This is a genomic window from Jeongeupia chitinilytica, from assembly GCF_014652315.1.
Lineage (GTDB): Bacteria > Pseudomonadota > Gammaproteobacteria > Burkholderiales > Chitinibacteraceae > Jeongeupia > Jeongeupia chitinilytica.
The window spans coordinates 221,067-276,488 of sequence record NZ_BMYO01000004.1 but is presented as its reverse complement, the minus strand read 5'-3'; the positions used below and the strand labels follow the sequence as shown (position 1 = coordinate 276,488).

Annotated in this window: 56 protein-coding genes; 33 read left to right on the top strand and 23 right to left on the bottom strand. The window is 65.3% G+C overall.

From position 1 onward, the window contains the following. Nucleotides 1–42: 42 nt before the first annotated feature. Nucleotides 43–951, bottom strand: coding sequence for a pseudouridine synthase (locus IE097_RS09200; RefSeq protein ID WP_189460004.1), 909 nt, complete (start codon nt 949–951; stop codon nt 43–45). Between the two features lie 103 nt (nt 952–1,054). Here IE097_RS09200 and IE097_RS09195 point away from each other — a divergent pair, with 103 nt between their 5' ends. From IE097_RS09195 to IE097_RS09185, 3 genes are all read left to right on the top strand, one after another. Beyond that, nucleotides 1,055–1,711 (top strand): DsbA family oxidoreductase, encoded by a 657-nt coding sequence (locus IE097_RS09195; RefSeq protein ID WP_189460002.1) that lies wholly within the window; start codon nt 1,055–1,057, stop codon nt 1,709–1,711. A 53-nt stretch (nt 1,712–1,764) separates the two neighbouring features. Then, nucleotides 1,765–2,148 (top strand): DUF1289 domain-containing protein, encoded by a 384-nt coding sequence (locus tag IE097_RS09190; RefSeq protein WP_189460000.1) that lies wholly within the window; start codon nt 1,765–1,767, stop codon nt 2,146–2,148. A gap of 108 nt (nt 2,149–2,256) precedes the next feature. After that, a complete protein-coding gene (locus IE097_RS09185) occupies nt 2,257–2,799 on the top strand; it encodes a hypothetical protein (RefSeq protein ID WP_189459998.1) in 543 nt (180 codons plus the stop codon). A gap of 66 nt (nt 2,800–2,865) precedes the next feature. Here the strand turns inward: IE097_RS09185 and IE097_RS09180 are convergent, their stop codons facing one another. Beyond that, nucleotides 2,866–4,719, bottom strand: a complete 1,854-nt coding sequence (locus IE097_RS09180) for an ABC transporter ATP-binding protein (RefSeq protein WP_189459996.1) — start codon at nt 4,717–4,719, stop codon at nt 2,866–2,868. A 327-nt stretch (nt 4,720–5,046) separates the two neighbouring features. Between IE097_RS09180 and IE097_RS09175 the strand changes: the two genes are divergently transcribed. Together IE097_RS09175 and IE097_RS09170 are read left to right on the top strand one after the other, a co-directional pair. Next, complete coding sequence (locus IE097_RS09175; protein WP_229797508.1) at nt 5,047–6,414, top strand: amino acid permease; 1,368 nt, start codon at nt 5,047–5,049, stop codon at nt 6,412–6,414. A gap of 142 nt (nt 6,415–6,556) precedes the next feature. Next, nucleotides 6,557–7,312, top strand: coding sequence for an enoyl-CoA hydratase/isomerase family protein (locus IE097_RS09170; RefSeq protein ID WP_189459992.1), 756 nt, complete (start codon nt 6,557–6,559; stop codon nt 7,310–7,312). Nucleotide 7,313: 1 nt separating this feature from the next. Here IE097_RS09170 and IE097_RS09165 read toward each other — a convergent pair whose 3' ends face one another. The 3 genes from IE097_RS09165 to IE097_RS09155 form a co-directional block, all read right to left on the bottom strand. Further along, nucleotides 7,314–8,006, bottom strand: a complete 693-nt coding sequence (locus IE097_RS09165; RefSeq protein WP_189459990.1) for an acid phosphatase — start codon at nt 8,004–8,006, stop codon at nt 7,314–7,316. A 176-nt stretch (nt 8,007–8,182) separates the two neighbouring features. Further along, complete coding sequence (locus tag IE097_RS09160) at nt 8,183–10,621, bottom strand: ferredoxin (RefSeq protein WP_189459988.1); 2,439 nt, start codon at nt 10,619–10,621, stop codon at nt 8,183–8,185. A 23-nt stretch (nt 10,622–10,644) separates the two neighbouring features. Next, on the bottom strand, nt 10,645–11,565 hold the full coding sequence (locus tag IE097_RS09155) for a DUF808 domain-containing protein (RefSeq protein WP_189459986.1): 921 nt from the start codon (nt 11,563–11,565) through the stop codon (nt 10,645–10,647). 144 nt (nt 11,566–11,709) lie between these two features. On the opposite strand from IE097_RS09155, the gene IE097_RS09150 reads away from it, so the two are divergent. Beyond that, nucleotides 11,710–11,946 (top strand): RNA-binding S4 domain-containing protein, encoded by a 237-nt coding sequence (locus tag IE097_RS09150; RefSeq protein WP_189459984.1) that lies wholly within the window; start codon nt 11,710–11,712, stop codon nt 11,944–11,946. 172 nt (nt 11,947–12,118) lie between these two features. Here the strand turns inward: IE097_RS09150 and IE097_RS09145 are convergent, their stop codons facing one another. Next, complete coding sequence (locus IE097_RS09145; protein ID WP_189459982.1) at nt 12,119–12,445, bottom strand: BON domain-containing protein; 327 nt, start codon at nt 12,443–12,445, stop codon at nt 12,119–12,121. A gap of 302 nt (nt 12,446–12,747) precedes the next feature. Between IE097_RS09145 and IE097_RS09140 the strand changes: the two genes are divergently transcribed. After that, nucleotides 12,748–14,202, top strand: a complete 1,455-nt coding sequence (locus IE097_RS09140) for an aryl-sulfate sulfotransferase (protein WP_189459980.1) — start codon at nt 12,748–12,750, stop codon at nt 14,200–14,202. A 262-nt stretch (nt 14,203–14,464) separates the two neighbouring features. After that, nucleotides 14,465–14,818 (top strand): DUF805 domain-containing protein, encoded by a 354-nt coding sequence (locus IE097_RS09135; RefSeq protein WP_189459978.1) that lies wholly within the window; start codon nt 14,465–14,467, stop codon nt 14,816–14,818. A 226-nt stretch (nt 14,819–15,044) separates the two neighbouring features. On the opposite strand, the gene IE097_RS09130 is transcribed toward IE097_RS09135, so the two are convergent. Together IE097_RS09130 and chrA are read right to left on the bottom strand one after the other, a co-directional pair. Then, nucleotides 15,045–15,533: a M48 metallopeptidase family protein gene (locus IE097_RS09130; protein ID WP_189459976.1), complete on the bottom strand. Its 489-nt coding sequence runs from the start codon at nt 15,531–15,533 to the stop codon at nt 15,045–15,047. Between the two features lie 55 nt (nt 15,534–15,588). Continuing rightward, nucleotides 15,589–16,965 carry a chromate efflux transporter gene (chrA, locus tag IE097_RS09125; RefSeq protein WP_189459975.1) on the bottom strand — a complete coding sequence of 459 codons (1,377 nt, stop codon included), beginning with the start codon at nt 16,963–16,965 and terminating at the stop codon, nt 15,589–15,591. A gap of 152 nt (nt 16,966–17,117) precedes the next feature. Here chrA and IE097_RS09120 point away from each other — a divergent pair, with 152 nt between their 5' ends. The 3 genes from IE097_RS09120 (at nt 17,118) to IE097_RS09110 (ending at nt 20,179) form a co-directional block, all read left to right on the top strand. Then, nucleotides 17,118–18,764, top strand: a complete 1,647-nt coding sequence (locus tag IE097_RS09120; RefSeq protein WP_229797507.1) for an NAD(P)/FAD-dependent oxidoreductase — start codon at nt 17,118–17,120, stop codon at nt 18,762–18,764. Continuing rightward, nucleotides 18,761–19,336, top strand: a complete 576-nt coding sequence (locus IE097_RS09115) for a flavin reductase family protein (protein ID WP_189459973.1) — start codon at nt 18,761–18,763, stop codon at nt 19,334–19,336. Before IE097_RS09120 ends, IE097_RS09115 begins: the two co-directional genes overlap by 4 nt. A 102-nt stretch (nt 19,337–19,438) precedes the next feature. After that, nucleotides 19,439–20,179 carry an alpha/beta hydrolase gene (locus tag IE097_RS09110; RefSeq protein WP_189459971.1) on the top strand — a complete coding sequence of 247 codons (741 nt, stop codon included), beginning with the start codon at nt 19,439–19,441 and terminating at the stop codon, nt 20,177–20,179. A 178-nt stretch (nt 20,180–20,357) separates the two neighbouring features. On the opposite strand, the gene IE097_RS09105 is transcribed toward IE097_RS09110, so the two are convergent. After that, on the bottom strand, nt 20,358–21,374 hold the full coding sequence (locus IE097_RS09105) for a class I SAM-dependent rRNA methyltransferase (RefSeq protein ID WP_189459969.1): 1,017 nt from the start codon (nt 21,372–21,374) through the stop codon (nt 20,358–20,360). A 104-nt stretch (nt 21,375–21,478) separates the two neighbouring features. On the opposite strand from IE097_RS09105, the gene IE097_RS09100 reads away from it, so the two are divergent. Next, nucleotides 21,479–21,850, top strand: coding sequence for a DUF1294 domain-containing protein (locus IE097_RS09100; protein ID WP_229797506.1), 372 nt, complete (start codon nt 21,479–21,481; stop codon nt 21,848–21,850). On the opposite strand, the gene aceK is transcribed toward IE097_RS09100, so the two are convergent. Both aceK and IE097_RS09090 read right to left on the bottom strand, forming a co-directional pair. After that, nucleotides 21,835–23,664 carry a bifunctional isocitrate dehydrogenase kinase/phosphatase gene (gene aceK, locus IE097_RS09095; RefSeq protein WP_189459967.1) on the bottom strand — a complete coding sequence of 610 codons (1,830 nt, stop codon included), beginning with the start codon at nt 23,662–23,664 and terminating at the stop codon, nt 21,835–21,837. The genes IE097_RS09100 and aceK overlap by 16 nt on opposite strands. Before the next feature lie 199 nt (nt 23,665–23,863). After that, nucleotides 23,864–24,073 (bottom strand): hypothetical protein, encoded by a 210-nt coding sequence (locus IE097_RS09090; RefSeq protein ID WP_070530016.1) that lies wholly within the window; start codon nt 24,071–24,073, stop codon nt 23,864–23,866. A 156-nt stretch (nt 24,074–24,229) separates the two neighbouring features. Between IE097_RS09090 and IE097_RS09085 the strand changes: the two genes are divergently transcribed. Both IE097_RS09085 and IE097_RS09080 read left to right on the top strand, forming a co-directional pair. Then, on the top strand, nt 24,230–25,498 hold the full coding sequence (locus IE097_RS09085; RefSeq protein WP_189459966.1) for a TIGR03862 family flavoprotein: 1,269 nt from the start codon (nt 24,230–24,232) through the stop codon (nt 25,496–25,498). Then, nucleotides 25,495–26,214 carry an SDR family NAD(P)-dependent oxidoreductase gene (locus IE097_RS09080; protein ID WP_189459964.1) on the top strand — a complete coding sequence of 240 codons (720 nt, stop codon included), beginning with the start codon at nt 25,495–25,497 and terminating at the stop codon, nt 26,212–26,214. The genes IE097_RS09085 and IE097_RS09080 overlap by 4 nt, the downstream gene beginning before the upstream one ends. 102 nt (nt 26,215–26,316) lie before the next feature. Here IE097_RS09080 and IE097_RS09075 read toward each other — a convergent pair whose 3' ends face one another. The 4 genes from IE097_RS09075 to IE097_RS09060 form a co-directional block, all read right to left on the bottom strand. After that, entirely contained in the window at nt 26,317–26,664 is a 348-nt protein-coding gene (locus IE097_RS09075) for a hypothetical protein (RefSeq protein WP_189459962.1), read from the bottom strand. A gap of 88 nt (nt 26,665–26,752) precedes the next feature. Continuing rightward, nucleotides 26,753–27,109: a hypothetical protein gene (locus tag IE097_RS09070; protein WP_189459960.1), complete on the bottom strand. Its 357-nt coding sequence runs from the start codon at nt 27,107–27,109 to the stop codon at nt 26,753–26,755. A 778-nt stretch (nt 27,110–27,887) separates the two neighbouring features. After that, nucleotides 27,888–28,226 (bottom strand): hypothetical protein, encoded by a 339-nt coding sequence (locus tag IE097_RS09065; protein ID WP_189459959.1) that lies wholly within the window; start codon nt 28,224–28,226, stop codon nt 27,888–27,890. Nucleotides 28,227–28,332: 106 nt separating this feature from the next. Beyond that, nucleotides 28,333–28,530, bottom strand: a complete 198-nt coding sequence (locus IE097_RS09060; protein ID WP_189459957.1) for a SlyX family protein — start codon at nt 28,528–28,530, stop codon at nt 28,333–28,335. A gap of 118 nt (nt 28,531–28,648) precedes the next feature. On the opposite strand from IE097_RS09060, the gene IE097_RS09055 reads away from it, so the two are divergent. Both IE097_RS09055 and IE097_RS09050 read left to right on the top strand, forming a co-directional pair. Further along, nucleotides 28,649–29,899 carry an Hsp70 family protein gene (locus tag IE097_RS09055; RefSeq protein ID WP_189459955.1) on the top strand — a complete coding sequence of 417 codons (1,251 nt, stop codon included), beginning with the start codon at nt 28,649–28,651 and terminating at the stop codon, nt 29,897–29,899. A 416-nt stretch (nt 29,900–30,315) separates the two neighbouring features. Beyond that, the gene (locus IE097_RS09050; protein ID WP_189459954.1) at nt 30,316–31,515 is read left to right on the top strand and encodes a sugar efflux transporter; all 1,200 of its coding nucleotides are present in this window, start codon (nt 30,316–30,318) and stop codon (nt 31,513–31,515) included. Here the strand turns inward: IE097_RS09050 and IE097_RS09045 are convergent. Then, on the bottom strand, nt 31,504–32,406 hold the full coding sequence (locus IE097_RS09045) for a helix-turn-helix transcriptional regulator (RefSeq protein ID WP_189459953.1): 903 nt from the start codon (nt 32,404–32,406) through the stop codon (nt 31,504–31,506). The genes IE097_RS09050 and IE097_RS09045 overlap by 12 nt on opposite strands. A 358-nt stretch (nt 32,407–32,764) precedes the next feature. Between IE097_RS09045 and IE097_RS09040 the strand changes: the two genes are divergently transcribed. The 7 genes from IE097_RS09040 (at nt 32,765) to IE097_RS09010 (ending at nt 38,576) form a co-directional block, all read left to right on the top strand. After that, nucleotides 32,765–33,364, top strand: a complete 600-nt coding sequence (locus IE097_RS09040; protein WP_189459952.1) for a histidine phosphatase family protein — start codon at nt 32,765–32,767, stop codon at nt 33,362–33,364. Next, nucleotides 33,361–34,224, top strand: coding sequence for a class I SAM-dependent methyltransferase (locus IE097_RS09035; RefSeq protein ID WP_189459951.1), 864 nt, complete (start codon nt 33,361–33,363; stop codon nt 34,222–34,224). The genes IE097_RS09040 and IE097_RS09035 overlap by 4 nt, the downstream gene beginning before the upstream one ends. 208 nt (nt 34,225–34,432) lie before the next feature. Then, complete coding sequence (locus IE097_RS09030) at nt 34,433–35,518, top strand: extracellular catalytic domain type 2 short-chain-length polyhydroxyalkanoate depolymerase (RefSeq protein WP_189459950.1); 1,086 nt, start codon at nt 34,433–34,435, stop codon at nt 35,516–35,518. Nucleotides 35,519–35,535: 17 nt separating this feature from the next. Further along, on the top strand, nt 35,536–36,051 hold the full coding sequence (locus tag IE097_RS09025; RefSeq protein WP_189459949.1) for a hypothetical protein: 516 nt from the start codon (nt 35,536–35,538) through the stop codon (nt 36,049–36,051). A 299-nt stretch (nt 36,052–36,350) separates the two neighbouring features. Then, nucleotides 36,351–36,866, top strand: a complete 516-nt coding sequence (locus tag IE097_RS09020; protein ID WP_229797505.1) for an SRPBCC family protein — start codon at nt 36,351–36,353, stop codon at nt 36,864–36,866. 31 nt (nt 36,867–36,897) lie between these two features. Beyond that, nucleotides 36,898–37,755, top strand: coding sequence for an SDR family oxidoreductase (locus IE097_RS09015; RefSeq protein ID WP_189459947.1), 858 nt, complete (start codon nt 36,898–36,900; stop codon nt 37,753–37,755). Between the two features lie 62 nt (nt 37,756–37,817). Beyond that, nucleotides 37,818–38,576 (top strand): AfsA-related hotdog domain-containing protein, encoded by a 759-nt coding sequence (locus IE097_RS09010; RefSeq protein ID WP_189459946.1) that lies wholly within the window; start codon nt 37,818–37,820, stop codon nt 38,574–38,576. A 23-nt stretch (nt 38,577–38,599) separates the two neighbouring features. Here IE097_RS09010 and IE097_RS09005 read toward each other — a convergent pair whose 3' ends face one another. Continuing rightward, on the bottom strand, nt 38,600–39,514 hold the full coding sequence (locus IE097_RS09005) for a LysR family transcriptional regulator (protein ID WP_189459945.1): 915 nt from the start codon (nt 39,512–39,514) through the stop codon (nt 38,600–38,602). Between the two features lie 98 nt (nt 39,515–39,612). Here IE097_RS09005 and IE097_RS09000 point away from each other — a divergent pair, with 98 nt between their 5' ends. From IE097_RS09000 to IE097_RS08980, 5 genes are all read left to right on the top strand, one after another. Further along, the gene (locus tag IE097_RS09000; protein ID WP_308429702.1) at nt 39,613–41,295 is read left to right on the top strand and encodes an FAD-dependent oxidoreductase; all 1,683 of its coding nucleotides are present in this window, start codon (nt 39,613–39,615) and stop codon (nt 41,293–41,295) included. Continuing rightward, on the top strand, nt 41,285–41,980 hold the full coding sequence (locus IE097_RS08995; protein ID WP_189459943.1) for an HAD family hydrolase: 696 nt from the start codon (nt 41,285–41,287) through the stop codon (nt 41,978–41,980). Before IE097_RS09000 ends, IE097_RS08995 begins: the two co-directional genes overlap by 11 nt. Nucleotides 41,981–42,051: 71 nt before the next feature. Next, entirely contained in the window at nt 42,052–42,972 is a 921-nt protein-coding gene (locus IE097_RS08990; RefSeq protein ID WP_189459942.1) for a DMT family transporter, read from the top strand. Between the two features lie 62 nt (nt 42,973–43,034). Beyond that, nucleotides 43,035–43,856, top strand: coding sequence for a triose-phosphate isomerase (tpiA, locus tag IE097_RS08985; RefSeq protein WP_189459941.1), 822 nt, complete (start codon nt 43,035–43,037; stop codon nt 43,854–43,856). A 73-nt stretch (nt 43,857–43,929) separates the two neighbouring features. Beyond that, the gene (locus IE097_RS08980) at nt 43,930–44,898 is read left to right on the top strand and encodes an MBL fold metallo-hydrolase (protein WP_189459940.1); all 969 of its coding nucleotides are present in this window, start codon (nt 43,930–43,932) and stop codon (nt 44,896–44,898) included. 48 nt (nt 44,899–44,946) lie between these two features. On the opposite strand, the gene IE097_RS08975 is transcribed toward IE097_RS08980, so the two are convergent. Further along, complete coding sequence (locus IE097_RS08975) at nt 44,947–45,879, bottom strand: LysR family transcriptional regulator (protein ID WP_229797504.1); 933 nt, start codon at nt 45,877–45,879, stop codon at nt 44,947–44,949. A 106-nt stretch (nt 45,880–45,985) separates the two neighbouring features. Between IE097_RS08975 and IE097_RS08970 the strand changes: the two genes are divergently transcribed. Beyond that, a complete protein-coding gene (locus IE097_RS08970; RefSeq protein ID WP_189459939.1) occupies nt 45,986–46,879 on the top strand; it encodes a DMT family transporter in 894 nt (297 codons plus the stop codon). Nucleotides 46,880–46,945: 66 nt separating this feature from the next. On the opposite strand, the gene IE097_RS08965 is transcribed toward IE097_RS08970, so the two are convergent. Continuing rightward, entirely contained in the window at nt 46,946–47,545 is a 600-nt protein-coding gene (locus IE097_RS08965) for a short chain dehydrogenase (protein WP_189459938.1), read from the bottom strand. A gap of 95 nt (nt 47,546–47,640) precedes the next feature. Here IE097_RS08965 and IE097_RS08960 point away from each other — a divergent pair, with 95 nt between their 5' ends. Next, nucleotides 47,641–48,597, top strand: a complete 957-nt coding sequence (locus tag IE097_RS08960) for a LysR family transcriptional regulator (protein WP_189459937.1) — start codon at nt 47,641–47,643, stop codon at nt 48,595–48,597. On the opposite strand, the gene IE097_RS08955 is transcribed toward IE097_RS08960, so the two are convergent. Next, complete coding sequence (locus IE097_RS08955) at nt 48,594–49,886, bottom strand: hypothetical protein (RefSeq protein ID WP_189459936.1); 1,293 nt, start codon at nt 49,884–49,886, stop codon at nt 48,594–48,596. The genes IE097_RS08960 and IE097_RS08955 overlap by 4 nt on opposite strands. A gap of 169 nt (nt 49,887–50,055) precedes the next feature. On the opposite strand from IE097_RS08955, the gene IE097_RS08950 reads away from it, so the two are divergent. After that, nucleotides 50,056–50,937: an EamA family transporter gene (locus IE097_RS08950; protein ID WP_189459935.1), complete on the top strand. Its 882-nt coding sequence runs from the start codon at nt 50,056–50,058 to the stop codon at nt 50,935–50,937. A gap of 12 nt (nt 50,938–50,949) precedes the next feature. On the opposite strand, the gene IE097_RS08945 is transcribed toward IE097_RS08950, so the two are convergent. Together IE097_RS08945 and IE097_RS08940 are read right to left on the bottom strand one after the other, a co-directional pair. Then, on the bottom strand, nt 50,950–51,303 hold the full coding sequence (locus tag IE097_RS08945) for an SUI1 family translation initiation factor (RefSeq protein WP_229797503.1): 354 nt from the start codon (nt 51,301–51,303) through the stop codon (nt 50,950–50,952). A gap of 40 nt (nt 51,304–51,343) precedes the next feature. Continuing rightward, on the bottom strand, nt 51,344–53,548 hold the full coding sequence (locus IE097_RS08940; RefSeq protein ID WP_189459934.1) for a YgiQ family radical SAM protein: 2,205 nt from the start codon (nt 53,546–53,548) through the stop codon (nt 51,344–51,346). 144 nt (nt 53,549–53,692) lie between these two features. Here IE097_RS08940 and IE097_RS08935 point away from each other — a divergent pair, with 144 nt between their 5' ends. Both IE097_RS08935 and IE097_RS08930 read left to right on the top strand, forming a co-directional pair. Further along, nucleotides 53,693–54,145, top strand: coding sequence for a YaiI/YqxD family protein (locus IE097_RS08935; protein WP_189459933.1), 453 nt, complete (start codon nt 53,693–53,695; stop codon nt 54,143–54,145). A gap of 2 nt (nt 54,146–54,147) precedes the next feature. Beyond that, entirely contained in the window at nt 54,148–54,456 is a 309-nt protein-coding gene (locus IE097_RS08930) for a cupin domain-containing protein (RefSeq protein WP_189459932.1), read from the top strand. A 6-nt stretch (nt 54,457–54,462) separates the two neighbouring features. Here the strand turns inward: IE097_RS08930 and IE097_RS08925 are convergent, their stop codons facing one another. Next, nucleotides 54,463–55,371: a DMT family transporter gene (locus tag IE097_RS08925; RefSeq protein ID WP_189459931.1), complete on the bottom strand. Its 909-nt coding sequence runs from the start codon at nt 55,369–55,371 to the stop codon at nt 54,463–54,465. Nucleotides 55,372–55,422: the final 51 nt, after the last annotated feature.

Genomic DNA, 55,422 nt, shown 5'->3' with positions numbered 1-55,422 from the left:
ATTGCATTGTAGGTAAGTTCCCGACAACCCGACGAGCGGTGTTCAGCACGGCGAGAAAGCAAGCTGTCGCCGGCTTTCGAAGTGCCGTTCTTCGCCGCTGACCGGGTCGGTGAACGAGATCGATCGCGCCAGCAGTTGCAGCGGCCGGCTGAAGTCGTCGCCCTTGTCGGGCAGGGCCAGCGGATACCACGGATCGTTGAGGATGGGGATGCCGAGCGCATTCAGGTGCGCGCGCAGCTGGTGCTTCTTGCCGGTGTGCGGTGCCAGCCGGTAGCGCGCCCAGCCATCCCGGTGCCCGAGCAGCGCGATTCGCGTTTCGCTGTTCGGTTCGCCGTCGACCTCGTGCATGGTGAAGTTCTCGGGGCGCTCTTCCAGCCGGCTGCGGTGCAAGCGCGGTAGCGCCAGATCGGCACGATACGGTGCAACCGCTTCGTAAACCTTACTGATCCGCCGCTCGGCAAACAGCTTCTGATAGACGCCGCGGTGTGCCGGCGTGGCGCAGAACAGCATGACGCCGGCGGTTTCACGGTCGAGCCGGTGCACGGGCGCCAGTTCCGGCAGCGCCAGGCTGGCGCGCAGCCGTGTCAGCAGCGTTTCCTTCAGGTGGCGGCCGGCCGGAATGCAGGCGAGGAAATGCGGCTTGTCGGCGACGACGAGGTGTTCGTCGCGGTACAGCACCGGCGCGTCGAACGGGACCGGTGTCTCCGCCGGGACCTCGCGGTAGTACCAGATGCGCGTGTACGGCGCATACGTGCTGTCCAGCGAGAACGGCGTGCCGGCCGCGTCGACCAGCGCGCCCCGCTGCAGGCGCTCGCGCCACTGCGCTTCGGGGACGTGCGGAAAGCGGGCGATCAGGAAGGACAGCAGATCGGGCCAGTTGCCGGCCGGCAGCTCGAGAAAGCTCGGGGCGATACCGTCGCGCAGCGGCAGGGGGGCGGTGGTGCGTTTCATCGGCGGGGAGTGTAGCGCCGCTGGCGCCGCGTCGCTTGATTCCGCGCCGGCCGGCCGCATCTTGGTGCGATCAGGCGGCCGTCCGGTCCGCCAGGAGGCCACCATGAGCACCACGCTGAAAATCGACTTCGTTTCCGACATCTCGTGCCCGTGGTGCGCGATCGGCCTGCAATCGCTGTTGCGCGCCGCCGAATCGGTGCGGGACGAGGTGACGCTGGACCTGCAGTTCCATCCGTACGAGCTGAATCCGCAGCTCGGCCCGGAAGGCCACGACGTGGCGACCTATCTGATGGAAAAGTACGGCATGGATGCGACCCAGCTGGCGCAGAACCAGGCGGCGATACGTGATCGCGGTGCCGAGGTGGGGATCCGTTTCAACATGGCGGGCCGTCGCGCCTACAACACCTTCGACGCGCACCGGCTGCTGGCGTGGGCCGGGGAGCAGGGCCCGGCGCTGCAGCTGGCGCTGAAACAGGCGCTCTTCGTCGGCTATTTCACCGAGGGCGACAATCTGTCCGACCACGACACGCTGGTCAGGATCGCCGGTGCGGCCGGGCTGGACGGGGACGCGGCGCGCGAACTCCTCGCCGGCGACCGTTACGCCGATACGGTGCGCAACGAGGAAGCGTTCTATCAGCAGCAAGGCATCACCGCAGTACCGGCGGTGATCGTCAACGAGCAGTACCTGATCTCCGGCGGACAGCCCGTCGAGGTCTTCGCCAACGCCCTGCAGCAAATCGCCCGCGGCGAGGCCGGCTGACCCGCGGCGGCACGGCGGTACAATCGGGATCTGTCGATTCAACGCCGTCCGCCATGACCGATCTGCCCTCGCCCCCCGGCCTGCCTTCTCCGTGCGTCGGACGTTGTGCGCCCGATGCAAGCGGGCAGACCTGCAGCGGCTGCCGCCGTACCCTCGCCGAGATCGCCGCATGGTCGACGCTCGACGACGCCGGCAAGGCGGCCGTGTGGGCGAGGCTGCGCGGACTGCAGGCGCCGGCTGCGCGGGCCAAGACCTGTTCGCGCTGCGGTGCCGGCTTCGGCTGCGGCACCGGTGGTGCCAAGGGCGGTTGCTGGTGTGCCGACCTGCCGCCGGCGATGCCGTGGCCGCCAGCCGACGACTGCCTGTGTCCGGACTGCCTGCGGACGGCGATCCGTGCACGTGCCGTTGCGCTCGGCCGGGAAGCGGATCCGGATTGAGCCCGTTGCCGTGGTGTCACTACGGTCGTGCCCGGATGTCATCGCCGCTGCGGCCTCGGTTAGAATGCCCGGTCTTACACTGAAAGCAAGTCGACGACTGGGGATACGATGAAGAAAATGCTGGCGCTGGGCCTGGTGGCTGTGGCGGTGAACGGCTACGCGGCCGACAAAACGGTACTGCTCGAGGTGCCGGTAAGCTATCACGCCGATGCGGGTGTCGTGCCCAAGGTCAAGGACGAATGTAAGCCGGAGGCGCAGCTGGCGACGCATGTCGGCGCCATGCTGAAGAAACTCAACGGCAGCGGCGACGGCACCGTGGCGTCGGCCGATGCCGCCGGCGACGCGTCGGTACTGCGCCTGCAGATTACCCACGTGCTCGGCGTCGGCGGTGGCGGCATGTCCGGACCGAAGGCGATCACCGTGAATGCCGAGCTGCTCGAAGGCGGCAAGGTCGTGCGCCAGACCAAGGTCAACCGCTGGTCCACCGGCGGCATGTTCGGCGCCATGCGCGGCACCTGCTCGATCCTCGACAGCTGTGCTGCGGCCATCGGCAAGGATCTGGGCAAATGGGTGAACAACCCGTCGTTCCAGATCAAGGAAGAAGCCGCACCGAAGAATGCGGAGCCGGAGAAGCAGGCCGCCGCACAGTAAGGCCGCCGCAAAACAGAACGGCGCGTCCCTCGACGGGTACGCGCCGTTTTTTCGTCCGCAAGGGGGCTACTGGACCACGGCTTCGCCGTCCTCGGCTTCCTCGCCGAGGAAACCGCCGCTCTGGTGCGCCCACAGCCGCGCGTACAGGCCGTGCTGCGCGAGCAGTTCGGCGTGCGTGCCTTCCTCGACCACCCGGCCCTTGTCGAGCACGATCAGCCGGTCCATCGCCGCGATCGTCGACAGCCGGTGGGCGATCGCGACGACGGTCTTGCCTTCCATCAGCCGGTACAGGCTGGACTGGATCGCGGCTTCGACTTCGGAATCGAGTGCGCTGGTGGCTTCGTCGAGCAGCAGGATCGGCGCGTCCTTGAGCATGACCCGTGCGATCGCGACGCGCTGGCGCTGGCCGCCCGAGAGCTTGACGCCGCGCTCGCCGACGTGGGCGTCGTAGCCCTGCCGGCCCTTGGGGTCGGACAGCGTCTGGATGAACTCGTGCGCTTCGGCGCGGCGCGCGGCGGCGATCATCGCCGCATCGTCGGCGTCGGGACGGCCGTAGAGCAGGTTGTCGCGCACCGAACGGTGCAGCAGCGAGGTGTCCTGGGTGACCATGCCGATCTGCGCGCGCAGGCTGTCCTGCGTCACCGTGCGGATGTCCTGGCCGTCGATCAGGATGCGGCCCTGTTCGAGGTCGTAGAAGCGCAGCAGCAGGTTGACCAGCGTGCTCTTGCCGGCGCCCGAGCGGCCGACGAGGCCGACTTTCTCGCCGGGGCGGATCGTCAGGTTCAGGTGCTCGACCACGCGGTTCTTGCCGCCGTAGGCAAAGCTGACGTTGTCGAACTTCACCTCGCCGTGCGGCACGCTCAGCGGTTTTGCGCCGCTTGCATCGGTGATCGCGATCGGCCGGGAGAGCGTGGTGATGCCGTCCTGCACGGTGCCGATCTGTTCGAACAGGTTGGCCATTTCCCACATGATCCAGTGCGAGATGCCGTTGAGCCGCAGCGCCATCGCGGTGGCCGCGGCCACCGCGCCGATGCCGACCTGGCCCTTGGTCCACAGCCACAGCGTCATGCCGGCGGTGGCGGCGATCAGCGCCATGTTCAGCGTGTGGTTGACGATTTCGAAGCCGCTGACCAGACGCATCTGCCGGTACGCGGTCTGCATGAACTCCTGCATCGCATTCTTGACGAAGCCGGCCTCGCGCTGCGCGTGACTGAACAGCTTGACCGTGGCGATGTTGGTGTAGGCATCGGTGACGCGGCCGGTCATCAGGCTGCGTGCGTCGGCCTGTGCCTTGGCGGCCTTGCCCAGCCTGGGCACGAAGTAACAGACCGCGCCGAGATAGAGCGCCAGCCAGCCGAGGAAGGGCAGGACCAGCAGCCAGTCGAAGGTACCGACGACGGCGAGCATGGTGACGAAATAGATCACCACGAACACCAGGATGTCGGTGATGATCATCACCGTCTCGCGCACGGCCAGCGCCGTCTGCATCACCTTGGCGGCGACACGGCCGGCGAACTCGTCCTGGTAGAAGCTCATGCTCTGGCCGAGCAGGTGGCGGTGGAAGTTCCAGCGCAGCCGCATCGGGAAATTGCCGGCCAGTGCCTGGTACTTGCACAGCGCCTGCAGCGCGATCAGCAGCGGGCTGGCGAGCAGGATGCCGCCGAGCAGCCACAGCTTGCCGCCGTGCAGCGACCACAGTTCGCTTGGGGGCACCTTGCCGAGCCAATCGACGATGGTGCCCATCATCGAGAACAGCAGCGCTTCGAAGGCGCCGATGGCCGCGGTGAGCACGATCAGCAGGGTGATCAGTCCGCGCATGCCGGCGGTCCCGGCCCAGATGAAGGCAAAAAAGCCCTGCGGCGGCTGGACCGGCGGCCCTTCCGGATAGGGCTGGACGCGTTTTTCGAACCAGTTGAACAAGGCGGCTCCTTCGGTCTGGGCAACGGGACGACCGGCTTGTGGCCGGCCGTCCCTGTGACACGCCCGGCACGCGCCGGGGATGGCGGTGGCGTGCTGGGCGATCGTACAAAATACAACAAAATGATTACGGCAAGCCAGAGTCCAGCTTGCATTTGTCCCGGGGTTTGAGCGCGGTTGCGCCGTAATGTTCAGCAATCGGGCAAGCCGGGCACAACCGGGTGTCGCCGCAACTGCGCAAATAGTGAGTTTCCTCAGTGAAACCGGTGGCAGCAGCAACGTACACTTGGCGGTTCCGTACACCTTTTCATGTTAAGTGGGATATCAATCTTGGCTGACGCAACCCAACACGACGGTCTGAAGCGCGGGCTGAAGAATCGTCACATTCAGCTGATCGCGCTCGGTGGCGCCATCGGTACCGGGCTCTTCCTCGGCTCGGCCAGCGTGCTCAAGGCCGCCGGCCCGTCGATGATCCTCGGCTACGCCATTGGCGGCATCATCGCCTTCATGATCATGCGCCAGCTCGGCGAGATGGTCGCGCAGGAGCCGGTGGCCGGTTCGTTCAGCCACTTCGCCTACAAGTACTGGGGCGACTTCCCGGGCTTCTTCTCGGGCTGGAACTACTGGGTGCTGTACGTGCTGGTGAGCATGGCCGAGCTGACCGCGGTCGGCGTCTACGTGCAGTACTGGTGGCCGGGGGTGCCGACCTGGGTGTCGGCGATGGTGTTCTTCGTCGTGGTCAACGCGATCAACCTCGCCAACGTGAAGTTCTACGGCGAAACCGAATTCTGGTTCGCGATCATCAAGGTCGCCGCCATCATCGGCATGATCGCCTTCGGCGGCTGGCTGCTTGCGTCGGGCAACGGCGGCCCGCAGGCGTCGATCACCAATCTGTGGAACGACGGCGGCTTCTTCCCGCACGGCTTCTCGGGCCTGTTCTGGATGCTCGCGATCATCATGTTCTCGTTCGGCGGGCTCGAGCTGATCGGCATCACCGCGGCCGAGGCCGACAATCCGCAGAAGAGCATTCCGAAGGCGGTGAACCAGGTCATCTACCGGATCCTGATTTTCTACATCGGCGCGCTGACCATCCTGCTGTCGCTGTTCCCGTGGAACCAGGTCGCCCAGGGCGGCAGCCCCTTCGTGATGATCTTCGAGCAGATCGGCTCGGGCTGGGTTGCCACCGCACTGAACATCGTCGTGCTGACCGCGGCGCTGTCGGTCTACAACAGCGGCGTCTATGCCAACAGCCGCATGCTCTACGGCCTGGCCGAACAGGGCAACGCACCGAAGGCGCTGCTGAAGGTCGACCGCCGCGGCGTGCCGGTCGCCGCGATCGGGCTGTCGGCGCTGGCCACGTTCGCCTGTGTGATCATCAACTACGTGATCCCGAGCGAGGCGCTCGGCGTGCTGATGGCGCTGGTCGTCGCCGCGCTGGTGCTGAACTGGGGGCTGATCAGCCTGACGCACCTGAAATTCCGCAAGGCGATGGACGCCAAGGGCGAAAAGCTGGTGTTCAAGTCGTTCTGGTACCCGCTCAGCAACTGGATCTGTCTGGCGTTCATGGCGATGATCATCGTCATTCTGGCGCTGACGCCGGGGATGAACGTCTCGGTCTGGCTGATGCCGGTCTGGCTGCTGCTGATGTGGGGCGGCTACGTGATCAAGCAGCGTCGCGTTGCCGCGCGGCAGCACTGAGCGGGCCGGCTGCAATGAAAAAGGGGGCGCGCAGCGCCCCCTTTTTTGCGTCCGCCAAACGCGTGGATGCGGGAACGTCCTTGGCGTCCGGCACCGGACACGCCGCAATAATGGGGTTTTCCAGAGTCGTCCCAAGCCCGCCATGCTGCAACTGATCGATCACCCCGACGACATCCGCGAAATCCGGCTGGCACGCGCGCCGGTCAATGCCCTCGACCCGGCGCTGATCCGGGCGATCCGCCTTGCGGTCGAATCCGCGCCGGCCGATGGCGTGGCCGGACTGGTGCTGTCGGGCGCGCCGGGCATGTTCAGTGCCGGCCTCGACGTGCCGGCGCTGCTGGCGCTCGACCGCGGCGCGCTGATGCCGGTGTGGACCGATTTCTTCGGCATCTTCGCCGCGATTGCCTGTTCGCCGGTTCCGGTCGTCGCGGCGATCACCGGCCACAGCCCGGCCGGTGGCGCGGTGATGGCGATCCACTGCGATTACCGGATCATGGCCGCTGGCGATTTCCGCATCGGTCTCAACGAGGTGCAGGTCGGTCTGGTCGTGCCCGAATGCCTGCAACTGGCGCTGCGCCGGCTGACCGGCCCGCGCCATGCCGAACAGCTGATGGTCGCCGGGGCGATGATTCCGGCTCAACGGGCATTCGAGATCGGCATGGTCGACGAGCTCGCCGGGCCCGATGCCGTGGTGCCGCGCGCGATCGACTGGTTGCGGCATCGCCTGGCCCTGCCGCGGCAGGCGATGCTGGCGACGCGCGCGATTGCTCGCGCCGAGCTGGTCGCCGCCTACGCCGACCCGGCGGCCATGCCGCTGGCCGACGTGCAGGCGCGCTGGTGGTCCGATGAAACGCAGGCGACGCTGCACAAGCTCGTCGCCAAACTCAAGGCGCGCTGACTCAGAGTCCGAGCGCGGCGCGCAGTTCGGCACGGGCCGGGCCGTAGCCGGCCTGGAAGTCGGCATCGAGGAACAGCCGCTGCGCGATCAGCGCGCCGGCGGTACGTCCCATCACCGTGTCGGAGCGGTAGTGGATGCCGCCGATGATGCGGTTTTCGGCATAGGCGGCGGCGCGGGCGAACAGTGCATCCCGCTGTTCCGGCACCATGCTCGCCAGCACCGTCGCCATCAGGTAGCCGACGGTCGAATGACCGGACGGCCAGGCGCCCGAGGTCGAGAGCTTGACCACCGGTTTGACGTCCTTGTTCAGCATGTGCGGGCGCGGCCGCTTCCAGTAGTCCTTGGCCGGATCGACGACGGCGCCTTCGGTTTCGACCACGCGGGCGAAAAAGGCCGAGAACGCCGGCAGTGTGGCTTCGTTGAACTTGGGGCCCAGTACGTCGGCAAAGCGCCAGACGTTCTCGACCGCATCGGCCCTGGCCGCGGCTTCCATCGCCGGCGTACGCGATGCCTGGATCGTCAGCAGCTCGGCGATTTCCGCCTTGGTCTGCACCGAATCATTGGCCGGCGGTGCCGGCAGGAAACGGGTCAGGTCGACGTCTTTGGCGGTAATGAAGGGCTGCGCATCGGCGGCCAGTGCCGGGGTGAAACCCAGCGAGGCGAACAGGGCGAGGGCGGCGAAGGTGAGGCGCATGCGGGGTCTCCGGCTGGACGAAAACCCCGCAGCCTAGGCCCGCGAGATTGCAGGCCGATGACCGCGTCAGGCGGCCTTGGGCTTGAATGCACTCAGGGTGCACAGCTGCTCCGGCGAAACGCGCCTGTACGTGCGTGTACATGCGTGTACCCTTGTTGCAGGGCCGCTCGGTCCGTTCAGGTGTCGATGCTGATGCGGCGCCAGTAGTGCTGCCGATGCAGTTCGCCTTGCGGCAACCAGCGGCCATCACATTCGTGCAGTGCTTCTGCCGGTGCTTGCAGCAGCTCGGCGAGACGGAGTGAAAAGGGTTGCAGCGGCTTCGCTGAAGAACCGCTTTCCACGGCATAGTCGAGCCGTCCGGAAAACCGCTCGAAGCGGGGCAGACAGCCCAAGCCGTCCTTGTAGCGCCTCAGGGTTCTCGCCTGTGTATCCAGCAGCAACAGTCGCCATTCGTCCTCAGCCAGTCCGGCTTCGGCGTGGCGACGCACGTAGCGCGTCAGAGCCAGATAGCGCCCATCGTCGGACCAGATCATCGCCGGGCCGATATTCGCCAGTCCGCAGCCGGAGGTCGTGAGCAAATAGCCATCGATGCTGACGGCGACCCGGGTGTCGTCCGTCGGGAAGACCAGTTCCTCATCGAAACCGAATGCCGCCGCGGAATCGGTGCGGGATGGCGCAGGGTAAATGAAGTGGCCTTGCGTGAGCGAGTCCGGCGGCGACGCGATCGGGCGGAGTCGGGGCCGGACGTTCCAGCCTTGGTCGCCGTACACGAGGCAGGCTTGCTCGTAGTACAACCTGGAGGCCTTGCGTAGCGGCAGGAAGGCCAGCGCGTGCTCGGCCGGTGGCAAGGGCTGGTCAAAGCGCCGCAGCAGACCGGGATTACCCTGGCCGGGCGGTTGGTGCTCCGGCTCGTCGTAGCGACCGAGCAGGTAAATCAGGTGCAGCTGTTGTTGGACAAACCCCTGGAGCTGAACCCCGGGAAAAGGCGTGGCAGCCCAGTGCAGCACATCGCTTTCCAGGTCGGCAATGGCCAGTCGGGACGGCACGGCCGGGGCATCGGCAAAGGCGACCAGCGCCACGTAGCGGCCGCAGTCGGAAATGCGGTGGTCGATCAGCCATTCGCCTTCGAGCGTCCAGTCGCCGATCCGGCAGCGATACGCACCCAGCGTGCCGTCGCTGCTGTCGCGCAACCAGCGCCAGCTCACCCGGCGGCCTTGCCGTGCCGGCAGGCTTTCGAGGATGCAGGCGCTGCGTCCACCCGGGCCGTCGAGCGGTAGCAGCGCTTCCAGCTTGCATGATCCGACCTCCGTAGTGATCGCCCGACCGTCATTACCGAAATCGAGCGTCAGGGTGGGCGAAGAACTGGATAAAGTGCCGTGGTCGCCCCGACTCAGTTCGGGGGTGCTGAGGGATGTTTTCAGACGTGCCGCGTCATGGCCGAGCGCGACAAGGCCGGCGAGACCGCCGTGCGGCTCCCGCTCGAGCGATTGCCAGGGCTCGGCCAGTTGCCGCAATCCCCGACCCTGTTCCCAGTGCCAGAACGTACATTCTGCCGTTCTGGCCCAGGCCGTGCGGCAGACAAAGGCCTGGCCGTCGCTGCGCCAGACCAGCTCGGGGTCGGTATGGGCAAGCAGTAGACCGCTGGCGTGGCCGTCGATCCGGAGCTCGTCTCGGGGGCGATTCAATGGCGCCAGCGGCTCGTCGAGTGCCGCGAGCGATTCCGGTAGCCAAAGGTGCGCGGTGAGTTGCGCGCCATGGCTCTCCAGCACGCGCGGTTCGAGGCTGAGTTCACTTACTTCCGTTTCAGGAACCCACAGATCGCGAATCTGGACCAGCGGAATGGATTTGGCGTTCGCAAGCAGCGTGGCGATGTCGGCCTGGAATGCACGATCGTCGGTTCGCGGGTAGCAGCGGCCGTAGAGCGTGGTGTCGCTGACGTGATCCAGCTCCCAGAAACGCTCGTCGTTGCAGTGGTACAACTGGCGTTCGGCGCGATCAAAGACGAGCAGTTGCCATGCGCCACGGCTGGGCATCGGTGAAACGAAGTAGCGGCCGTCGCTGGAAAAGCGCGCCGACGGTGACGCACCGTCGATGACGCAGTGATCGAGCAGGTAGGTGAGGACTTGCGGCCCGCCCATCGCGATTTCGCTGTGATAGAGGACACGGACCGGTTCGCCCTCCGGTGTCCGGTAAGGCTCGTCGCCGCCCCATGCACTCCCGCCTTTGGGCAGATTCGGCGTGTCCGGGCTTTGCTCCGCGGTCAGCGACTTGCTGGTGCGCAGCTTGAATCGGCGCTCCATCCACATCTGTGCGAACAGGCCCGTGACGAAAACGCCGAAGCCGGCCGCGAGACCGGAAATCGGGCCGGGCATCGCGTCGACCACGCCGAGCGCCAATCCGATCGTCCAGAAAAACTGGGCCTGCATGAAGCGCAACGATACCGTGCCGTAGCATCGTTGGCTGATCAGCATCAGGACTGCGATGCAGAACCAGCCGGCAAGCCCTGCCGCTGCCGACAACCGAGCAGCAGCAGCGATCAGGACGATGATCCAGCCAATCTCGGCAAGTGCTGCCAGAGCAAGGCTCCCGATGGATTCATCGCTGCGGGTCGACACAGTGGCGTTGGCGTTGGTGTTGGTCAGGCGGACTTGGGCCTGAAGGCGCCGGCGATCCTGCCGAACACCGACACGACGCCCAGCACGACGGTTCCGGCAACGATGCCGAACAGGCCGTTCAGCACGGTCGGGACGATGAAGCCGGCCGGGCCGCAGGCGGCCGCGGCGGCGTCGATCGCGTGGTGCACCACCGGCAGCCCATGGGCGAGGATGCCGCCGCCGACGAGGAACATTGCCGCTGTGCCGACGACGGTCAGTGCCTTCATCAGCCACGGCGCAAAGCCGAGCAGGCCGCGGCCGAAGGCGCGCACGGCGGCGTTCTTGCTGGTGCGGTCCAGATGCAGGCCGATGTCGTCGAGCTTGACGATGCCGGCGACGAAGCCGTAAACGCCGACGGTCATGATCACGGCGATGCCGGCCAGCACGGCCAGCTGGTTGACGAAACTGGCACCGGCAACGGTGCCGAGCGCGATGACGATGATTTCGGCCGACAGCACGAAGTCGGTGCGGATCGCGCCCTTGATCTTGTCCTTCTCGTACGCGACGAGGTCGACGGCCGGGTCGGCCAGTGCTTCGATGCGCTCGGCGTGTGCGGCTTCGTCCTTGCCGTGGAACAGCTTGTGCGCGAGTTTCTCGACGCCCTCGAAGCACAGGTAGGCGCCGCCGATCATCAGCAGCGGAATCACCAGCTTCGGCGCGAAGGCGCTGATCGCCAGCGCCGCCGGCACCAGGATCAGCTTGTTGCGCACCGATCCCATCGCCACCGCCCAGACGACCGGCAGCTCGCGTTCGGCGCGCACGCCCGAGACCTGTTCGGCATTCAGCGCCAGATCGTCGCCGAGCACGCCGGCGGTCTTTTTCGCGGCGACCTTGGTCATCACCGCGACGTCGTCGAGGACCGAGGCGATATCGTCGATCAAGGCCAGTAGGCTGGTTCCTGCCATTGCGGTGTTCCTAGTCAGAGGGGGCGGTCGGGATGCGTATTATGCGCGAACGGCTTGCCGCCGCCAGTACCTTGCAACGCTGAAAGGAAGGCGGCCGGATCCCGGTGCTAGAATCGCGTTTTAGCCATTGCCGCCGGGCCTGACATGCAAACGCTTGAAGTCGAAATCTACGACGAATACATCGCGCTGAACGATCTGCTGAAACTGTGCGGCGTGGTCGACAGCGGTGCGGCCGGCAAGGCGCTGGTCGCCAGCGGCGTGGTGATGGTCGACGGCGTGCAGGAACTGCGCAAGACCAACAAGATCCGTCCGGGCATGCAGGTGCAGGTCGAGGATGCGGTGCTGATCCATGTCGTTGCCGGCAGCGGACAGGCCGACTAGGAGCGGCGACCCTGCCGGTTGTGCCAGCTGCCGTACTGCGCGTGCGGTCTGCGTTTCGTACGCCTTGCCGGCATCGCTGCGCCGGGATCCGTTGTCCGCTACAGCCCGGACGTTAAATGACGAACGGCGTGCCCGCGGGCATGCCGTTCTTGCATTCGCAGACGCCGGAGGATCAGTTCTTCGGCATCAGGTTGTTGTCGACGTAGCGTACGCCCTTGACCTTCTCGGCAATCATGCCGGCCTGGGCCATGTCGGCGCCGCTGGCGACGCTGCCGTCGAGCTTCACGTCTTCGCCCTTGCCGGTGACCTTGATGTCGAAGCCCTTCAGCGACGGATCGGCGTCGAGCGCGGTTTTCACTGCGGCGGCCAGTGCGGCGTCCTTCAGTGCGGCCGGCTTTTCGGCGGCGGCCGGGGCGGCGGTCTTTTCCGGGACCGAGCTGCAGGCAGCCAGTGCGAGACCGAGGGCGGCGGCGATGCCGAGGCGGGTAATGGTGTTCATGGCACATCTCCTGAATCTGTTGTTCTAGGCGCAGCACGCCCGGTGCCCGCGATTGTGTTGCTGCTTTGTTGCAGGCAGATGAAAAGTCATGGCGCCGACGGCGCTGTTGCCGATGCAGCATCGCTGCTGCAAACCGGGACGCCGTTGCTGCGTTTTCAGCAGGCAATCGGCGGCGCTGCAGTGCGGTTTTTCACGGCCTGGCAAGCCGAAGGCGACGGTCGCGGGCGGGTCCGGGCCATGGCGCGACGGCGGGCACGCCGATTGCAAGAGCGAGGACATTTCTCCCGCGCAGGATTGCAACCATGGGCTTCCCCTCCGTCTACCCGACCGGTGTCACCGTCTACAACCCGGCCAAAGCCGCTCCCGGCTATACGCTGCTGCACGCGCCCGATGTCGGCGTCGTCCTGCTCGACCTGAACGGCCGCGAGGTGCAGGTCTGGAAAGACCTGCAGGGCTTCCCGCCCAAGCTGCTGCCGGGCGGCCAGCTGCTGGCCAGCAGCGGCAACCGCGATCCGAAACACGCGTTCCAGGACCAGATCGACCTGGTGCAGGTCGACTGGGACGGCCACATCGTCTGGCGCTTCAGCCAGCTTGAAGAGGTCAGCGATCCCGGCAGCGAAACCCGCTGGGTCGCGCGCCAGCACCATGATTTCCAGCGCGCCGGCAATCCGGTCGGCTACTACGCGCCGGGACAGACACCGCAGACCGATGGCGGCAATACCCTGCTCCTAGTGCACGAGGAAGTGCACAACCCGGCGATTTCCGACCATGTGCTGCTCGACGACCGCATCGTCGAAGTGGGCTGGGACGGCCGGCTGCTGTGGTCATGGCGCGCCAGCGACCACATCGACGAACTTGGGTTCTCCGATGCGGCCCGCACCGCGCTGTTCCGGAACCCGAATCTGCGCCAGCTGGCCGACCGGCAGGTCGGCGACTGGCTGCACATCAATTCGCTCTCTGCACTCGGCCCGAACCGCCATTACGACGCAGGCGACGCGCGCTTCCATCCGGACAACCTGATCTGGGATGCGCGCGAAGCCAACATCATCGCCATCGTCGACAAGCAGAGCGGCGCCATCGTCTGGCGGCTCGGCCCCGATTACGACGGCAACGACGCAGAGAAAAAGCTCGGCTGGATCATCGGCCAGCACCACGCGCACCTGATCCCCCGCGGCCTGCCCGGCGAGGGCAACCTGCTGGTATTCGACAACGGCGGCTGGGCCGGTTACGGCGCGCCGCATCCGGCGTCGCCGGACGGCCTGCAGCACGTACGCCGCGACTACTCGCGCGTGCTCGAGATCGATCCGGTGACACTGGACGTCGTCTGGCAGTACACGCCGGCCGAAGCGGGCTTCGTGATCCCGCTCGACGCCCAGCGCTTCTACAGCCCCTTCGTCAGCAGCGCCCAGCGCCTGTCCAACGGCAATACCCTGATCACCGAAGGCAGCAACGGGCGGATTTTCGAAGTCACTGCCGATCACGAGCTGGTGTGGGAATACCTCAGCCCGTACCGGGGCAAGACCTACCCGCTGCATCTGCTCTACCGCGCCTACCGCGCACCGTACGACTGGGTGCCGCAGCTGCCGACACCGGTGGAAACGGCCGTCGAACGGCTGGTCCCGGCGTCGTTCCACGTGCCGGGCGCTGCAAACGAGCGGCGGCGCGAAGTGACGGTGCAGGGCGTGCAGGCCGGTGTGCCGGATTCGGCGTTTTGCGTGGCCGTGAGCAGGGATGCCGGGCGATCGGAGCTGCGCTAGCGCGGGAAATCGGGCCGGGCCGCCCGTGGCCAGGGGGCCGGCAAGTGGCCATCGTGGCATGTGCAAAGGCCGTCGCCCAATTCATACAGATCGTGAAAGGTTGTGAAGGGAAAGTAAGTGCCTGGGGTACGATCAGGCATTGCTTGACTTGCGCGCGGACCGATGGAGTTCGGTGTCGTGCTGTTGCAGGCGAAGCAGGGGGCCTCGGACCGGCATTCCCCCGGTGCCGTCCGGTTCACGATCAGGGGAGGAGGAGAACAAGATGAATTGGTATCTGGAAGTGCTGAAGAAATATGCGGTTTTTTCGGGCCGGGCACGCCGCAAGGAGTACTGGATGTTCACGCTGTTCAACATCATTTTTGCGTTGGCGCTGGGGGTGATCGAGGCGATCATTTCGAGTAACGGCCTTCTGGGCATCGTTTACAGTCTGGCCTTGCTGATCCCAGGGGTTGCCGTTTCGGTGCGCCGTCTCCACGACACCGATCACAGCGGCTGGTGGCTGCTGATCGGCCTGATCCCGATCATCGGCGTGATCGTGCTGCTGGTCTTCATGGTGCAGGAGGGTGGCGCCAGCGAGAACCAGTACGGCCCCGATCCCAAGGCCCTGGCTGCCTAGGTCGTTGTCTGCCGGTGGCATGAATGACGGGGGCTGCGGCCCCCGTTCCGCATGCTGCGGCTGCACCGGTCGTCATTCGCGCCGGCGGATCCGGCGGTCCTGTTGCATGACGACCGCCTGTTCGGGCCTCTGTCGGTGGACGGCTACGTGCCGTGCCCCGGACCGCGGTTCTCCGAATCGGCCCGGGCCGGACCCCAGCCGGCGTTGAACACGCGTTGACGCGGCCTCAGCACGCCTCCCGCCATGTCAGCCAGACCCGCAAGTCGAATTCCAGCTGGTGATAATCCGGTTCCATATGGCAGCACAGCTGGTAGAAGGCCTTGTTGTGGTCCTTCTCCTTCAGGTGGGCCAGTTCGTGGGCGACGATCATCGACAGGAACTCGCCCGGCGCGTCGCGGAACAGTGTGGCGATGCGGATTTCGTTCTTGCGCTTGAGCCTGCCGCCCTGCACCCGGCTGGCGAAGGTGTTGGTGCCCAGCGTGCCGGCCAGCAACCCCAGCGCGTTGTCGTACTGGATCTTGGCCAGCGGCGGTGCGTTCTTCAGGTAGCGCTGCTTGCGCTCGCTCACATAGTCGTACAGCGCGCGGTCGGTCTGCACCGGATTGCGTTGCGGATACTTGCGCTCGAGCTTGAGGCCGAGTTCGCCCGAGTCGAGCAGCGCGCCGACCTGATCGACGAGCTGGGCCGGATAACCGGCGAGGTAGGGGTAGTCCATGCGCCGATTAAACCACGACCGGAATGCGCCCGGCCGTGGTGAAAATGTCGTACGTTCATCGGCCGAGCTGCAACAGCAGGCCGAGCAGCGCGCAGCCGGCGATCACGTGGATGACGTTGCGCTTGAAGCGGAACAGCGCGATCGCTGCCATCAGCGCGATGGCGGCGGCGGGCCAGTCGAAGGCGCCGCCGAAGCCGGCCGGCCACAGCACGTGGTAGCCGAAGAACAGCGCCAGATTGACGATGACGCCGACGACGGCGGCGGTGATCGCCGTCAGCGGCGCGGTGAACTTCAGATCGTCGTGCGTGGCTTCGACCAGCGGTCCGCCGGCGAGGATGAACACGAACGACGGCAGGAAGGTGAACCAGGTGACCAGCGTCGCGGCAAAAGCGCCGGCGACGAAGGCCAGGTCGGCGCCGAAATGCGCCTGCACATAGCCGCCAACGAAGCCGACGAAGGCGACGACCATGATCAGCGGCCCCGGCGTGGTTTCACCGAGCGCCAGCCCGTCGATCATCTGCGAAGGCTGAAGCCAGCCGTAGTGGCTCACCGCGCCCTGGTACACATAGGGCAGCACCGCGTAGGCGCCGCCGAAGGTCAGCAGTGCGGCCTTGGTGAAGAACCAGCCCATCTGCGTGTACGCGTGCGCCCAGCCGAAACCGGCGGTCAGCAGCGCCATCGGCAGTGCCCACAGCAGGCCGCCGATGACGGCGACGCGGACCAGCCCGGCCCAGCGGAAGCGGGCATGCGCGGGTGTCGGGGTGTCGTCGTCGATCAGCGCCGGGCCGTAGGACTTGCTGCCCGGGCCGTGGCCGCCACCGGCACGGAAGGTGGAAGGCGAAATCCGCCCGCCGACGTAGCCGATCAGCGCCGCCGCGGCGACGATCGCAGGAAACGGCAGCTTGAGCGCGAAGATCGCCACGAAGGCCAGCGCGGCGATGGCCCACAGCGTCCGGTTCTTCAGCGCCCGGCCGCCGATCCGGTGCGCGGCGTGCAGCACTATGGCGGTCACCGCCGGCTTGATGCCGTAGAACAGCCCGGCGACCAGCGGTACCTTGCCGAAAGCAATGTAGATCCACGACAGCGCGATCAGGATGACGAGCGACGGCAGGACGAACAGCGCACCGGCGACGATGCCGCCGCGCGTGCGGTGCATCAGCCAGCCGATATAGGTCGCCAGTTGCTGGGCCTCGGGGCCGGGCAGCACCATGCAGTAGTTCAGCGCATGCAGGAAGCGCCGCTCGGAAATCCAGCGCCGGCGCTCGACCAGCTCCTGGTGCATGATCGCGATCTGCCCGGCCGGGCCGCCGAAGCTGATGAAGCCGAGCTTGAGCCAGAACAGCAGCGCCTGCCAGAAGCCGACGTCGGCGGGACGGTCGGTGACCGGCGGGGCGACGGGGGGATCGGTGATCGTCGGGTCGGCGCGGTGCATCGGTTTCTCGGCTGGTCGGCGGGCGCCGAAGTATAGATGGCAAGCTGTTGCATTGCACAACGGCTCCGTCCGCCCGGACGTGAATCGTTGCGCGGATGTCGCCGGGCGGCGCTGCCAGCCCCTGCGGGGCATCCGGTACAATGACCGGTTTTATGCCGTCCCTGCTGCCGACCATGTTGCGACTCACCGAAATCAAGCTGCCGCTGAACCATGCCGAGGACGAGCTGCGTGCCGCCGTACTCGCCAAGCTCGGGATCAAGCCGGCCGATCTGGTCGGTTTCACGGTGTTCCAGCGCGCCTACGACGCGCGCAAGAAGGCCAACATCCTGCTGGTGTACTCGCTCGATTGCGAGGTGCGCAACGAGGCCGCGCTGCTGAAGCGCTTTGCCAATGACCGCCATGTGCAGCCGACGCCGGACATGGCCTATCGCTTCGTCGCGCAGGCGCCGGCCAACATCGCCAAACGGCCACTCGTCGTCGGCTTCGGCCCTTGCGGCCTGTTCGCGGCGCTGGTGCTGGCGCAGATGGGCTTCAGGCCCATCGTGCTCGAGCGCGGCAAGGCGGTGCGCGAGCGCACCAAGGACACCTGGGGGCTGTGGCGCAAGCGCGAGCTGAACCCCGATTCGAACGTGCAGTTCGGCGAAGGCGGGGCCGGTACGTTCTCGGACGGCAAGCTCTACAGCCAGATCCGCGATCCGCGCTTCCTCGGCCGCAAGGTGATCAAGGAGTTCGTCGAGGCCGGTGCGCCGGAAGAGATCGCATACGTCAGCAAGCCGCACATCGGCACGTTCCGGCTGGTCAGCATGATCGAGCAGATGCGCGAGAAGATCATCGCGCTCGGCGGCGAGATCCGCTTCAACAGCCGGGTCCAGGACCTGATCCTCGAACCGGCAGGGGACGATCAGCGGCAGATCCGCGGCGTCGTGCTTGCCGACGGTTCGACGATCGAGTCGGACCACGTCGTGCTGGCGCTCGGCCACAGTGCACGAGATACCTTCGAGATGCTGCACGGCCATGGCGTGTTCATGGAAGCCAAGCCGTTCTCGGTCGGCTTCCGGATCGAGCACCCGCAATCGGTGATCGACGCCGCTCGCTTCGGCCCGAACGCCGGCAACCCGATTCTCGGCGCCGCCGACTACAAGCTGGTCCACCACGCCAGCAACGGCCGCACCGTCTACAGCTTCTGCATGTGCCCGGGCGGCACCGTCGTCGCCGCAACCAGCGAGGAAGGCCGCGTCGTCACCAACGGCATGAGCCAGTACTCGCGCAACGAGCGCAACGCCAACTCGGGCTTCGTCGTCGGCATCGACCCGCGCGACTATCCGGGCGGCGTGCTGGCCGGAATCGAATTCCAGCGCCAGCTCGAAGCCAATGCCTTCGTCGTCGGCGGCAGCAACTACAACGCGCCGGCGCAGCTGGTGGGCGATTTCCTTGAAGGCCGCGCATCGACCGACGCCGGTTCGGTTACGCCGTCGTACACGCCGGGCGTGACCTGGACCGATCTGGCGCAAACGCTGCCGGCGTACGCGATCGAGGCGATGCGCGAGGCGATTCCGGCGTTCGAGCGGCAGATCAGGGGTTACTCGATGGCCGACGCGGTGCTGACCGGCGTCGAGACGCGCACCAGCGCGCCGTTGCGCATTACCCGCGGCAAGGAGAACTACCAGAGCCTGAACGTGCGCGGCCTGTTCCCGGCCGGCGAAGGTGCCGGTTACGCCGGCGGCATCCTGTCGGCCGGCGTCGACGGCATCGAGGTTGCCGAAGCGGTCGCGCTGGCGATGACCGGAGCACAGGCATGAGCGCGCCGGTCGAAGTGCCACTGAAGGATGCCTACAAGCTGCTCACCCACGGTCCGACCGTGCTGGTCAGCAGCGCCCACGGCGACGCGCGCAACGTGATGACCGCGGCGTGGAACACCGTGCTCGATTTCGATCCGCCCAAGCTCGTCGTCGTCGTCGACAAGCACACGTACACGCGCGGGCTGATCGAAGCCAGCGGCGAACTGGTGGTGCAGGTACCGACGCGCGATCAGGCGGCGCTGGCCTACGCGCTCGGCAACGAATCGGGCCGCGACGGCGACAAGTTCGCCCGCCACGGCATCACCACCTTTGCCGGCAGCAAGGTTGGCGCACCGCTGCTCGAGGGTTGCCATGCGTGGCTCGAGTGCCGGGTGATCCCGGAGCCGCACAACCAGCAGACCTACGATTTGTTCATCGTCGAAGTCACTGCCGCATGGGCCAATCCGGCGGTGTACCGCGACGGCCGCTGGCTGGATGCACCCGAGCAGCCGGGCAGCATCCACCACGTGGCCGGCGGCGCGTTCTTCGAGGCCGGCGGCATGTTCAGCGTCGCCGGAGAAACACTGGGCTGACCGTCACGATTGTCATTGCGCACAGTCGCGCTGCGGATCGGTTCTACCGGCGTGGCGTGCGGCTGCCTATCGTTGGCACACACCAACGACAAGGAGACGACGATGACATCACGCACGCTGTGGGTTGCCCTGATGCTGGCACTGGGCGCCGGCGGCCCGGCACTGGCCAAGGCCCCGAAACGCAAGCCGGCCGAACAGCAGGCCGAGGCACCGAAACCGGCATTCACCGCCGTGTCGTTCACCACCGACGACGGCATCAAGCTCGACGGCCGGCGCTACGGCAAGGGCGACGCGTGGATCGTCCTGTCGCACCAGTCCAACCGTGATCAGACCAGCTGGGAAGATTTCGCCACGGCGCTGGTCAAGGACGGCTATACGGTGCTCAGTTACGACTTCCGCGGCTTCGGCCGGTCGCAGGGCAAGCAGACGCCGGCCGACGCCGGCCGCGACCTGCTCGCCGCGGTGGCCTTTGCGCGCAGCGAAGGCGCGCAGCGGCTCGGCCTGGTCGGCGCCAGCATGGGCGCGATCGCAACGGTCCCGGCTGCCGTACAGGCGGCACCGCAGGCCGTGGTGCTGCTGTCGATTTCGCCGTCGTACAACGGACTGGCCGCGAGCGACGATGCGCTGAAGGCACTGGCCGTGCCGCGCCTGTTCGTCAGCGCGAAGTACGATTTTTCCCACGCCGACACCGAAAGAATGGCCGCAACGGCCGGCGCGGCCGATACGCTGATCGTGTCGGGCGGCGGCGGTCACGGCGCCGACATCCTCGGTGGTGGCGACGGCGCGGCGATCCAGAAAAAAGTCGTCGCCTTCCTCGAAACCAACGTACCGCCAACGAAGTAGACGCGCCGATCGCCCCATGGAAAAAGCCGCCTCTACGGGCGGCTTTTTCTATCGAAGCGGCTGGAAAAGCCCGGCGCAGCGGTACTGGCTAGGCGTACGAACACGTCCCACAGGGACTCCCTCCGGTCGCAACGGTACAGGACCGGCAAGCGAGTACAGCCGGCAGGGCAGTCGCGCCTCAGACGCGCAGCAGCGCGATCTTGAGCGGCGGCTTGCCGTCCGGGCTCGGGAAGTCGGCTTCCGGCGCGATCCATTCGACGTCTCGGATGACCCGGTCGACCTTCTTCGCGCTGCGCTGCATCTGGTCGAGCCAGGCGTCGCGGTCGACCGAGGCGACGTTGTTGCAGCAGACCAGCGTGCCGCCTTCGGCGGTCGACAGCAGAGCCGGCTTGAACAGGGCCGAGTAGTCGTTGACCAGGTCGACGACGCCGAAAATGCCCTTCGAATAACGCGGCGGGTCGAGGAAGACCAGATCGAACGCGGTCTTTTCCAGCTTCGGGAACGGCGGCAGGCGCTTGCCGCGCACCACGCGCGGCTGGCCGAGGCCCGAGTACTGGCGCAGCGCGGCAAAGGCGTCGCACTGCACGTAGCGCAAGGTGTGGCCGAGGCCGTTGAGGCGCGAGTTTTCCTTGCCGACCAGCAGGCTCGATTCGGCGAAGTCGACGTTGGTGACGAGCGAGGCGCCGGCCTTGGCCGCGGCGATGCCGACGCCGCAGGTGTAGGCGAACAGGTTGAGCACGTTCTTGCCCTTGGCTTCCTGCATCACGCGGCGACGGCCGGCTCGGAGGTCGAGGAACAGCCACGGATCCTGCCCGGCATGGCGCGCCTGGAAGCGGTAGTTGACGCCGATTTCCTGCACGATGCGCGGCTCCGTGGCGATCTCCAGCTGCTCGGTCGAGAGCTTGTTGGCGACGCGCGAATTGGGCTGGCTGCGGTCGTTCCAGATCACCGGCAGGCCGGCATGGTGGCGACCGTAGAAACCCTCGATTGCCGCGAGTTCGTCGGCCTCGAGCGGTTCGTGGAAGCTCTGCACCAGGATCGCATCGCCGTAGCGGTCGACGGTCAGGCCCGGTTCGCCCTCGACGCTGCCGTGGAACAGCCGGTAGGCGTCGGTTTTTTCGGCGTGAAGTTTGGCAATCAGGTCACCGCGGGCGTCGAGCGCGGCGGCAAGCAGGTCGGTCAGGGCAGAGGACATGGGAGAATCCGGATCAGGAGTACACGATTGCCGGCAATGGTAACAGGCTTGGCGCTGCTGGCTGCGGCGCAGATTAACGCCGGCGGCGTGACCACGAACGGAGAATGAACATGCAGGGCAAGCGGGGACCGATCGATGTGCTGGTGATGGTGATGCTGGGCGTGCTGGCATGCGTGCTGGCGCGCAGCCCGTGGCCGCCGGCCGCGCTGGTGCTCGTCGCGAGCATCGTCAGCTTCGTCTGCTACGGGTACGACAAATCGCAGGCCCGGCAGGGCGGGCGCCGCGTGCCCGAAGCGACGCTGCATGTGCTCGCGCTGATCGGCGGCTGGCCCGGTGCGTGGTTCGGTCAGCGTGCCTTCCGCCACAAGACGGTCAAGACCCGTTTCCGGCTGGTGTTCGCGCTGGCGGCACTGACCCATCTGGCGCTGCTCGGTTGGTGGTCGCTGCCGGACGCGGCGATTCAGTCCTTGCGGTAGCGTCGCGAGAACCGCAGCGTCTGCGGGTAGGGGAAGAAGTCCTCGAGGATCCCGGCCTGGATGCGCGCCTTGGTCTGCTGCCAGAACGCCGGCTGCAGCAGGTCGGCGTGGTGCTTCATGAACGCGTCGCGCACCGGTTTCTGGTTCAAGAGGAAGGTCCCGAACTCCTCCGGATAGACCTCGCCCTTGTGGCCGGTATACCACGCTTCGCCGCTCATCTCGAACTCCGGCGTCGGCGGCGGCGGGATCCGGCGGAAGTCGCAGTCGGTCATGTACTCGATTTCGTCGTAGTCATAGAACACGACCCGGCCCATGCGGGTGACGCCGAAATTCTTGAACAGCATGTCGCCGGGGAAGATGTTGGCGATCGCCAGCTCGCGCAGCGCATTGCCGTAATCGCGGACCTTGGCTTCGAGTTCGTCGCCACCGTGGGTGTCGAGCCAGACGTTCAGCGGCGTCATCCGGCACTCGATGTAGAGGTGACGGATGACGATGGTGTCGCCGTCCTCCTCGATCATCGACGGCGCCAGTGCGCGCAGTTCGTCGATCAGTGCCGGATCGAAGCGGTTGCGCGGCAGCGCGACGTCGGAGAACTCGAGCGAATCGGCCATCCGCCCGACCCGGTCGTGGCGTTTCACCATCAGGTATTTGGCGCGGACGATTTCGCGGTTCACTTCCTTGGGCGGCGGAATCACGTCCTTGATCAGCTTGAACACGAAGGGGAAGGACGGCAGCGTGAACACGATCATCACCATGCCGCGGATGCCCGGCGCGATCTCGAAACGGTCGCCGGTGTGCCGCAGGTGGTGAAAGAGCTCGCGGTAGAACATCGTCTTGCCCTGCTTGCCCAGCCCGACCATCGTGTACAGCTCGGCGCGGCTCTTGTCCGGGATCAGCTCGTGCAGGAAGGCGACGTAGGCCGACGGGACTTCCATGTCGACGAGAAAATAGGCACGCGACAGCGAGAACAGCGAACGGATCTGGTCGTGGGCGAACAGCGCGGCGTCGACGAACAGCCGGCCGTCGTGGGTGCGGCACAGCGGCAGCGCAAACGGCGTTTCGGTATCGCCGTGGACGAAGCGGCCGATGATGTAGGCGGCCTTGTTGCGGAAGAACGGCGACGCGAGCACCTGGATTTGCGCGTTGTAACCGAGCACCGGCCAACGACCGAGGTGGCGGTACAGCGCGCGGGCAATGCGGCGGATGTCGCGGTCGAGGTCGACGAAGGGCAGTTGCCAGCCGAAGTCGTTCAGGATGGTCGCCAGCGTTGCGAACAGGTCGGCGCGCTTCGGATAGTAGGTCCGGTAGGTCGGCGTGTCGGTGGTTTCGATGTATTCGGTCGACACCGCCGGGCGGTAGAAGATGAAATCGTTGTGGAAGTACGTCCGGTGCAGGATGCGGCAGCTGACCGAGTTGAAAAAGGTTTCGGCCAGTTCGGGCTGCTTGTGATTGACCAGGAGGCCGATGAAGTACGACTTCACGCTGGCCCAGACGTCGTCCGGCAGCCGCTCGGCGCCGAACTCGCGCTTCAGCTGTTCGGACGTCTCGAGCACGCGGCTGTCGTAGAACGCGATCCGGTCGCGCACGGCATCGCGCAGCGCACGGGCGTCACCGGATTCGAAACAGGACTGCGCCGAGCGGCTGGCCGTACGGAAGCGCCGGTAGTGCGCGTCGAAACCGGCGAGGATGGCGCGGGCCAGCTCGGCGATCTGGCGGAAATCCGGGGCCGGACCGAAGTCGTCCGGCGCAGCCGGGTCGTCCGGGCGGGGCGGCACGTCGACGGCTTGCAGGTGGGCGGCATTGCTGGCGGACATGGCGGCACACTCGTGAGGGAGCACACTTCACTTTACCGCCAGCGGCGCTGCGTTGCGGCACTTTGTGGCGGTGCAGCAGCCACGTCCCGACGATAGCGCCACGCTCGCCATGGCGTGATCAGGGCCAACCCGGTGGCGTGCGTTTCCGCCGGACGTGAAAAAGCCGGGACGAGCCCGGCTTTCTGGCGACTGGCAGCGCTTACTCGACGATGGCGATCAGGCTGCTCAGGTTTTCTTCGGTCTTCACGCCCTTGGGCCAGCACACGCTGGCACGGTCGCCGCTGATCTTCAGCACGCGGCCGTCGATGCGTTCGACGCCGGCCAAGTCGGCCATCCGGTTGACGCGACCGTTGACGACGATGTCGCTGTTCTTGCCGGCAAAGAAGGCGAAGAGGCTGGATACGATCATGATGGCTGCTCCTTGTTTATGTAGTGATACTACGTAATTTACGCTCGTTATTTGGAAATTTCAAATCAAATTGAAGTGTGAATATGTGCATGGCATGCCCGGGCGTGCCGGAATGGCCTGCTTGACGCGGCGGGTAGAATGGAAGGACTGGATGGAATGATCGAAGCAAGGGAGGGTGCGATGGCGTCTGCAGCGAATGTCGCCGTGATCGGCGGTGGCCCGGCCGGGCTGATGGCCGCCGAACAGCTGGCGGCCGCCGGCCACAGCGTGGCGGTGTACGACGCGATGCCGTCGTTCGGCCGCAAGTTTCTGCTCGCCGGCATCGGCGGCATGAACATCACCCACTCGGAACCGTTGCCGGTGCTGCTCGACCGCTACGGCGAGCGCCGCGATACGCTGGCACCGCTGATCCACGCCTTCGGCCCCGATGCGTTGCGCGCATGGATTGCCGGGCTGGGCATCGACACCTTTGTCGGTTCGAGCGGCAAGGTGTTTCCGACCGAAATGAAGGCTGCACCGCTGCTGCGCGCCTGGCTGGCAAGGCTGCGCGCCGCCGGTGTGGTCTTCCATACCCGCCATCGCTGGACCGGCTGGAACGACGCCGGCGCTCTGGCTTTCGATACGCCGCATGGCGCGGTCACCGTCGACGCCGATGCGACGGTGCTGGCGCTCGGCGGCGGCAGCTGGGCACGGCTCGGCTCGGACGGCGCATGGGTGCCGTGGCTGCAGGGTGTCGGCGCCGACATTGCGCCGCTGGCGCCGGCCAACTGCGGCTTCGATGCCGGCTGGAGCACCGTGCTGGCAGAGAAGTTCGCCGGTGCGCCGATCAAGAGCGTGGCCCTGACCTTCACCGATGCGGGTGGCAAAACCGAAACGCGCCGCGGCGAGTTCGTGCTGACGCAGACCGGGATCGAGGGCAACCTCGTCTATGCGTTTGCGGCGCGCATCCGCGATGCGATCGCCGCACAGGGCGAGGCGACCGTCCACCTCGACCTGCTGCCCGACTTCACGCTGGCCAAGGTCGAAGCCGAGGTCGCCCACCCGCGCGGCTCGCGCTCGATGGCCAGCCATCTGCAAAGCCGGCTGAACCTGAAGGGCGCCAAGGCATCCTTGTTGCGCGAATGCACGGGCAAGGACGATTTCGCCGATCCGGCCCGGCTGGCGGCCAGGATCAAGGCGCTGCCGGTGCGGCTGCTGGCGGCCAGGCCGCTCGACGAGGCGATCAGCAGCGCCGGCGGCGTGCGTTTCGAAGCACTCGACAACGGGCTGATGCTGAGGGCGAAACCGGGCGTGTTCTGCGCCGGCGAAATGCTCGACTGGGAAGCGCCGACCGGTGGCTACCTGCTGACCGCATGCTTTGCCACCGGCTGCACGGCCGGGCTCGGTGCTGCCGACTGGCTGGCTGCGCAGGGGGAAAAAGCATGAACCGGCTGGCACTGATCACCGGCGGCTCGCATGGCCTTGGCGCCGCGCTGGTGGCGCATTACCTGGCCGAAGACTGGACCGTGCGCGAGTTCTCCCGCTCCGGCTTGGGTGATCCGCACGTGTGCGCGGACTTTGCCGATCCGGACGCCACACTGGCGACGCTCGACGCCCGCTTCGCCGAACTTGCCCGTCAGTCGTGGGGCGAAATCGTGCTGATCAACAACGCGGCAACCCTGACCCCGCTTGCGCCGCTGGCACAACAGGCGGACGCGCAGATCGCCACCAGCCTCAACGTCAACGTGATGACCGCGGCGCGCGTGATCGCATCGTTCCTGCGGCACTTCCAGCAGGTGGCGGCGGTGAAGACCGTCGCGCAGATTTCGTCCGGCGCCGCACTGCGCGGCTACGGCAGCTGGTCGCTGTACTGCGCCGGCAAGGCCGCGATCGATCACCTGATCCGCGCCGTCGCGGTCGAGCAGACCGGCGCCGAGCTCCCGGTCACCTGCATCAGTATCGACCCGGACGTGATGGACACGCGCATGCAGGCCGGAATTCGGGCCACCAGCGCAGCCGACTTCCCCGACGTTGGCCGCTTCATCGCCCGCAAGGCGGACGGCAAGTTGCGCACGCCGGCGTCGGTGGCGGCCTATGTCGCCGGTGTGATCGCCGGCGGACCGGAAGGTGGCAGGCGCTACGACATCGAGGACGAAGGCTGAGCTTCTGGGGCATCGACCCGTGGTCCGGATCTTAGTTCTGGCCAGCTAAGCTATCAATTTGCGGATTGCAATCCGGGAGAACGTCGCTGGTCTGGCGTGTGGTTACAGGAACATCAGCATGTATCCAAACCAGACCAGTCCGATGACGATCCATTGAATCGCGGCTAGACGTTTCAGCGCGTGCGGGCCTGCTTTCCTGCTCCGCTCGAGCTGGATGACCAGCAGCGCAAGCGTGACGAACCCCGCTACAGGTGCGACAGCCATCGCCCAGTAAACGCCGGCGTACCCCATGTCGAAGAGCGATGGTGCCGAAAACGCAACGACCAGCCAGAACGCGCCGGCACCAGCCAACGCACTCAGCACCAGAATCCGTATGGCTGCCGACAGCGTTGGAGGGGATTTTTCCGCAATCGGCGGGCTGGATTTTTCCGGTAGCGGATTTGAATTCATTGGTCTTGTCTGATGTTTGAGCGGGGCGCTAGACGTCCAATATGCCCGGTCTGTTTGATTGCCAATACCTGTGATGAGTGTGTTTGTCTCATTCCATCTGGCGCAGTAGCCCGGCTTTCTGGCGGGTATACAGATGCATCGATATAAAAAAAGCACTGCCGATCGGAGGAAGCAGGAAGCCAAACACGTGCGATATCGTGGAAAAATCGCGGATCGAGTTACCCAATAATAGGCCGAGGGCGGCGTAGCCAACGACTCCTGCTGCGCATACCAGAATTACAACGGGCATGCGCGTGAATCGCTTGTACAGGCACAGGTGCGCGGTTGCCGCTGCACCAGCTGGCAATACGCCCAAGGGGTAGGCAAAGAACAGAAAACCAAGGTACATAGACAAAAGGTCGACAGGTCCGTTAGGTGGTGGTTCGCTCACCAGCAGGAAAACCATGGTGATTGCGGCACCGATGGCTGGGCCGGCAACTAGGTAAGAAAGAAAAATTCTGGTGCGTGGTGATGTCCGCATATCAGTGCGTTATCGGTGTCCGAAAATATTGGAACAGGTTCGACCTGCTTTTGCTGCTCTGGTGGATCAGGGGTTGTTGGGCAGAGTCGTCAGATGGGTCTGCTAAAAAGCGAGGAGCAGGTGTTGGCTATTTTGTCGTGTGTTTTGTTCTTGCCATGAGAAAAGTAGATAGTAGTAGTGTGTAAATAAGAAACCAGACAAACAGGCCAAGAAAAAAACCAAGTGGCGTAGGCCAACCGAAAAAACCACCTTTGATGGGTATGCCTGCCCAAGAAAAAATTGCTGACGGATACGCCGTGACGAAGTACGACAGAATCAAGGGAAGGGAAAGCATGTCCGGCAAGGGACTGAGTGAAAGGGCTAGTCCAATTGCCGGAAGCAAGCCATGAAATAAGGCGGGGACAAGTGCCAGTTTGCCGCGCGCTGTATTTGGATGTTCCGGCATCTAAGGAAGTGCATCATGTTTTCAATTGCATTTTCTTGGGGCTCTGGTGGGGCAAGCGGTGCTCTGGCAAAGAGGTCAACACATAGGATGTTGCCAATTTCCACGAACTGCAGAAGCTTTTTTCTTGCTGTCGTTGTACCGACTTTTTTTTGAATTTTGTGGCAGATTCAGTCGACAACGCAATGCTTGGCCAGGTGAAGTTGCATTTCGGCCAAAGTAGCGCCGAATCCGGCCCGAACGGGGACTTGGGAAGGGGAGTCAGTGCTGCGGCACCCGCCAGCCCGGATCCGGTTGCGCATCGAGGCCGCGGTCGATCAGGCCGGTCCAGCCGAGGTAAAGGGTGTAGATGTCGGCGCGGTTGGCGATCTTGCCGTGCAGTACCACGCCGTGACCTTCGGCCCAGGCGAGGGCGTCGAGTTCGTCGTCGCCTTCGAACAGCACGACATAGCGGTCGCCGTGGAAATCGATCAGGGGCCGGTCCGGGCCGAACAGGTCGCTGCGCAACTGCCGGAGCGTCTGCAGCATGCCTTCGCCGCGCAGGTCGTTGCCGTTGAGGCTGGACGAGCCGATCAGCGTGACGATGTGGTAGCGGGACATGGCGGTTTCCTGCGCGCAAAAGCCCAGTCTAAGCGGACGTTTGCCGCTGCCTTTGTCGCCGGTCAAACCGGTGTGCCGGGGGCGCGGTACCGTGGACGGACGGCGCTCAGTAATGCGGCGGAATGTCGTCGAGCAGGCTGCGCGGTGCGGCCGGGCCGCTGCGCTGCTGTTCCTGAACCTGCCGCAAGGCCTGGGCCAGCAGTTCCAGGTCCTGCTGCTGGCGGGCGACGACGCGGTTGAGTTCGTCGAGCAGGTCGTCCTGCAGCGCCAGGCGGATCTCGAGTTCGGTGATGCGGTCTTCCATGGGTTTCTTCCGTATAGTCGGTCGCAAGCATAGCGCGTTCGTCCCCACCCATCCGGCCTGTTTGACGCTGTGAACTGACCGGCGTAATGTCGCGGGCCTTTTTTTGCGAGCCACTCCCATGAAATACGCCTGTGGCATCGACTTCGGTACGTCCAATTCCACCGCGGCCATTCATACCGCCGCAGGGGCCCGGCTGCTGCCGCTCGAAGACGGCAAGGTGACGCTGCCGTCGGCCGTGTTCTTCAATCTCGAGGACGACACGCTGGCCTTCGGCCGTGCGGCGCTGGCCGAGTACCTCGAGGGCTACGACGGCCGGCTGATGCGGGCCATGAAGAGCCTGCTCGGTTCGAGCCTGATCGACGCCGGCACCGAGGTCGGCGGCCGCACGCTGGCGTTCCGCGACCTGATCGGCGGTTTCATCGGCGAGGTGAAAAACCGCGCGCAGCGCGAGGCCGGCCACGATTTCGACGCGGTGGTGCTCGGCCGGCCGGTGCGCTTCGTCGACGACAACGACGCCGCCGACGCCCAGGCCGAGACAACGCTGGCGCAGATCGCCCGCGATCTCGGCTTCAAGGACGTGAGCTTCCAGTTCGAGCCGATCGCCGCCGCGCACGACTACGAGCAGCGCATCGGGCGCGAAGAGCTGGTGCTGGTCGTCGACATCGGCGGCGGTACGTCGGACTTCTCGCTGATCCGGCTTTCGCCCGAACGGCGCGGCAAGGACGACCGCAGCGACGATCTGCTCGGCAGCGGCGGCGTGCACATCGGCGGTACCGATTTCGACAAGCGCCTGTCGCTGGCGACGGTGATGCCCGAGCTTGGCCTCGGCAGCCTGCTCAAGCGCGGCGCGGCGTTTCCGAGCAGCGTGTTCTTCCATCTGGCGACGTGGCACACGATCAACTTCGCCTACACGCGCAAGATGCGCCAGACGCTGCACGCGCTGGGCCCGGACGTGACCGATCTGCCGCGCTACGACCGGCTGTTCCACGTGATCAACCAGCAGTCGGCACACCATCTGGCGATGCGGGTCGAGGACACCAAGATCGCGCTGTCCGCCGACGAGTCGGTGCCATTGCACCTGGCCGAGGTCGACGAATCGCTGGTGCGCGAGGTATCGCGGCAGACCTTCGCCGATGCGATCGCCGACGAGATCGACCGCGTCGGCCAGTCGGCGATGCAGACGCTGAACCAGGCCGGCGTGGCCGTCGGCGAGGTCGATACGCTGTTCTTCACCGGTGGCGCGTCGGCGGTACCGGCGCTGCGTGCGGCGATGGCCGCGCTGTTCCCGGCGGCGCGGACCGTCGAGGGCGATGCCTACGGCAGCGTCGGCGCCGGTCTGGCGGTGGTGGCGAAGCAGCGCTACGGCTGAGCGCTCCGCTTGGGCCGTTTCGGCGGCGCTTGCGCAGCCGGCGGTGACGCCGCAGCACGCGCCAGCGCGTCGCGCTGCGGCTGTTCGTCAAGCGCAGCGGTAGGCTCTAGGGCGCGGATCGGGGCCGGGGATATGGGCTGGCGCGTCAGTTCGCAAAAGCGCGCTGGGCGATCGGGCAAGAAGCTTGCTGCGCCGTAAAGGATTTGTGCTGGCGCGTGAGTACCGACCGTACGCGGTCTGCGCGGAACCGGGGGCAATCCGGCTTACGGACTGCCGAACCAGGCATAGACCACACGCCGCAAGTGCTTTTGCAAGCAAGGAAAGTGCAGTATTCAGTCCAATAAAAATACACTTACCGTTATTACCAAGGACCGGTACGCGCCGTAAGATCGCCTCCCTGCATAAGGGAGTTGCACATGAAATCAATCCGTACCCTGTTTCTTGCGGCCATCTTTTTCATGGGGGTGGGCTCGGCCATTTTCAGTCCGTTGCAAAGTTATTTTTTCATTCGCGAACTCGGCGCCAGCCCCGCGCTCGTCGGAAGCTATTTAGGGATGACGGGGTTTGCCGCGATTCTTATCTCGCATTGCATCGCGGTGTACTCCGACCGTGGTGTTTCAAGGCGGTGGTTGATCGTTTTCTCCGCGCTTTGCGGTGTTGCGGCCTTTGCCGGCTTTATCCTGATCAGGGATTTCTACATGCTGGCCGTGATCGGCCTGACGCTGATGTCGTGCGTTGCCATCGGGGCGCCGCAACTGTTCGCGCTGGCCAGCGAGACATTCAAAGAGGGCCATGAGGCTTTTATGGGGCTGATGCGTGCCATGGTTTCCGTAGCCTGGGTGGTCGGCCCCCCGATGGCTTTCAGCTTGGTGGGGCTGTTTGGTTTTCCAGTCACATTCGGCATTCTGGTGGCCACCTCCGCAACCGTTGCGCTTATCGCACTGAATCTGCCTGACCCGGTCTGTCATGGCGAATCATCGTCAAAGCTGGAAGGGAATGCCAAGCCAGATCGCAGCGGATCGAGGTTTAAATTATTGTGTGCCGTTGCAGGCATGGGGCTTTTGTATTCGGCCATCAACAATTACACCATCTTGATGCCTCTTTATATCGTGCAGACCGTCAGGCTCGGGGAGTGGACGCCTGGTGTTCTGTTCGGATTGACGGCTGCGTTTGAAATCCCCCTGATGCTGATGGCTGGTCGCATCAGCAAGCGGGTCAGCCATCAAGGCCAATTGGTGCTGGCTGCCTTCTTGGGAGGACTGTATTACACGCTGTTTATGATGCTTGAGTCGGTGTATGCGTTGCTGCCCATTCAAGCAATTGGCGCGGCCAGTGTGGCACTGAGTGCAACGGCAGGGCTGCAATTTTTCCAGCATCTAATGCGTGAGCGGCTGGGCTACGCTTCTACGCTGTATACCAATGCAATTGTCGGCGGCATGGCGCTGGGGGCATTTGCAGGCGGCATGGTCGCCAGTGTTTGGGGATATCGACTCGCGCTTGCAGCAAACGTCATGCTCTGCGTAGCAGCACTAGGCTGTTTCTACCTTGCCGCCGAAAAAAACCGCTTGCCGATTCTAAGCTTGCACAGGCGTGATGGTCTTGGATCAACTCATTGAGTTGAGTTCAGCGTCTTGCTTGCAGTTGTTTTCCAAAGTCAGCGATGCACTTTCCAGCTTTACCTGTAAACGCTGTATTTTTGCACGCCGCTCGCCAATGAAGCATAGGATTTCCAGAAAATCATTTGCTTCGTCCGGCGCGAGGTGTTGCAGTATATTTTCGAGCAACGCGGTGCGATCTTTCCTTCTTTTGTTGACAAGGGCATAAAAGGTTTTCCCCGTTTCCGCCCAGCTGGTTTTAATGCCCAGCGCCGCGTGAGCCCTGGCGTAAAAAACGATGGGGATGCTAATTTCATTCGGTCGGGTGATGTATCTGGCGTAGGTATTGCTTGATATCCCCAGCAGGAACGACATCTCGCTTCTTGATATTTGGTGGTGATGTTGAATGGCCTCGATATTTTTTGCGACGCGATAATAATAGTGATGGATCACGTCTTCGAGTGCCAATTCAAACTCCAGTTCGCGATCGTGCGGCGGCATCTCGCTGCCGAAGCCCGACTTGCCGGATACCAGACTCAGTACTGAATAAAACTCCCGATCGCTTGATTTTGCAACAAAGCTGAAATAGCGCCTGCACTGCAATTCTTCCGTCGGAAAAAAGCGAGCGTACGCGGTGTGTTTGAACAGTAAAGGCAGCGGCGCACCGGTGATGGCGGACCACCTGGCGGCCGAGTGCATTTTGGGAATATCAATGCCGGCCTCGTATTTTCTGTACTGACTGACGGATACGTCGAAGTACGCGGCCATGTCACTCTGGCCTTTTTTGAGGCATTTTCTAAATTCCGACAAGCTTTTCCCTATGGAAAAAGCGATGTCCTTCTCGCATTTGTCGAAATCAATGACGATGGGTCTGTCCGCGCAGCCGACCGATTCAAAGCAAAAATAGTCCACTTCTCAATGCCTTTCAGTAAGTGCTTTGCCATGCCACCTGGCATCCCGGTCCCGGTGTTTGCCGATGTCGACCCGCCAATGAAATCGGCATGAAGAATAGCAGAGTCGTTGCATTGACCTTGGCAGAAAGATCGCGTTTGCCGGTGTTGTGCGGTGAGCCGCGCGCAGGGCCGGGACGGCATGACCGTTCAAGCGGCCAGCCCACGGCGAGGGGGATGGCGATGAATGCTTGGTGACGGCCCCGCTGGTCATGACGATCTCGGAAACGCCGGCGCAGCCGATCCTTGGCAGCAATGCCACGCGGGTAGGCAGGGGCGGCGGGTATAATCGTCGGCTGGATTGCCTGAGAGATTTGCCCATGTCCCGCACGATTTACCTGCTCCGTCACGGCCAGACCGAATTCAACACGGTACGCCGGCTGCAAGGCCGCTGCGACTCGCCGCTGACCGCGCTCGGCCAGGAACAGGCCAGCGCGATGGGCGAGGCACTGCGGGCGGAACTCGGCTCGGCCGACGGCTGGGCGATGCGCGTCAGCCCGTTGCCGCGGGCGCAGGCCAGTGCCGCCCGCGTTGCCGCGGCGCTCGGTTTGCCGGGTACGGCAATGACGACCGACGAGCGCATCATCGAAGCAGGCTTCGGCGACTGGGAGCAGCAATTGCGCGCCGATCTGGTCGCGCAGCATCCGCAGCTCGAAACCGCGCCGGACTGGCACTTCCACTCGCCGAACGGCGAAAAGCTCACCGAGGTGCTCGCACGCATCGACGCCTTCCTGAACGATACGGCGCTGCCGCAAAAACTGATCGTCGTGTCGCACGGCCTGTTCGGCCGGCTGTTGCGCGCCCGCTATCTCGGGCTGGAGGGCGACGCGCTGTTTACCGGCGAAATGCCGCAGGATGCGTTCTACCGGCTGCACGGCGGTGACGTGACGCGGATCGACTGCGCCGGGGTGACGGCATGAAGCCCGCCAAACAGGCGGCCGGTGCCGCCGCGTCGGGTGGCGACAAGTACGACATCCGCCCCGAGCAATCGGTCGAGCTGCTGAAAGAGCTGCATATCCTGACGCGCGACGGCAAGCTCAACCAGGACAGCCGCCGCAAGCTCAAGCAGGTCTACCACCTGTTCAACTTCATCGAGCCGCTGCTGAAAGACGTGCAGGCCGACCACCCGGACGTGTCGCTGGTCGACCACGGCGCCGGCAAATCGTATCTGGGCTTCATCCTTTACGACCTGTTCTTCAAGGCCAACGCGCCGCAGGGCACGATCTACGGGATCGAGACCCGGCAGGAGCTGGTCGAGCGCTCGACCGCGCTGGCGGCGCGCTGCGACTTCCCCGGCATGCGCTTCCTGAACCTGTCGGTGGCCGATTCGATCACGTCGAATGCGCTGCCTGCGCAGATCGACATCGTCACCGCGCTGCACGCGTGCAATACCGCGACCGACGACGCGATCCGCTTCGCGCTGGAGAAAAAGGCCAGACACATCGTGCTGGTGCCGTGTTGTCAGGCCGAAGTCGCCAGCGTGCTGCGCAAGAACAAGCAGCAGGCGCTGAAAAGCCCGCTGGCCGAAATCTGGCGCCATCCGATCCACACGCGTGAGTTCGGCAGCCAGATCACCAACGTGCTGCGCTGCCTGCAGCTCGAAGCGCACGGCTACCACGTGACGGTGACCGAACTCGTCGGCTGGGAACATTCGATGAAGAACGAGCTGATCGTCGCCTGCTACAAGAACCTGCCGCGCAAGAAGCCGGCGGAAAGGCTGAACGCCGTACTGGCCGAGCTGGGGCTCGAGGAAATGCACGAGCGCTTCTACACGGCCTGAACGGCCTTGCCCCGACAAAACCGGCCGCTGGCCGGTTTTTCTTTGTCCGTGACCGGCATGCCGTTCGTCTGTTTCCCGTGCCGGCAACGGGCATGTTGCACCGCAATAATTGATGACGCTGTACTATCTGTACTCTTACGTTGATTGACATATTCCGGTTGCGCACGACGTGCAGCCGTTTTCTTCGAACGTATCAGGAGGATGGGAAGTGTTTGCTACCGATTCCAAGGTCGTCCAGCTCGGCAAGTACAACGTGCAGCAGGGCCAGAGCTCGGTGTCCGGGCTGTCGTCCGGCGCCTTCATGACCGTGCAGCTGCATCTGGCGCATTCGGCCAGCTTCGTCGGTGCCGGCATCATCGCCGGCGGGCCGTTCCGCTGCGCCGAAACCTTTCCCGGCGCCGCACCGGTGGCCGAGGACGCATTCATCCAGAACTCGCTGTACATCTGCCTGAATCCGCTGGTGCCGCAGACGGCGCCGAATGCCGAACACCTGGCAAGACTGGCGCGCCAGACCGCCGCCGCCGGCGAGATCGACCCGGTCGAACACCTTGCCGACGACCGCGTCTACATCTTCACCGGCAGCAAGGACGAAGTGGTGTTCTCGGACACCGTGGCGCGGACCAAGCGTTTTTACGAGCTGCTCGGCATCAAGGCCGAACACATCGATTACGACGATACCGTGCCGGCCGGGCATTCGATCATCACCCGCAACCCCGAGGATTCGCCGCTCGGCACCAACCAGCCGCCCTACATCAACCAGGGTGATTTCATCCAGTCGCACCGCGTCCTCGGCCACATCCACGGCAAGCTCAACCCGCCGTCCGAGCGTCCGAGCGGCCGGCTGGTGCGCTTCGACCAGCGCGAGTTCCTCGACTTCCTCGATGACGACGACAAGAACGCCCGGCGCGACAGCATGAGCGACTACGGCTATGCCTACATCCCGAAGGCGGTCGAGGACGGCGAGCCGGCGCGGGTGCACATCGCGCTGCACGGCTGCAAGCAGGGCTACAACTACGTCGAGTACACCAACGGTCGCCGCGACACGCAGAACGCGCCGCCCTACGGCAACCGGTACGTCACGACGACCGGCTACAACGAGCTGGCCGACAGCAACAACTTCATCATCCTGTATCCGCAGGCCGAAGGAACCGACAACGGCTATACGCAGAATCCGGAAGGCTGCTGGGACTGGTGGGGGTACTCGAGCGCCAATGCGCAGCGCCCCGACTATTACTCGCGCAACGCCATCCAGATCCGCGCCATCCACGACATGCTCAAGCGCCTCGGCGGCTGAGCCACGGAGAAACGACGATGTCCTTTTACGAATCGATCACGGCGGCCGTTCCGCCGGCCTTCCAAAACCCGGTCACCCAGCGTCTGGACAGCCTGGGCCAGCTTTGTTCCCAATCGGTCAGCCGCCAGTGGAACAACGGCCTCACCGCTGCCGCCGCCCTGCCGTCACTGGCTACCCCGGACACGCTGTACGAGGCGTGGGCGCTGCAGCTTGCCGTGTGGCAGCGTCTGCAGAAACAGGGCGAGCAGTGGTGGAACGGACTGGCGGCGATCGGCGCCGAACGCGGCGAGCTGCGCCGTGCCAATACGCTGAGCAAGTTCTTCGAACAGGAATACAACCTGTACGCCCAGTTCGGCGAGCTGGTCAGCGGCCAGTTCACCAACCTGCTCGAACTGATGGACAACATCCAGGTCGACTACGGCTACTGGATCGCGCAGAAGGTGCATGCCGCACACGCCGCCACCGAAGCCCGCCCGCACGACGGCGTGAGCAGCACCCGGACCCGCAAGCCTGCGGTGGAAAACGCGGCGTAACCCGCGTTCCCGCCGCAGGCGGGCCGACCGGTCCATCCGTCCACCCGACAGCGCCGCATTGCGGCGCTGTTTTCGTTTCGGCCTTGCCGCGAGAAGCATGCCGGGCGCGGTGTAAGCAAACCCTGATCGCCGCGGGTATAGCAGGTATACCAATCGTTCATTTTCCAGCCTTGGCTGGCTGGAATATATTTTCATCAACCCGGGACGCACAGGGCAGAGCGAAAAGAAACAGCGCGATGTTTTGAATGCGGCGGGGAAATGGCAGGGCGGTCTCTGGACCGGAAAATCACCTTGCATTCTTGAAGAAAAAAGCAGAGGTCGGAATGTTGAGAAATATCTGTCTTGCAAGTGCATTGACGATGGTTTCGACAATGACATTCGCAGCGGGACTGGATCAACCCAAGATCGTGCTCGAGCAGAAGTTCGATATCAGCGCCGAAAAGGTCTGGGGAAAGCTTGGCACGTTCTGCAGCATTGCGCACTGGCAGTCGCTGGTCCGTGATTGTCTGGTGGAAGAACGGAGCGACGGCATTTATCGGGTAGTGGTGATGAAAAACGATACCGCTTATACCGAACGCCTGGAAACGTTCTCGCAATCGGATCGCAGTTTCAGTTATTCGATCCTGAGCGGTCCTTTGCCGGTCAGTCAATACCGGTCGGAATTGAAGATAGAAGCCCGCGGGGCCGAATCGAAGCTGATTTGGCGGGCGTGGTACACCGTTCCGGAACAAGGCGATGGCCAGAAAATAAAAAGCGACCTCGAGGCGCTGTTCAGGAACGGCATCAACGGCATGTCGGATTTTTTGAAGTCTTAAGCAGTATCCAATCAAATACAAAGGAGAAATCATGATTCTGGTCACTGGTGCAACTGGCAATGTAGGCAGCGAAGTCGTCCGTCGTCTGGCGGAGCAAAACGTGGCGGTGCGGGCGCTGACGCGCAACGCCGACAAGGTCGGCAAGCTCGGCCCGGTCGAATGGGTGCAGGGTGAATTCACCGATGCACAGAGCCTGACCAGCGCACTGCGCGGGGTCGACAAGGTGGTGCTGATCTCGCCGGCGCATGCCGACATGGTCGCCCATCAACTGGCGGTGCTCGACGCGGCCAGGGCGGCGGGCGTGAAGCACATCGTCAAGCTCTCCGGCCTTGGTGCTGGCCCGGAAGCGCCGATCCGTCTGCCGCGCAACCACTTCGAGATCGAGAACCGCATCAAGGCCAGCGGCATCGCCTACACCTTCGTGCGTCCGAACCTGTTCATGCAGGTGCTGATCGGCTCGGCCGGCAGCATTGCCTCCGACGGTGCGATCTACGCCCCGGCCGGCGACGGTGCGATCAGCTTCACCGACGTGCGTGACGTCGCGGCGACCATCGTGACCGCCCTGCTCGAACCGGGTCACGAGAACCAGGCGTACGAAATCACCGGCCCGGCCGCGCTGACCTACACCCAGGCCGCCGAAGTGCTGAGCGGTGCGATCGGCAAGACGGCGAAGTATGTCGCGGTCGACGAGGAAACCGCACGCAATGCGATGACGTCGGGCGGGCTCGACCAGTGGCTGGTCGAAGCCTTCCTCGAGCTGTTCCAGATCTACCGCGCAGGCTACGGCGCTGCGGTACTGAGCGACACCGTCGCCAAGGTGACCGGTCGTCCGGCCCACGATCTGAACAATTTCGCCAACACCTACCGCCCGCAGTTCGTCGCCGCCTAAGCCGCTGCGATCCGGGCCGGCGGGCACGACCCGCCGCCCGGGGCCCTACAGAGAGAACCGCAATGAATCCAAATCAAATTGTCGTGGTCGGTGACAAGTTCGCCCACTTCGCGAACCTGCCCGGTGTCATGACCGTGTCGCAACTGGCGCACAAGCTCGATGGCGCTGCCCAGGACGAGGCGCTGCCGAACTCGGTGGTGATCGGTCAGGGCGTGTCCGAAGGCTGGTACGCTTACCTGAAGCACCGCTTCGATGCCCGCAGTGTCGCCGTCGAATTCCAGGGTGACGAACAGATCACCAGCCGCACGGGTCGCCGCTTCAGCCACAAATGGCAGCGCCGCAACATCCTGATCACCGACCCGCAACAGGTCGGCCTCAACCAGTACCACATGCTGCTGTCGCTCGACGACGACTGCGAAATCATCTCGGACCACACCACCGGCCATCACATCCAGGGCATGGTGCTGACCGAGGCCGCGCGCCAGGCTTTCCTTGCCGTGACCGAATGGTTCCTGCTGCCGCAGAACGAGAAGTACTACTTCGTGATCAACAAGTTCAACGTCGATTACACCAAGTTCACCTTCCCGCTGCAGGTCGGCATCGACTTCAAGATCGACACGCTGGACCAGAGCCGTGCCGACCGGGTTTCCGCCAAGGTCACGATCCGCTTCGTCCAGCACAACGAAACGGTCTGTACCGCCGACGTCGAGTACACGGCGATTCTGGAAAGCCGCCTGAACGCGAAGGAAGAACAGATGGCCAAGACCGCACTGGAACAGGCGCTGAATCTCCAGCAGGTACAGCAGCTGCAAGCGGCCTGATGCCGTCCGCCCGGGTCGTCGGCCTAGACGAGTTCCTGGCAGGTGTCGACGACCTGATCGCGAATCCAGTTGGAAATCGGATTCTTGGTGAGGTGGCGCAGGCGGATGAAGTGGAACAGGTGGTTTTCGCTGGGGAAGGGCAGTTCGTTGATCCGTAACGGATAGGCCTTGGCGAAATGCTGCGCGAGCCGGCGCGGCAAGACGCACAGGTAAGGTCGTTGGCAGAGCAGTTCCGGTATCGCATTGAAGCTGTGGACCGAACCGACGACGCGACGTTTCCTGCCCATTTCGGCCAGGCGTTCGTCGACCCAGCCGGATAAATGGCCCTTGTAGGAAACCAGCAAATGTTCCGCGGCGAGAAATTGGTTCAGGTCCAGCCCGTCGGAAATGGCCGGATGCTGATTGGAACAGACCGCAACGTAATCCTCGCGGAATAAGGGATCGGTCGCCAGACGATTGCAGGCCGGCAAAGAAGAAACGATCGCGCAGTCGATTTCGGAACGCTCGATCAGTTCGTGCGCATCCTGATAGGTCGCCGGCATCGTGGTCAGAAAGACGGAAGGGGCCTGATCGCTGACGCGTTGTACGAGTTTGGGCAACACGATGGCAATGCCGTAATCGTTCAGCCCGAGTTTCAGCGAAGTCGAAATGTGTTTGGGGTCGAAGCCGGAAGCCATGTTCACGGCGGCTTCCAGCAGGGCCATGCCTTCGAAGACCAGAGGGGCAATCATTTCGGTGGTACGTGTCGGGCGCATTTCGCCATCAATCCGGACGAAAAGGCGCTCGTTGAAAATGTAATTCAATCGCTCCAGGGCGCGACTGACCGCAGGCTGCGTCATCGCCAGCTGTTTGCCGGCATGCGTCAGATTGCGCTGGTTGTAAATGGAAAGCAGGACCTTGAAGAGATTGAGGTCAATGGGTCTCAGGCTGTTGCTCATGGGCGCAGTTTGAATTTGAAAGTACGGGTTCGGGCAATAAGGCCAGATGAAACGGCTGCTCAGAACGAAGAATCAACTTTTTAGGGTCGGGCTGCAAAGTGCATAAAAGTTTCGTTCCTGTTTTAGTGATCGGTGCCGGTCCGGTGGGCATGGCGACTGCAGCATTGCTGCGCCAACAAGGGATTGCGGTCCGGGTCGTCGAGAAAAACGACGCGCCGACGCCGTATTCGAAGGCGGTTGGCGTCCATGCGCGGACACTGGAGAGCATGCATGCGCTCGGCGTGACCGAGCAGTTGCTCAGCCAGGGGCATCCGATGCATTCCTTTCGCTTGGTTGACAACAATCAAACGATTATGCGGGCAAAGTTTACAAATATTTCATCGGCATATTCTTTTGTTGTAGGTTTGCCGCAAAGCAGCACGGAGCGGACGCTGCTGGCGCGGCTGATCAGTCTGGGCGGGCGGGTCGAGTGGAACACGCGGCTGGTCGACATCGAGCAGCTCGGCGAGCGCGACGGTGCCGACGGCAAGGCGCGGGTCCGCCTGCAGCATGCCGACGGCAGCGAGGAACTGGTGAGCTGCAACTGGCTGATCGGCGCCGACGGCAGCCGCAGCGCCGTGCGCGAGATGGCCGGGATCGACTTTCCGGGCGGCGACTACGGCAAATCGTTCATCCTCGGCGACGTCAAGGTCGACTGGGCCGGTCCCAAGCACGAGCTGCAGTTCTTCCTGTCCAGACACGGTTACATGCTGCTGGTGCCGATGCCCGACGGCCTGCACCGGATCATTGCCCAGACCGGGAAGCGGTTCGAGGACTTCCAGGGCAGCGAAAAGCCCAAGGCCACGCTGGCCGAACTGCAGGCCATCGTCGACCGGCAGGGGCCGGGCAATATGCGCGTGCATTCGCCCGAATGGCTGACGTGCGCACCGTTCTACCACCGCCGTGCCGAAACCTGCCTGAAGGGCAGGACGATCCTGGTCGGTGACGCCTTCCACCTGTTCAGCCCGCTGGGCGCCCAGGGCCTGAACACCGGCTTCCAGGATGCGTTCAACCTGGCCTGGAAGCTGGCCTACGTCGAGAAGGGCTGGGCACCGGACGAGCTGATCGACAGCTATCGCGACGAGCGCGAGGCGATCGCCAGGCTGATCGCGACGATCACCACGAAAACCACCGAATACATCACCGCCACGGCATGGCATCGCCGGATGATGCGCCGGCTGCTGACGCGCTGGTACAACCCGACGGCCAAGGTACAGGAACAGCTGCCGCGACTGCTGGCCGGGCTGATGCAGACCTACGACGGCGCGCAGGCGTCGGTGAAAGGCGTGCCGCAGGCCGGGGCACGGGTCCCGCACGCCTGGATTGCCGACGGTCAGGGCTACAAGCCGCTCGCCAGCCTGATCCACGGTACCCACTACACGCTGATGCTGGTGACCAACCGGCTCGACAACACCACGATGCGCCAGTTGCAGGTCTTCGGATCGCAACGGTTGCCGCACCTGCCTTACCTGCGGGTCAAGGTGGTGACGCGCGAGGTCGAGGCCATCGAGGCGCCGATGCCCAAGGGGATCGACCTCATCGAGGACCGGCTGAGCAGCGTGTTCGAAGCCTTCGACGTGACCGAGCAGGCGCTGGTGCTGGTCCGGCCGGACGGCTTTACCGCACTGTCGGCCCGCGAATGGTCGCTCGACGCGGTGTCGCACTACTTCGGCCAGGCCCGGTTCGCCACCATTCCGGCCAGTCCGGCACGTCATGAGGAGCGGGTCTGCCATGAAGCGTAAAGCGGCCTTCTTCGATGTCGACAACACGCTGCTGAACCTCAAGTCGATGTTCTCGTTCCAGCAGTACTACTACGCGCGCACCGACGGCGGCGATGCGTACTCGGACTTCGTGCAGATGCTGCACGGCCATCCGCAACGGCAGGACCGCCAGTTCCTCAACCGGCTGTTCTACCAGAGCTTTTCCGGCCGCAACCAGGCGGTACTGAAGGCGATTGCCGAAGCCTGGTTCGCGCATCTGCAGGGCGAGTTCGGCGACGAGATGTGGATCGGCTCGGCGCTGGCGCTGGCCGAAGCGCTGCGCGCCGAAGGCTACCTGCTGGTGGCGGTCTCCGGCTCGAGCCACGAGATTCTCGCGCCGCTGATGCGTCACCTCCGCTTCGATGCCTGCCTGGCGACGACGCTGGAAGTCCGCGACGGGTTTTACACCGGCCAGATCGACGGCCTGCAGATGATCGGCGACGGCAAGGGAGTCGCCGTGCGCCGGTACGCGGCCGAGCAGGGCATCGACCTGGCCGATTGCGTCGGCTGCGGCGACCACATCACCGACCTGCCGATGCTGTTCCAGACCGGCCGCACCTACGTCGTCCGGGGCGACGCAGCGCTCGAGGAAGTCGCGGCGCACCGCGGCTGGCCGCTGCTGGCGCTGAACGAAGACGAGGAGGTGCTCGAAGCATTGCACGTCTAGCACCCGTTCCAGACCCCGCGCGGTACCCGTGGTGCCGCGCACCGTTTCCCCCATCCGATCGAGAGAATGAAATGACCAATGTTTCCCGTTGGGCCGCGATGCTGGCCCTGCTGTTTGCCACCGCCGCCTGGGGCGGCCTGTTCCACGCCGGCAAGCTCGTCCTCAACAACGTCGACCCGTTCTGGTTCACCGTCGTCCGCTACACCGGTGCCTCGCTGCTGCTGTGCGGCATCCTGATGCTGCAGGGCAAGGTCCGCTGGGAGCTGCTGCGCGAGCACTGGCGCCGTCTCGCCAGCCTCGGGCTGATGGGCTACGGCATGTTCGGCATCCTGGTGTTCATCGGCCTGTCGTACTCGGTGCCGTCGCACGGCGCGGTGATCATGGCGACGATGCCGATCACGACCTTGCTGATGCGCTGGGTGTTCGAGCGCCAGCGTCCGCAGCTGTGGGCATGGTGCGTCGTGGCACTGGCGATCTTCGGCGTCTCGCTGGTGTCCGGCGTGTGGCGCAGCAGTACCGGTGCCGGTCACAGCACCGCTTTCGGTGACCTGATCGCCTTTGTCGGCACCGTGGGCTGGATCATGTACACCCGCGGCCAGGCCAGCGTCTCGAAGCTGTCGGTGATCGAGTACACGACCTTCACCGCGATTCTGGCGCTGCCGGGCCTGTTCGCCTTCGCCGTGGTCGCGACGCTGCTCGGCTACGCCAACCGTCCCGATCCGGCCGACCTGATCGCCGCAATCCCGCCGATCCTCTACATCGTCGTCGTCGGTACCGTGCTGGCCGCGCTGGCCTTCAACAAGGGCGTGCGCACGCTCGGCGCCGTACACGGCATCGTCTTCATCAACCTGGTACCGGTCTCGGCGCTGCTGATCAGCGCGGCCAAGGGCAGCGTGCCCAACGGCAGCGAGATGATCGGCACCCTGTTGATCATCGTCGCCCTGAGCATCCAGGCCCGCAAGATGGGACTGGGCGCCAAGGCCGCCAAATAGCCTCCGGTGCGTCGCGGCCCGGACCGCGCCCGACGCACCGGTTTTCCAAGGAATGCAGAATCATGAAAACAGTCATCGGCAACTGGAAGATGAACGGCAACATCGATCTGTTGCACGAAGTCGTGCCGACCCTGGTGCAGGAAGGGCTGGGGTCGACGGTGGGGCTGTGCCTGCCCTATCCCTACCTGGGCGCGGCGCACCTGCTGCTGCGCGAGGCGCAATCGGGGATCAAGCTCGGTGCGCAGAACGTCAGCGAGCATCCGTCGGGCGGCCATACCGGTGAAATCTCGGCCGGCATGCTCAAGGAATTCGGCTGCCGCCTCGTGCTGATCGGCCACCCGGAGCGCCGCAGCATGTACGGCGAAACCCGCGAAGTCACCGCCCGCAAGCTGCATGCCGCGCTCGATGCCGGTCTTTACCCGGTCTACTGCGTCGGCGAGACGCTGGCGCAGCGCGAAAGCGGCAAGGCGCACCAGCAGATGGTCGACGAGCTGTCGCTGCTCGCCGGCGTACCGACCGACCGCTTTGCCATCGCCTACGAACCGTCGTGGGCGATCGGTGGCGGCGTGACCGCCACCGCCGCCGACATCAGCGAAATGCACGGTTTCATCAAGGACGTGCTCGGCGCCGGCACCCGCGTGCTCTACGGCGGCAGCGTCAAGGCGCACAACGCCGCACAGGTGCTGTGCCTTGGCAGTGTCGACGGCGTGCTCGTCGGCAATGCCGCGCTGTCGGCGAGCGAATTCCTGAGCATCTGCCGGATTGCCGACCGCAGCCCGCACGGCGAGCCGATCCGCCTCAAGGGCCGGGCGGTGCCGGACGACACCGTGCTGCGCATGCCGGTGGTCGCATCGCTGGCCGCGTCGGCGTGGCACGAATACTGAACACCGTTTCATCCATCGGGCCAGCTTCGGTCCACCCATCACCAAAACAAGATCCAACCCCGGAGAAATCATCATGAAGTTCGCACTCAAAGCCACCCTGGGCCTGACCGCCGCCGTCCTCAGCCAGCTGGTCCTGGCCGGCAAGCTGGGCGTCTACACCTCGGACGCCAACGGCTTCGACACCCACACCTTCTACTATGACGACGGCAAGGAAGTGACCGTCATCGACACCCAGTTCGTGCCGGCGCTGACCGAAGCCATGGTCAAGCAGATCAGGAGCGAGACCAGGTCGCCGATCACCCGCGTCGTGGTCACCCACCCGAACCCGGACAAGTACAACGGCCTGCCTTACCTTCACAAGCTCGGCGTCGAATCGATCACCAGCGCGGCGGTGTCGGCCGAGATGCCCAAGGTGCACGCCTACAAGGAGAACTTCTGGGTCAATACCGCGAAGGCGTTCAAGCCGGGCACCTATCCGGCGTTCGAGAACGTCAAGACGACCTTCGTCGGCACGAAAGTGGTCAAGCTCAAGTCGGGCGAAACGCTCAGCCTGATCGAACTGAAGCACCCGGGCGTCGCGACCAAACAGGTGGTGGTGCGCGTCGACCAGAGCGGCGACCTGATCGTTGGCGACCTGCTGCACACCAAGGCCCACCTGTGGCTCGAGGGCGGCCTGGTCGACGGCAAGCCGCAGCCGGACCTGCAGGCGTGGTCGGCGGCGGTGGGCGAACTGAGCGCGCTGGCGAACGGCAAGCCGAACGCCAAAGTCTACGGCGGTCGTGGCGACTTCATCACCGTGGCCGAAGCGGTCAAGGAACAGCAGCGCTATCTGGCACAGGCCGACACGCTGGTGCGCGATTACGTCGCCGAACTCGGCGATCGCCAGGGCGAGCTGAAGGATCCGAAACTGGCCGGCGGTCATTACAAGGAACTGGAGCGCCGCTTCAGCGCACGCTTCCCGGACTACAAGCTCAGCTACATGATCGGCTACAGCGTGTACGGCCTGGTCGACCGCGACCTGGACAGCGGCAAGAAGCTGTAAACCCTGCCGGCTGCGCGTGGCGGTCGTGACTGGCGCAGCGGGCGATGCTCACTGCGCCAGTTGCGTTGCCAGGTGGTCGATCAGCACGCGCACCTTGGGCGCCAGATGGCGCTTGGGCGGGTACAGCAGCCACGCGGTGCCGCGATACGCCGGCGCGTGGAACACCCAGTCGGGCAGCACCTGCAGCAGCGCGCCGTCGGCCAGCGCGGCCCGCGCCGTGAACAGCGGCAGGCAGGCGATGCCGAGCCCCGACAGCGCGGCCTCGAGCCGGACCCCGCTGTGGTTGGCGACGTAGCGCCCGCGCACGGTCACGGTGGCAACGTCCTTGTCGCGGCGGAACTGCCAGCGCGCGTCGTCGGGCGTTTCGCCCAGATAGATGCAGCTGTGGCCGGCCAGTTCGCGCGGATGCGCCGGCGTGCCGCGGGCGGCCAGATAGGCCGGCGCGGCGACCAGCAGGTGCTGGATGCGCATCAGCGGGCGCGCGGCCAGCCCCGGTGGCGGGGTTTCGGTGATGCGCAGCACCAGGTCGACGTCGTCCTCGTACGGGTCGACATCGCGGTCGGTGAGGATCAGCTGCACGTCGACGTCGGGATGGCGGGCGAGAAAGGCCGGCAGCGTCGGGTGGACGACCTGGCGGGCGAAGGCGTTGGGCGCGCTCAGCCGCACCAGCCCGCGCGGCGCATCCATGAATTCGTTCGAGACGGCCATCACCGCCCGTGCCGCGGCGACCATGTCCTGCGCGCGCGCCAGCGCGGCGCGGCCCGGCTCGCTCAGCCGCAGCTTGCGCGTCGTGCGCTCGAGCAGGCGCGCGCCCAGCGCGGTTTCGAGCCGGGCGATCTGCCGGCTGACTGCCGACGGCGTGCTGCCGAGCTGGCGCGCGGCCGCCGAGAAGCTGCCGGCGTCGACGACACGGACGAAGACCGCCATGTCGTCGAGCAGGCCGAGGAAGTCGCCGGACGTGCCGCGTTCACCGTGGTTCATGGCCTGATTTGTTCCGCTAAAGCACAAGTATTGTGCGAGTGTCGGCGATTATCGCGACCGGCGGCAAGGCATAAGCTGCGCGTATTCCCGTTCCGCGAGCCGCGCCATGCCCCGTCTGCTGACCCGTTTTCCTGCCGAAGCGATGCTGTTGCTGGTCGCCATGCTCTGGGGCACGAGCTACGGCGTCGCAAAGGGCGCGCTGGTCTATTACCCGGTGCTCGGTTTTCTGGCCGTGCGCTTCGGGCTGACCTTCCTGCTGCTGCTGCCGTCGCTGCGGCAACTGGCAACACCGGCCGGTCGCGGCGCGCTGGGCGCCGGACTGCCGCTCGGGGCGATCCTGCTGGGCATCTTCATCTGCGAGACCTTCGGCGTCGCGCTGACCAGCGCGGCCAATGCCGCCTTGCTGATCAGCCTGTGCGTGGTGTTCACGCCGTTTGCCGAATGGGCGATGCTGCGCCGTCGCCCCGAGCCGGGCGCCGTCGTCGCGGCGCTGCTGTCGCTGGCCGGCGCGGCCATGCTCAGCAGCGCGGCCAGCCTGCGTTTCAACCTCGGTGATGCGCTGATGCTGGCGGCCGCGGTACTGCGGGCGGTCAATGTCTGCCTGATCAAGAAGCTGACCCACGGCAAGGCGATGCCGATGCTGACGCTGACTGCCGTTCAGGCCGGTGTGGTTTGCGCAGGCAGCGTCGCCGTGGCGCTGACGGTCTCGGCGGACGGCCTTCCGGCCTTGCCGGTCGCACCGGCGTTCTGGCTGTCCGCGCTGTATCTGGTGCTGTTCTGCACGATTTTCGCGTTCTTCGCGCAGAACTGGGCGGTGCGCCGCGGCAGCCCGACCCGGGTTGCGCTGCTGACGAGCAGCGAGCCGGTGTTCGGCGCACTGTTTGCCGCCGTCTGGCTGGGCGAGCGCCTGACGCCGCTGGCATGGGCGGGGGCCGTACTGATCGTCGGCGCCAGCCTGTGGGCCACGCTGCCGCGGCCGGCGCCGCCCGCCGCCGCTTGAACTTTGGTGGGTCGGAACCTGCCCCGGACGGCGGCGAAAGGCACCACCGCCGAACGGGGCGGGAGCTCAGTGTACCGCGTAGACCTGTCCGGTCTGTGCGCCTTCGACGCTCTTGCTGTACGCCAGCGCCACCCGTGCGGCCGGGACGGCCTCGAAGCCGCGGAAGTAGGGGCCGTAGCTGGCTAGCGATTCGATCAGCACGTTCGGGCTGACCACGTTGATGCGCAGGCCGCGCGGCAGCTCGATCGCCGCGCCACGGACAAAGCCTTCGACCGCCGAATTGACCATGCTGGCACTGCTGCCGTAGACGATGGGATCGTGGCTGACGATGCCGCTGGTCAGCGTGAAACTGCCGCCGTCGTTCAGCACGTGCTGGCCGGCCAGCACCAGGTTGACCTGGCCCATCAGCTTGTCGTTCAGGCCGAGCGCGTACTGGGCCGGCGTGAATTCGGCCAGCGGGCCGAAGTGCAGGCTGCCGGCCGCGGCGATCACGGCGTCGACCTTGCCGGTGTCGCGGAACAGCTGCTCGACGCTGGCCAGATCGGTGACGTCGACGCGAAAGTCGCCGCTGTTCCGGCCGGCGGTGATGATCTCGTGACGCGGGGCGAGTTCGGCGACGACGGCACGGCCGATGGTGCCGCTGGCACCGATGACGAGGATTTTCATGAAAGACTCCTTGTTGATCGATTGTTGACGATATTCATCATATTCAAGTCCGGATTGGCGATAATCCGGGCTGAACTCAATTCACTATTGCATCCATGAGTGGAATCGATACGACCGTCCACCAGCAGCTGCAGTGGGCGCTGACCTTTGCCGCCGTGGTCGAGCACGGCAGTTTCACCGCCGCGGCAAGGGCGCTCGGTGTCTCGACCGCGCTGGCGAGCCGACAGGTCGGCCAGCTCGAAGCGCTGCTCGGCACGCCGCTGCTGTACCGGACGACGCGGCGGCTCAACCTGACCGAGGCCGGGCAGGTCTATCTCGCGCACTGCCGCGAATGGCCGCAGCGGGTCGGCGCGGCATCGCTGGCGGTGCGCGAACTGCGTGACGAGGTCGCCGGCAAGGTGCGGATGACCGTGCCGACCAGTTTTGGCGGGGTGTTCATGGCGCAGGCGCTGCTGGCCTTGCGCCGGCAGCACCCGCAGCTGCGGGTCGAGCTCGATCTGGGCCGGGATCCCCGCGATCTGGAGGCCGACGGCTACGATCTGGCGATCCGCTCCAACGTCGACAGTCCCGACCGGCTGGTCTCGCGGCCGCTGAGTCTGGTGCGCGACTGGCTGGTGGCCAGCCCGGCAATGTTTGGCGGCAAACCGCCGGTCTCGCCGGCCGAACTGGGCGACTGGCCCTGTCTCGCCAACCATTTCTTCCGGGATGCGACCCACTGGGCTTTCAGCCGCGGCGAAACGCTGCACACCGTCGACATCGTGCCGCTGCTGCAGGCCAACGACTACGGCCTGCTGCGCAATCTGGCGCTGGCCGGCGGCGGGATTGCCCGGCTGCCGAGCTATCTGGCTGCCGCCGATGTCGACGCCGGCCGGTTGCTGCGGCTGTTGCCCGACTACCGGTTGCCGGCGATGCCGTTCTACCTCGTCTATCCGCAGCGGTTGCCGCAGCCGGCCAAGGTCCGGGCGCTGATCGATTTCCTGCTCGACTGGTTTGCCCGGCCCGAACAGGCGGTCCTGCTCGGCCGGCCGGGCACCGACGGTCGCGAGGCCTAGCGCGGTTCGCTGCCGGCCGACCGGGCTTCGTGCACGGCCCCGGCTTCCGTCGTGCCGGCGGCGAAGGCGCTGCCGTCAAGCACCACGCCGTGGGCGATATAGAGCTCGACATCGGTGCGCGGCTGGCCGGCGCGCTGCTCGGTGCCGACGATGACGATGCCGGTCTTGCGGTCCGAGTAGATCCGGTACTCGGTGCGCGGGCCGACGAGGTTGACCCGCAGCTCGCTGCTCAGGTTGCTCTGCATCAGGCCGAAATAGTTGCGCAGCCGGCGCGGACCGGGGCCGTCGGCGCGCTGGCAGCCGGCATCGCATCGGTAGGCGTGGACCAGCCTGAAGCCGTTGCGGGCTAGGATGTCGCCGTAATAGTCGTTGGCCCACTGGGCGCTGTCGTCCAGCGTGTAGCTGTAGAACCAGGTGTTGCCGGCCACCGGTACCAGCCGGTCGGCGCGGATGCCCTTGCCGGGCATGAAGTACGGCGTGGAGACCGGTACGTCGACGCGCAGGTGCTCGAGGTACTTGCCCTGCTCGAACGGCGGATTGCCCGGCAGGATGTCGAGGTCGAACGGTGCGCGCTTGAGCGGCACCGGTTTTTCCCGCACCGGCCATACCGCCTGCGGGGCCGGCTTGTCGCCGGCGGGACAGTCGGCGCGGGCAAGTTCGGTGGCGGTCGGGCTGGCCTTGAGCTTGCGCGCGATCGGCTTCAGGTCGCCGATCGGTCCCTGCGCGATGGCGAGCGAGACGTCGACCAGCGCCGGGTCGTCGTCCGAGTGGCCGGTCCCGAGCAGGACCACGCCCAAGCGCGGATGGACGTAGATGGTGTAGTCGATGCCGTAGCCCGGCAGCGGCCGTGGCCGGACGTTGCGCATCGCCGGGCCGGCAATGCGGCGCAGGTCGACGCCGTCCTTGTCGCCGAGGCAGCGTTCGTCGCACTGCTGCAGCTCGACGCGGGTAAAGCCGCGGTTCGAAAGCGCGCACTCGTAATGCTTGCGTACCGCTGACGCGGTGACCTCGCCGTTGCGGTAGCGGTATTCGGCGTACCAGCCGTCGCCCACGATCGGCACCGCGTACTCGTCCCAGCGCTCGGGCACGCCGCGCTTGTCCCGGATCCAGCCGGACACCGGCACGTCGAGCTCGACCCGGTCGCGCACGAAGGGCGGGAAGGTCGAGGCGAAGCCTGGCAGTGGCGAGAGGCCGAGCGGCATCGGCGCGGCGCCGACATCGACCGGGTCGGCCCGTGCCGCGAGCGGCGGGGCGGTCAGGAGTACGAACAGCAGCGGCCAGGGCTTCATCGGTGTTCCCCAACGGTGACCTGCTTTCACCATACAGTCGGCTTCGCGATCCTGCCGGGCCGGCGGTCGGTCGTGCGTCGGTCGCTGTTACGGATGCCCGTTGCGGTGACTGTGTCCGTTGCGGCGACGTCGGACGGCGCATACTGGATTCCTTTTGCGGAGCATCGTGATGGCGTTGAAAGACTGGCTGGCCGCGCTGCTGGTGATCGTGGCCTGGGGCGTCAATTTCGTCGTCATCAAGGTCGGTCTGCACGGCGTGCCGCCGATGCTGCTCGGTGCCTTGCGCTTCATGCTGGTCGCGTTTCCGGCCGTGCTGTTCGTGCCGCGCCCGCAGGTGCCGTGGACACGGCTGCTGGCCTATGGCGCGACGATCAGTCTCGGCCAGTTCGTCTTCCTGTTTTCCGCCATCGACGCCGGCATGCCCGCAGGTCTGGCGTCACTGGTGCTGCAGGCGCAGGCCTTCTTCACCGTGCTGCTGGCTGCGGCGCTGTTCGGCGAGCGCATGCACTGGTACAGCCTGGCCGGACTGGCCGTGGCGGCGGCCGGACTGGCGATGATCGGGCTGAGCGGTGGTGCCGGACGTGTCTCCGCCCTCGGCTTCGGGCTGACGCTGTGCGCCGCGCTGTGCTGGGCCGGCGGCAATCTGGTGATCAAGGGGATCGGCAAGGTCGACCCGCTGGGTCTGGTGGTCTGGGGCGCGCTGGTGCCGCCCCTGCCGTTCCTGGCGCTGTCGCTCTGGCTGGAAGGCGCGCCGCGCATCACGGCCAGCCTCGCCAGCCCCGGCGTGGACAGCGTGCTGGCGGTGTTCTATCTGGCCTACGTCGCCACCTGCCTGGGCTACGGCCTGTGGGGCCGTCTGCTGGCCCACCATCCGGTGCGGCAGATCGCTCCGCTGACCTTGCTGGTGCCGGTGGTCGGACTGCTTTCGGCGCGGCTGTTGCTGGGCGAACAGCTGACGCCGGTCCAGTGGGCGGGCGGGCTGGTGGTGATGCTCGGGCTGCTGGTCAACGTGTTCGGTCCGCGCTGGCGGGCGGCACCGCAGACCGCCTGATCCGCCGATGCCTCAGCCGCCGGCGCGTTTCACCGTGTGGCCCAGTTCTTTGAGCATGGCCATCACCGGTTCGCAGTGGTCGCCCTGGATTTCGATCACGCCGTCCTTGACCGTGCCGCCGGATCCGCACCGGGTCCGCAACTGTTTGGCCAGCAGCGCGATCGCGGTGGCGTCCAGCGTCAGGCCCTTGACCAGCGTGACGCCCTTGCCTTTGCGTGTTTCCCGCGAGACCCGCAGCGCACCGTCGGCAAAGCCCGTCGGCACGGCGGCCTTGCAGCTGCAGGCCGCCAGTGGCTGGCGGCAGGTCGGGCACATGCTGCCGTGTTCGGTCGAGTAGACCAGACCGCCCGAGGGTCGCGCTTTCACCGGCCGGCTCCGCGTCCGGGTTGGGAAATCCGGATAGCCATCAGCGGCCGCTGCGCGCCTTGCCGTGGGTCTTTTTGCCCTTGCCCTGACCCGGCAGCACGACCTTGCGTGCCCCGGCCGGGACACGCGGTTTGGCGGCTTGCGCTACCGGCTGGGCGCCGCGTGGTGCGGCGTGGCTGCGTTTTTCCCCGGCGGCTTCGCGCGGGATCAGGTGGTGCGGTGCGTTGCCGATCAGGTCGGCGCGGCCCATATTGATCAGCGCTTCGCGCAGGATCGGCCAGTTTTCCGGATCGTGGAAACGCAGGAAAGCCTTGTGCAGCTTGCGGCGATAGCCGTCACGGATCACGTCGACCTTTTCCGAGCTGCGGCCGAGCTTCTTCAGCGGGTTGCGGCGGGTGTGCCACATCGTCGTCGCCAGCGCCATCGGCGTTGGCGTGAACGCCTGCACCTGGTCGGGCTTGAAGTTGTTCTTCTTCAGCCACAGCGCCAGATTCAGCATGTCCTCGTCGGCCGTGCCCGGGTGGGCGGCGATGAAGTACGGGATCAGGTACTGCTGCTTGCCGGCTTCCTTGCTGTACTTCTCGAACAGGCGCTTGAAGTTCTCGAACGCGCCGATGCCCGGCTTCATCATCTTGCTGAGCGGCGCGTCTTCGGTATGCTCGGGCGCGATCTTCAGGTAGCCGCTGACATGGTGGGTGACCAGCTCCTTGATGTACTCGGGCGATTCGACCGCGATGTCGTAACGCAGGCCCGAGCCGATGGTGATCTTCTTCACGCCCGGAATCGCCCGCGCCTTGCGGTACAGCTGGATCAGGTGCGAGTGGTCGGTGTTGAGGTTCTCGCAGATGCCCGGGTAGACGCAGCTCAAACGCCGGCAGCTGTGCTCGATCTTTTCGTCCTTGCACGCCAGCCGGTACATGTTGGCGGTCGGGCCGCCGAGGTCGGAAATGTGGCCCTTGAAACCATCGGTCTTGTCGCGGATTTCCTCGATCTCGGTCAGGATCGACTGCTCCGAGCGGCTCTGGATGATGCGGCCTTCGTGCTCGGTGATCGAGCAGAAGGTACAGCCGCCGAAACAGCCGCGCATGATGTTGATCGAGAAGCGGATCATCTCCCACGCCGGGATGTGCGCCTTGCCGTAACTCGGGTGCGGATTGCGTGCGTACGGCAGGCCGTAGACGTAATCCATTTCCGGCGTGGTCAGCGGCACCGGCGGCGCGTTCATCCACACGTCACGCTCGCCGTGCTGCTGCACCAGCGCACGGGCGTTGCCCGGGTTGGATTCCAGATGCAGCGTGCGGCTGGCGTGCGCGTACAGCACCGGGTCGTGGGCGACGGCCTCGTAGGCCGGAATCCGCACCACGGTCTTCTGCCGTTCGGCCTGCCTGGCGGCGATGCGCTCGGCCTTGCTGACGAGGCGGATGGGCTTCGGTGCATCGGCGTCGCCGCCGGTGGCACAGGCCGCGCCGGCCTGTTTTTCTTCTTCCATCGCGTACGGATCCGGATGCGGATCGACGCGGCCCGGGGTGTCGACGGTGGTCGAGTCGAGCACGTGCCAGTCGCGTGCCGGCATCCAGCCGTGGCCGGTCATGAAGGCCGTGCCGCGGATGTCGCGCATGTCCTTGAGCTTTTCACCGGCCGCGGCGCGGTGGGTGACTTCGACCAGCGCGCGTTCGGCGTTGCCGTACAGGAGGATGTCGGCCTTGGCGTAGACGATGGCCGACTGGCGAACCTTGTCGCTCCAGTAGTCGTACTGGGCGATCCGGCGCAGGCTGGCCTCGATCGAGCCGACCATGATCTGCACGCCCGGGAAGGCCTCGCGGCAACGCTGCGAATACACCGTCACCGCGCGGTCGGGCCGGCGGCCGGCGACTGCGTCGGGTGTGTACGCGTCGTCCGAACGCGGGCGCTTGTCGGCGGTGTAGCGGTTGATCATCGAATCCATGTTGCCGGCGGTGATGCCGAAGAACAGCCTCGGCTTGCCCAGCGCCTTGAACGGCTCGGCGCTGTCCCACTCGGGCTGGCTGATGATGCCGACCCTGTAGCCCTGCGACTCGAGCAGCCGGCCGACCAGCGCCATGCCGAAGCTCGGGTGGTCGATGTAGCAGTCGCCGGTCACCAGGATCACGTCGCATTCGTCCCAGCCGAGCGCAGCCATTTCGGCGCGGCTCATCGGCAGGAACGGCGCCGGCCTGGCGCGGCGCTGGGGGGCGTAATCGAAAATCGGCGTTGGAACGGAATTCATGATGACCGGCAATCTGGCTAATCGGCCATTTTCGCAGATTTCGCCGCGATGAATCCGGAATTTTTCTTGTTTTTCATCGGGATAGCGCTGGACGGCAAGGTAAAATGACCGGCTTTCCACCCACGATCCGTCAAGGATGCCGTCATGCAAATCTGGGTCGACGCCGACGCCTGCCCCAAGGTCATCCGCGAAATCCTCTGCCGTGCCGCCGAGCGTGCGCAGATTCGTACCGTTTTCGTCGCCAACCAGTTGCTGAGCGTGCCGCCGTCGAAGTGGATCGCCGCGCTGCAGGTACCCAAGGGTTTCGACGTGGCCGACAACGAGATCGTCGCCCGCGTCGTGGCCGGCGATCTGGTCATTACCGCCGACATTCCGCTGGCCGCCGACGTGATCGCCAAGGGCGCGCAGGTGCTCGACCCGCGCGGCGAAAGGATGACGCTGGAAAACATCCGCGAGCGGCTTTCGTTGCGCGATTTCATGCAGGGGCTGCGCGACTCGGGTGTCGAGACCGGCGGGCATTCGGCGCTGAACCAGGGCGACCGGCAGGCGTTCGGTCGCGCGCTCGATACGTGGCTGGCGAAAAGGCCGAAGGACTAAACATGCCGAACCTGTTTGCCGATGTGCCTCGTGACCTTTCGGAGGAACTGTTCGAAACGCTTGCCGGCGCCGGCCCGGTGCGGATCGAGCGCATCGTCTCGAACGGCCAGACTTCGCCCGAAGGCTTCTGGTACGACCAGACCGAGTCCGAGTGGGTCGTCGTGCTGCAGGGCAGTGCCCGGTTGCGCTTCGAGGACGAGGCGGCGGATGTCGAACTCGGCGTCGGCGATCACGTGCTGATCGCGCCGCACCGCCGCCACCGGGTCACGTACACGGCGGCGGCGACGGTGTGGCTGGCGGTGTTTTTCTGAACGGTGCTAGCGCGCCGGGCAGGCAGCCAACGGCACCGGCTTCGGTGCTGCGCGGTTCGACGACAACAGCACGCCTCCGATTACCAGCACCGTACCGGCGAGCTGGGCTCCGCTGAGCGGCTGGCCGAGGGCGACGCCGATCAGCCCGGCAAAGATCGGCACCAGGTTCATGAACATCGCCGCCCGGGCCGCACCGATGCGCGCCACGCCGTCGTTCCACCAGATGTAGGCAAGCGCCGAACCGAACACGCTCATCACCCCGATGGCCGCAATCACGGTGGCCGGCGGAATCATGTAGAAGTCGGCGGTGGCGAACTGGGCAACCCCGCTCATCAGCAACCCGCCGCCGGCGATCGTTGCTGCCGAGATCTGCAGCGGCGCCAGCCCGCGGACGAAGCGGCGCGGAATCGTCGAGTAGACCGACCACGCCAGCGCGGCGCCGAACACCAGCGCATCGCCACGGTTGAACGACAGCGCTAGCAGTGCCGGCAGCGAACCGTGGCTGACGACCGTGGCCACGCCGGCCAGCCCGAGCGCCAGTCCGCCCAGCTGGCGGGAACTGACGGCATCGCGGTTCAACAGTGCCGACAGCAGCACGGTCAGTGCCGGGCTCAGCGCGATGATCAGTGCGCCGTTGACCGGCGATGTCCAATGCAGGCCGTAGAACAGCGCGATGTTGAAGCCGCAGATGCCGACCGCCGCCATCGCCAGCAGCGGCAGCACGTTGCGGCGCAGTCCGGTCCAGTCCAGCCCTTCGCGCCAGTACACCAGCGGCGCCAGCAGCAGCCCGGCGGACAGGAAGCGCCAGCCGCCGATCGCCAGCGGCGACATGAAGGCCACGGTGTATTTGGCCAGGTGGAACATCAGCCCCCAGAAGAAGGCGGTCAGCGCCAGTTTGAGATAGGTGGTACTCATGCTCGGACTCCGGTACGGCGTCATGCGACGATGAGTCGAGTATAATTTTCC

Coding starts and splice junctions, on each gene's coding strand:
- IE097_RS09195 (WP_189460002.1), top strand. CDS start 1,055: ATGAGCACCACGCTGAAAATCGACTTCGTTTCCGACATCTCGTGCCCG.
- IE097_RS09075 (WP_189459962.1), bottom strand. CDS start 26,664: ATGAATTCAAATCCGCTACCGGAAAAATCCAGCCCGCCGATTGCGGAA.
- IE097_RS09085 (WP_189459966.1), top strand. CDS start 24,230: ATGATCGAAGCAAGGGAGGGTGCGATGGCGTCTGCAGCGAATGTCGCC.
- IE097_RS09120 (WP_229797507.1), top strand. CDS start 17,118: ATGCCGTCCCTGCTGCCGACCATGTTGCGACTCACCGAAATCAAGCTG.
- IE097_RS09115 (WP_189459973.1), top strand. CDS start 18,761: ATGAGCGCGCCGGTCGAAGTGCCACTGAAGGATGCCTACAAGCTGCTC.
- IE097_RS08965 (WP_189459938.1), bottom strand. CDS start 47,545: ATGAAAATCCTCGTCATCGGTGCCAGCGGCACCATCGGCCGTGCCGTC.
- IE097_RS08930 (WP_189459932.1), top strand. CDS start 54,148: ATGCCGAACCTGTTTGCCGATGTGCCTCGTGACCTTTCGGAGGAACTG.
- IE097_RS09190 (WP_189460000.1), top strand. CDS start 1,765: ATGACCGATCTGCCCTCGCCCCCCGGCCTGCCTTCTCCGTGCGTCGGA.
- IE097_RS08980 (WP_189459940.1), top strand. CDS start 43,930: ATGAAGTTCGCACTCAAAGCCACCCTGGGCCTGACCGCCGCCGTCCTC.
- IE097_RS09100 (WP_229797506.1), top strand. CDS start 21,479: ATGAACATGCAGGGCAAGCGGGGACCGATCGATGTGCTGGTGATGGTG.
- IE097_RS08975 (WP_229797504.1), bottom strand. CDS start 45,879: ATGAACCACGGTGAACGCGGCACGTCCGGCGACTTCCTCGGCCTGCTC.
- IE097_RS09200 (WP_189460004.1), bottom strand. CDS start 951: ATGAAACGCACCACCGCCCCCCTGCCGCTGCGCGACGGTATCGCCCCG.
- IE097_RS08995 (WP_189459943.1), top strand. CDS start 41,285: ATGAAGCGTAAAGCGGCCTTCTTCGATGTCGACAACACGCTGCTGAAC.
- IE097_RS09155 (WP_189459986.1), bottom strand. CDS start 11,565: ATGGCAGGAACCAGCCTACTGGCCTTGATCGACGATATCGCCTCGGTC.
- IE097_RS09050 (WP_189459954.1), top strand. CDS start 30,316: ATGAAATCAATCCGTACCCTGTTTCTTGCGGCCATCTTTTTCATGGGG.
- IE097_RS08990 (WP_189459942.1), top strand. CDS start 42,052: ATGACCAATGTTTCCCGTTGGGCCGCGATGCTGGCCCTGCTGTTTGCC.
- IE097_RS09170 (WP_189459992.1), top strand. CDS start 6,557: ATGCTGCAACTGATCGATCACCCCGACGACATCCGCGAAATCCGGCTG.
- IE097_RS08970 (WP_189459939.1), top strand. CDS start 45,986: ATGCCCCGTCTGCTGACCCGTTTTCCTGCCGAAGCGATGCTGTTGCTG.
- IE097_RS09055 (WP_189459955.1), top strand. CDS start 28,649: ATGAAATACGCCTGTGGCATCGACTTCGGTACGTCCAATTCCACCGCG.
- IE097_RS08940 (WP_189459934.1), bottom strand. CDS start 53,548: ATGAATTCCGTTCCAACGCCGATTTTCGATTACGCCCCCCAGCGCCGC.
- IE097_RS08960 (WP_189459937.1), top strand. CDS start 47,641: ATGAGTGGAATCGATACGACCGTCCACCAGCAGCTGCAGTGGGCGCTG.
- IE097_RS09110 (WP_189459971.1), top strand. CDS start 19,439: ATGACATCACGCACGCTGTGGGTTGCCCTGATGCTGGCACTGGGCGCC.
- IE097_RS09145 (WP_189459982.1), bottom strand. CDS start 12,445: ATGAACACCATTACCCGCCTCGGCATCGCCGCCGCCCTCGGTCTCGCA.
- IE097_RS09010 (WP_189459946.1), top strand. CDS start 37,818: ATGAATCCAAATCAAATTGTCGTGGTCGGTGACAAGTTCGCCCACTTC.
- IE097_RS09070 (WP_189459960.1), bottom strand. CDS start 27,109: ATGGTTTTCCTGCTGGTGAGCGAACCACCACCTAACGGACCTGTCGAC.
- IE097_RS09105 (WP_189459969.1), bottom strand. CDS start 21,374: ATGTCCTCTGCCCTGACCGACCTGCTTGCCGCCGCGCTCGACGCCCGC.
- IE097_RS09025 (WP_189459949.1), top strand. CDS start 35,536: ATGTCCTTTTACGAATCGATCACGGCGGCCGTTCCGCCGGCCTTCCAA.
- IE097_RS09130 (WP_189459976.1), bottom strand. CDS start 15,533: ATGGACTACCCCTACCTCGCCGGTTATCCGGCCCAGCTCGTCGATCAG.
- tpiA (WP_189459941.1), top strand. CDS start 43,035: ATGAAAACAGTCATCGGCAACTGGAAGATGAACGGCAACATCGATCTG.
- IE097_RS08935 (WP_189459933.1), top strand. CDS start 53,693: ATGCAAATCTGGGTCGACGCCGACGCCTGCCCCAAGGTCATCCGCGAA.
- IE097_RS09040 (WP_189459952.1), top strand. CDS start 32,765: ATGTCCCGCACGATTTACCTGCTCCGTCACGGCCAGACCGAATTCAAC.
- IE097_RS08955 (WP_189459936.1), bottom strand. CDS start 49,886: ATGAAGCCCTGGCCGCTGCTGTTCGTACTCCTGACCGCCCCGCCGCTC.
- IE097_RS09165 (WP_189459990.1), bottom strand. CDS start 8,006: ATGCGCCTCACCTTCGCCGCCCTCGCCCTGTTCGCCTCGCTGGGTTTC.
- IE097_RS08925 (WP_189459931.1), bottom strand. CDS start 55,371: ATGAGTACCACCTATCTCAAACTGGCGCTGACCGCCTTCTTCTGGGGG.
- chrA (WP_189459975.1), bottom strand. CDS start 16,965: ATGCACCGCGCCGACCCGACGATCACCGATCCCCCCGTCGCCCCGCCG.
- IE097_RS09065 (WP_189459959.1), bottom strand. CDS start 28,226: ATGTCCCGCTACCACATCGTCACGCTGATCGGCTCGTCCAGCCTCAAC.
- IE097_RS09150 (WP_189459984.1), top strand. CDS start 11,710: ATGCAAACGCTTGAAGTCGAAATCTACGACGAATACATCGCGCTGAAC.
- IE097_RS09185 (WP_189459998.1), top strand. CDS start 2,257: ATGAAGAAAATGCTGGCGCTGGGCCTGGTGGCTGTGGCGGTGAACGGC.
- IE097_RS08950 (WP_189459935.1), top strand. CDS start 50,056: ATGGCGTTGAAAGACTGGCTGGCCGCGCTGCTGGTGATCGTGGCCTGG.
- IE097_RS09005 (WP_189459945.1), bottom strand. CDS start 39,514: ATGAGCAACAGCCTGAGACCCATTGACCTCAATCTCTTCAAGGTCCTG.
- IE097_RS09140 (WP_189459980.1), top strand. CDS start 12,748: ATGGGCTTCCCCTCCGTCTACCCGACCGGTGTCACCGTCTACAACCCG.
- IE097_RS09060 (WP_189459957.1), bottom strand. CDS start 28,530: ATGGAAGACCGCATCACCGAACTCGAGATCCGCCTGGCGCTGCAGGAC.
- IE097_RS09135 (WP_189459978.1), top strand. CDS start 14,465: ATGAATTGGTATCTGGAAGTGCTGAAGAAATATGCGGTTTTTTCGGGC.
- IE097_RS09090 (WP_070530016.1), bottom strand. CDS start 24,073: ATGATCGTATCCAGCCTCTTCGCCTTCTTTGCCGGCAAGAACAGCGAC.
- IE097_RS09080 (WP_189459964.1), top strand. CDS start 25,495: ATGAACCGGCTGGCACTGATCACCGGCGGCTCGCATGGCCTTGGCGCC.
- IE097_RS09035 (WP_189459951.1), top strand. CDS start 33,361: ATGAAGCCCGCCAAACAGGCGGCCGGTGCCGCCGCGTCGGGTGGCGAC.
- aceK (WP_189459967.1), bottom strand. CDS start 23,664: ATGTCCGCCAGCAATGCCGCCCACCTGCAAGCCGTCGACGTGCCGCCC.
- IE097_RS09015 (WP_189459947.1), top strand. CDS start 36,898: ATGATTCTGGTCACTGGTGCAACTGGCAATGTAGGCAGCGAAGTCGTC.